The sequence below is a fragment of the Enterococcus sp. AZ084 genome (assembly GCF_051714905.1).
Classification (GTDB): domain Bacteria; phylum Bacillota; class Bacilli; order Lactobacillales; family Enterococcaceae; genus Enterococcus_B; species Enterococcus_B pernyi.
Genome location: NZ_JBIOSS010000001.1, coordinates 403,233 through 460,903, shown reverse-complemented (window position 1 = coordinate 460,903; position 57,671 = coordinate 403,233). Strand labels below are relative to the sequence as shown.

General features: G+C 39.3%; 53 protein-coding genes, 1 pseudogene and 1 other annotated feature (2 of these 55 cut by a window edge). Of the genes and pseudogenes, 19 read left to right on the top strand and 35 right to left on the bottom strand.

Annotation, left to right across the window (positions count from 1 at the left end; genetic code table 11):
• The 4 genes from IGI79_RS02195 to IGI79_RS02180 form a co-directional block, all read right to left on the bottom strand.
• On the bottom strand, nucleotides 1-150 hold the 5' end (the start) of the coding sequence (locus IGI79_RS02195; RefSeq protein ID WP_010736371.1) for a PadR family transcriptional regulator. The gene continues 168 nt to the left of window position 1, outside the view; the window shows 150 of its 318 coding nt (coding positions 1-150); the start codon lies at nucleotides 148-150; the stop codon falls past the left edge of the window.
• Nucleotides 151-510: 360 nt separating this feature from the next.
• Complete coding sequence (locus IGI79_RS02190; RefSeq protein ID WP_438845669.1) at nucleotides 511-837, bottom strand: hypothetical protein; 327 nt, start codon at nucleotides 835-837, stop codon at nucleotides 511-513.
• 200 nt (nucleotides 838-1,037) lie between these two features.
• Nucleotides 1,038-2,102, bottom strand: a complete 1,065-nt coding sequence (locus IGI79_RS02185; protein WP_019722998.1) for a HAMP domain-containing sensor histidine kinase — start codon at nucleotides 2,100-2,102, stop codon at nucleotides 1,038-1,040.
• Entirely contained in the window at nucleotides 2,102-2,770 is a 669-nt protein-coding gene (locus tag IGI79_RS02180; RefSeq protein ID WP_065095705.1) for a response regulator transcription factor, read from the bottom strand. The genes IGI79_RS02185 and IGI79_RS02180 overlap by 1 nt, the downstream gene beginning before the upstream one ends.
• Nucleotides 2,771-2,915: 145 nt before the next feature.
• Here IGI79_RS02180 and IGI79_RS02175 point away from each other — a divergent pair, with 145 nt between their 5' ends.
• Nucleotides 2,916-5,252, top strand: a complete 2,337-nt coding sequence (locus IGI79_RS02175; protein WP_019723919.1) for an ABC transporter ATP-binding protein/permease — start codon at nucleotides 2,916-2,918, stop codon at nucleotides 5,250-5,252.
• A gap of 179 nt (nucleotides 5,253-5,431) precedes the next feature.
• Here IGI79_RS02175 and IGI79_RS02170 read toward each other — a convergent pair whose 3' ends face one another.
• From IGI79_RS02170 to IGI79_RS02160, 3 genes are all read right to left on the bottom strand, one after another.
• A complete protein-coding gene (locus IGI79_RS02170) occupies nucleotides 5,432-5,665 on the bottom strand; it encodes a type II toxin-antitoxin system PemK/MazF family toxin (protein ID WP_438846061.1) in 234 nt (77 codons plus the stop codon).
• 151 nt (nucleotides 5,666-5,816) lie between these two features.
• Complete coding sequence (locus IGI79_RS02165) at nucleotides 5,817-6,524, bottom strand: DUF4811 domain-containing protein (RefSeq protein ID WP_410301053.1); 708 nt, start codon at nucleotides 6,522-6,524, stop codon at nucleotides 5,817-5,819.
• Nucleotides 6,521-7,993, bottom strand: a complete 1,473-nt coding sequence (locus IGI79_RS02160) for an MDR family MFS transporter (protein WP_019723916.1) — start codon at nucleotides 7,991-7,993, stop codon at nucleotides 6,521-6,523. The genes IGI79_RS02165 and IGI79_RS02160 overlap by 4 nt, the downstream gene beginning before the upstream one ends.
• Before the next feature lie 134 nt (nucleotides 7,994-8,127).
• Here IGI79_RS02160 and IGI79_RS02155 point away from each other — a divergent pair, with 134 nt between their 5' ends.
• Nucleotides 8,128-8,595 carry a MerR family transcriptional regulator gene (locus IGI79_RS02155; protein ID WP_010736380.1) on the top strand — a complete coding sequence of 156 codons (468 nt, stop codon included), beginning with the start codon at nucleotides 8,128-8,130 and terminating at the stop codon, nucleotides 8,593-8,595.
• A gap of 190 nt (nucleotides 8,596-8,785) precedes the next feature.
• Here IGI79_RS02155 and IGI79_RS02150 read toward each other — a convergent pair whose 3' ends face one another.
• The gene (locus tag IGI79_RS02150; RefSeq protein ID WP_438845668.1) at nucleotides 8,786-9,334 is read right to left on the bottom strand and encodes a PadR family transcriptional regulator; all 549 of its coding nucleotides are present in this window, start codon (nucleotides 9,332-9,334) and stop codon (nucleotides 8,786-8,788) included.
• 103 nt (nucleotides 9,335-9,437) lie between these two features.
• Between IGI79_RS02150 and IGI79_RS02145 the strand changes: the two genes are divergently transcribed.
• Nucleotides 9,438-9,971: a phenolic acid decarboxylase gene (locus IGI79_RS02145; protein WP_023519065.1), complete on the top strand. Its 534-nt coding sequence runs from the start codon at nucleotides 9,438-9,440 to the stop codon at nucleotides 9,969-9,971.
• Between the two features lie 264 nt (nucleotides 9,972-10,235).
• Nucleotides 10,236-11,915, top strand: coding sequence for a hypothetical protein (locus IGI79_RS02140; protein WP_019723809.1), 1,680 nt, complete (start codon nucleotides 10,236-10,238; stop codon nucleotides 11,913-11,915).
• Between the two features lie 186 nt (nucleotides 11,916-12,101).
• Here the strand turns inward: IGI79_RS02140 and IGI79_RS02135 are convergent.
• The 7 genes and pseudogenes from IGI79_RS02135 to IGI79_RS02105 all read right to left on the bottom strand — a co-directional run.
• Nucleotides 12,102-12,301, bottom strand: a pseudogene (locus IGI79_RS02135) (Txe/YoeB family addiction module toxin); the annotation flags it as partial.
• A gap of 7 nt (nucleotides 12,302-12,308) precedes the next feature.
• Nucleotides 12,309-12,578 (bottom strand): type II toxin-antitoxin system Phd/YefM family antitoxin, encoded by a 270-nt coding sequence (locus IGI79_RS02130; protein ID WP_438845667.1) that lies wholly within the window; start codon nucleotides 12,576-12,578, stop codon nucleotides 12,309-12,311.
• 195 nt (nucleotides 12,579-12,773) lie between these two features.
• Nucleotides 12,774-12,953, bottom strand: coding sequence for a hypothetical protein (locus IGI79_RS02125; RefSeq protein WP_438845666.1), 180 nt, complete (start codon nucleotides 12,951-12,953; stop codon nucleotides 12,774-12,776).
• Nucleotides 12,954-12,961: 8 nt separating this feature from the next.
• The gene (locus IGI79_RS02120; RefSeq protein ID WP_438845665.1) at nucleotides 12,962-13,192 is read right to left on the bottom strand and encodes a hypothetical protein; all 231 of its coding nucleotides are present in this window, start codon (nucleotides 13,190-13,192) and stop codon (nucleotides 12,962-12,964) included.
• 105 nt (nucleotides 13,193-13,297) lie between these two features.
• On the bottom strand, nucleotides 13,298-13,705 hold the full coding sequence (locus IGI79_RS02115; protein WP_019723813.1) for a GNAT family N-acetyltransferase: 408 nt from the start codon (nucleotides 13,703-13,705) through the stop codon (nucleotides 13,298-13,300).
• Nucleotides 13,706-13,974: 269 nt separating this feature from the next.
• Nucleotides 13,975-14,802 carry an endonuclease/exonuclease/phosphatase family protein gene (locus IGI79_RS02110; RefSeq protein ID WP_438845664.1) on the bottom strand — a complete coding sequence of 276 codons (828 nt, stop codon included), beginning with the start codon at nucleotides 14,800-14,802 and terminating at the stop codon, nucleotides 13,975-13,977.
• Nucleotides 14,803-14,931: 129 nt separating this feature from the next.
• Nucleotides 14,932-17,094, bottom strand: coding sequence for a PTS transporter subunit IIBC (locus IGI79_RS02105; protein ID WP_071866599.1), 2,163 nt, complete (start codon nucleotides 17,092-17,094; stop codon nucleotides 14,932-14,934).
• Nucleotides 17,095-17,378: 284 nt separating this feature from the next.
• Between IGI79_RS02105 and IGI79_RS02100 the strand changes: the two genes are divergently transcribed.
• The 4 genes from IGI79_RS02100 to IGI79_RS02085 all read left to right on the top strand — a co-directional run bounded on the left by IGI79_RS02100 (nucleotide 17,379) and on the right by IGI79_RS02085 (nucleotide 22,415).
• Nucleotides 17,379-19,673, top strand: coding sequence for a glycoside hydrolase family 65 protein (locus IGI79_RS02100; protein ID WP_438845663.1), 2,295 nt, complete (start codon nucleotides 17,379-17,381; stop codon nucleotides 19,671-19,673).
• A complete protein-coding gene (gene pgmB / locus IGI79_RS02095) occupies nucleotides 19,666-20,331 on the top strand; it encodes a beta-phosphoglucomutase (protein WP_019722730.1) in 666 nt (221 codons plus the stop codon). Before IGI79_RS02100 ends, pgmB begins: the two co-directional genes overlap by 8 nt.
• Nucleotides 20,324-21,334, top strand: coding sequence for an aldose epimerase family protein (locus IGI79_RS02090; RefSeq protein ID WP_438845662.1), 1,011 nt, complete (start codon nucleotides 20,324-20,326; stop codon nucleotides 21,332-21,334). Before pgmB ends, IGI79_RS02090 begins: the two co-directional genes overlap by 8 nt.
• A gap of 64 nt (nucleotides 21,335-21,398) precedes the next feature.
• Nucleotides 21,399-22,415, top strand: a complete 1,017-nt coding sequence (locus tag IGI79_RS02085) for a LacI family DNA-binding transcriptional regulator (protein ID WP_019722732.1) — start codon at nucleotides 21,399-21,401, stop codon at nucleotides 22,413-22,415.
• A 389-nt stretch (nucleotides 22,416-22,804) separates the two neighbouring features.
• Here the strand turns inward: IGI79_RS02085 and tyrP are convergent, their stop codons facing one another.
• The 3 genes from tyrP to tyrS form a co-directional block, all read right to left on the bottom strand.
• Nucleotides 22,805-24,223, bottom strand: coding sequence for a tyrosine-tyramine antiporter (gene tyrP, locus IGI79_RS02080; protein WP_019722733.1), 1,419 nt, complete (start codon nucleotides 24,221-24,223; stop codon nucleotides 22,805-22,807).
• Between the two features lie 244 nt (nucleotides 24,224-24,467).
• Nucleotides 24,468-26,342, bottom strand: coding sequence for a tyrosine decarboxylase (gene tdc / locus IGI79_RS02075; protein ID WP_010736392.1), 1,875 nt, complete (start codon nucleotides 26,340-26,342; stop codon nucleotides 24,468-24,470).
• A gap of 290 nt (nucleotides 26,343-26,632) precedes the next feature.
• Nucleotides 26,633-27,889, bottom strand: coding sequence for a tyrosine--tRNA ligase (gene tyrS, locus IGI79_RS02070; protein WP_010736393.1), 1,257 nt, complete (start codon nucleotides 27,887-27,889; stop codon nucleotides 26,633-26,635).
• A gap of 96 nt (nucleotides 27,890-27,985) precedes the next feature.
• Nucleotides 27,986-28,189: a binding site (T-box leader), on the bottom strand.
• A 294-nt stretch (nucleotides 28,190-28,483) separates the two neighbouring features.
• Here tyrS and IGI79_RS02065 point away from each other — a divergent pair.
• The gene (locus IGI79_RS02065; protein WP_438845661.1) at nucleotides 28,484-29,638 is read left to right on the top strand and encodes a hypothetical protein; all 1,155 of its coding nucleotides are present in this window, start codon (nucleotides 28,484-28,486) and stop codon (nucleotides 29,636-29,638) included.
• A gap of 144 nt (nucleotides 29,639-29,782) precedes the next feature.
• On the opposite strand, the gene dhaL is transcribed toward IGI79_RS02065, so the two are convergent.
• Genes dhaL through dhaM form a run of 3 tightly spaced genes read right to left on the bottom strand, consistent with a single transcriptional unit; the run spans nucleotide 29,783 to nucleotide 31,786 of the window.
• Nucleotides 29,783-30,388 (bottom strand): dihydroxyacetone kinase subunit DhaL, encoded by a 606-nt coding sequence (dhaL, locus tag IGI79_RS02060; protein WP_010736395.1) that lies wholly within the window; start codon nucleotides 30,386-30,388, stop codon nucleotides 29,783-29,785.
• Between the two features lie 14 nt (nucleotides 30,389-30,402).
• Nucleotides 30,403-31,386 carry a dihydroxyacetone kinase subunit DhaK gene (dhaK, locus tag IGI79_RS02055; RefSeq protein ID WP_438845660.1) on the bottom strand — a complete coding sequence of 328 codons (984 nt, stop codon included), beginning with the start codon at nucleotides 31,384-31,386 and terminating at the stop codon, nucleotides 30,403-30,405.
• A gap of 1 nt (nucleotide 31,387) precedes the next feature.
• The gene (gene dhaM / locus IGI79_RS02050) at nucleotides 31,388-31,786 is read right to left on the bottom strand and encodes a dihydroxyacetone kinase phosphoryl donor subunit DhaM (RefSeq protein ID WP_019722736.1); all 399 of its coding nucleotides are present in this window, start codon (nucleotides 31,784-31,786) and stop codon (nucleotides 31,388-31,390) included.
• A 194-nt stretch (nucleotides 31,787-31,980) separates the two neighbouring features.
• On the opposite strand from dhaM, the gene IGI79_RS02045 reads away from it, so the two are divergent.
• Entirely contained in the window at nucleotides 31,981-32,301 is a 321-nt protein-coding gene (locus IGI79_RS02045) for a heavy metal-binding domain-containing protein (RefSeq protein ID WP_010736398.1), read from the top strand.
• A gap of 76 nt (nucleotides 32,302-32,377) precedes the next feature.
• On the opposite strand, the gene nagE is transcribed toward IGI79_RS02045, so the two are convergent.
• The 4 genes from nagE to IGI79_RS02025 all read right to left on the bottom strand — a co-directional run bounded on the left by nagE (nucleotide 32,378) and on the right by IGI79_RS02025 (nucleotide 37,633).
• The gene (nagE, locus tag IGI79_RS02040) at nucleotides 32,378-34,372 is read right to left on the bottom strand and encodes an N-acetylglucosamine-specific PTS transporter subunit IIBC (RefSeq protein ID WP_438845659.1); all 1,995 of its coding nucleotides are present in this window, start codon (nucleotides 34,370-34,372) and stop codon (nucleotides 32,378-32,380) included.
• A gap of 269 nt (nucleotides 34,373-34,641) precedes the next feature.
• Nucleotides 34,642-35,424: an LPXTG cell wall anchor domain-containing protein gene (locus IGI79_RS02035; RefSeq protein WP_438845658.1), complete on the bottom strand. Its 783-nt coding sequence runs from the start codon at nucleotides 35,422-35,424 to the stop codon at nucleotides 34,642-34,644.
• Between the two features lie 238 nt (nucleotides 35,425-35,662).
• On the bottom strand, nucleotides 35,663-37,318 hold the full coding sequence (locus IGI79_RS02030) for an FAD-dependent oxidoreductase (RefSeq protein ID WP_438845657.1): 1,656 nt from the start codon (nucleotides 37,316-37,318) through the stop codon (nucleotides 35,663-35,665).
• 3 nt (nucleotides 37,319-37,321) lie between these two features.
• Entirely contained in the window at nucleotides 37,322-37,633 is a 312-nt protein-coding gene (locus tag IGI79_RS02025) for a rhodanese-like domain-containing protein (RefSeq protein WP_019722741.1), read from the bottom strand.
• A 170-nt stretch (nucleotides 37,634-37,803) separates the two neighbouring features.
• Here IGI79_RS02025 and IGI79_RS02020 point away from each other — a divergent pair, with 170 nt between their 5' ends.
• The gene (locus IGI79_RS02020; protein ID WP_010736403.1) at nucleotides 37,804-38,064 is read left to right on the top strand and encodes a metal-sensitive transcriptional regulator; all 261 of its coding nucleotides are present in this window, start codon (nucleotides 37,804-37,806) and stop codon (nucleotides 38,062-38,064) included.
• 166 nt (nucleotides 38,065-38,230) lie between these two features.
• On the opposite strand, the gene IGI79_RS02015 is transcribed toward IGI79_RS02020, so the two are convergent.
• On the bottom strand, nucleotides 38,231-39,046 hold the full coding sequence (locus tag IGI79_RS02015) for a Cof-type HAD-IIB family hydrolase (protein ID WP_438845656.1): 816 nt from the start codon (nucleotides 39,044-39,046) through the stop codon (nucleotides 38,231-38,233).
• 73 nt (nucleotides 39,047-39,119) lie between these two features.
• Here IGI79_RS02015 and IGI79_RS02010 point away from each other — a divergent pair, with 73 nt between their 5' ends.
• A complete protein-coding gene (locus IGI79_RS02010; RefSeq protein ID WP_438846060.1) occupies nucleotides 39,120-40,067 on the top strand; it encodes a LacI family DNA-binding transcriptional regulator in 948 nt (315 codons plus the stop codon).
• 274 nt (nucleotides 40,068-40,341) lie between these two features.
• On the opposite strand, the gene tnpB is transcribed toward IGI79_RS02010, so the two are convergent.
• From tnpB to IGI79_RS01985, 5 genes are all read right to left on the bottom strand, one after another.
• Complete coding sequence (tnpB, locus tag IGI79_RS02005) at nucleotides 40,342-41,490, bottom strand: IS200/IS605 family element RNA-guided endonuclease TnpB (RefSeq protein ID WP_430608206.1); 1,149 nt, start codon at nucleotides 41,488-41,490, stop codon at nucleotides 40,342-40,344.
• 16 nt (nucleotides 41,491-41,506) lie between these two features.
• Nucleotides 41,507-41,911 (bottom strand): IS200/IS605 family transposase, encoded by a 405-nt coding sequence (gene tnpA / locus IGI79_RS02000; RefSeq protein WP_019723868.1) that lies wholly within the window; start codon nucleotides 41,909-41,911, stop codon nucleotides 41,507-41,509.
• Between the two features lie 220 nt (nucleotides 41,912-42,131).
• A complete protein-coding gene (locus IGI79_RS01995; RefSeq protein WP_019723867.1) occupies nucleotides 42,132-42,503 on the bottom strand; it encodes a DUF7006 family protein in 372 nt (123 codons plus the stop codon).
• Between the two features lie 375 nt (nucleotides 42,504-42,878).
• A complete protein-coding gene (locus IGI79_RS01990; RefSeq protein ID WP_066026614.1) occupies nucleotides 42,879-43,430 on the bottom strand; it encodes a CDP-alcohol phosphatidyltransferase family protein in 552 nt (183 codons plus the stop codon).
• Between the two features lie 121 nt (nucleotides 43,431-43,551).
• A complete protein-coding gene (locus tag IGI79_RS01985) occupies nucleotides 43,552-45,471 on the bottom strand; it encodes an endonuclease MutS2 (protein WP_065095852.1) in 1,920 nt (639 codons plus the stop codon).
• 415 nt (nucleotides 45,472-45,886) lie between these two features.
• Between IGI79_RS01985 and IGI79_RS01980 the strand changes: the two genes are divergently transcribed.
• Nucleotides 45,887-46,264, top strand: coding sequence for a DUF1093 domain-containing protein (locus IGI79_RS01980; RefSeq protein WP_023519051.1), 378 nt, complete (start codon nucleotides 45,887-45,889; stop codon nucleotides 46,262-46,264).
• Nucleotides 46,265-46,476: 212 nt separating this feature from the next.
• Here the strand turns inward: IGI79_RS01980 and IGI79_RS01975 are convergent, their stop codons facing one another.
• Nucleotides 46,477-47,457 (bottom strand): AraC family transcriptional regulator, encoded by a 981-nt coding sequence (locus IGI79_RS01975; RefSeq protein WP_065096350.1) that lies wholly within the window; start codon nucleotides 47,455-47,457, stop codon nucleotides 46,477-46,479.
• Nucleotides 47,458-47,579: 122 nt separating this feature from the next.
• Between IGI79_RS01975 and IGI79_RS01970 the strand changes: the two genes are divergently transcribed.
• From IGI79_RS01970 to fucO, 6 genes are all read left to right on the top strand, one after another.
• Entirely contained in the window at nucleotides 47,580-48,758 is a 1,179-nt protein-coding gene (locus tag IGI79_RS01970; RefSeq protein WP_438845655.1) for an MFS transporter, read from the top strand.
• Between the two features lie 40 nt (nucleotides 48,759-48,798).
• Nucleotides 48,799-50,247 (top strand): rhamnulokinase, encoded by a 1,449-nt coding sequence (gene rhaB, locus IGI79_RS01965; RefSeq protein WP_438845654.1) that lies wholly within the window; start codon nucleotides 48,799-48,801, stop codon nucleotides 50,245-50,247.
• Between the two features lie 15 nt (nucleotides 50,248-50,262).
• Complete coding sequence (gene rhaA, locus IGI79_RS01960) at nucleotides 50,263-51,519, top strand: L-rhamnose isomerase (RefSeq protein WP_066026605.1); 1,257 nt, start codon at nucleotides 50,263-50,265, stop codon at nucleotides 51,517-51,519.
• Nucleotides 51,520-52,245: 726 nt separating this feature from the next.
• Complete coding sequence (gene rhaD, locus IGI79_RS01955; protein WP_438845653.1) at nucleotides 52,246-53,070, top strand: rhamnulose-1-phosphate aldolase; 825 nt, start codon at nucleotides 52,246-52,248, stop codon at nucleotides 53,068-53,070.
• Between the two features lie 17 nt (nucleotides 53,071-53,087).
• Nucleotides 53,088-53,729, top strand: a complete 642-nt coding sequence (locus tag IGI79_RS01950) for a sugar O-acetyltransferase (protein ID WP_438845652.1) — start codon at nucleotides 53,088-53,090, stop codon at nucleotides 53,727-53,729.
• Between the two features lie 5 nt (nucleotides 53,730-53,734).
• The gene (fucO, locus tag IGI79_RS01945) at nucleotides 53,735-54,886 is read left to right on the top strand and encodes a lactaldehyde reductase (protein WP_438845651.1); all 1,152 of its coding nucleotides are present in this window, start codon (nucleotides 53,735-53,737) and stop codon (nucleotides 54,884-54,886) included.
• Nucleotides 54,887-54,998: 112 nt separating this feature from the next.
• On the opposite strand, the gene IGI79_RS01940 is transcribed toward fucO, so the two are convergent.
• The 3 genes in view from IGI79_RS01940 to glpK are tightly spaced (at most 16 nt apart) and all read right to left on the bottom strand, a layout consistent with a single transcriptional unit that may run on beyond the window.
• Nucleotides 54,999-55,715 carry an MIP/aquaporin family protein gene (locus tag IGI79_RS01940; RefSeq protein ID WP_010736418.1) on the bottom strand — a complete coding sequence of 239 codons (717 nt, stop codon included), beginning with the start codon at nucleotides 55,713-55,715 and terminating at the stop codon, nucleotides 54,999-55,001.
• A 1-nt stretch (nucleotide 55,716) separates the two neighbouring features.
• Complete coding sequence (gene glpO, locus IGI79_RS01935; protein ID WP_438845650.1) at nucleotides 55,717-57,540, bottom strand: type 1 glycerol-3-phosphate oxidase; 1,824 nt, start codon at nucleotides 57,538-57,540, stop codon at nucleotides 55,717-55,719.
• Nucleotides 57,541-57,556: 16 nt separating this feature from the next.
• On the bottom strand, nucleotides 57,557-57,671 hold the final stretch of the coding sequence (gene glpK / locus IGI79_RS01930; RefSeq protein ID WP_034690589.1) for a glycerol kinase GlpK. Its footprint extends 1,382 nt past the window's final position; 115 of the gene's 1,497 nt are visible here — the last part of the coding sequence; its start codon lies beyond the right edge, outside the window; it ends in the stop codon at nucleotides 57,557-57,559.

Sequence of the window (57,671 nt, the reverse complement as noted above, 5' to 3'; positions counted from 1 at the left end):
TAATCTGCGTAAAACAGGATACATCGTTGATTCACTGACAGATAAACTTTCTTGGACGATCTTCGTTAATGCGTAACCGTACATGTCTTCTCTGCTTAAAGCTGCTAAAACCGTACCATCGAGTAAAACTGTTGGGACTTGGATATGCATTACTTCACCTTCTTTATAGTTTACAATATTTTATATTTGCCAATATTATATCACGTATAATATTGTTTGCAAGTGAAATTCACAATCATACCCACTAATTACTTCAATATTCGCGAAAACAACGCTAATTATCATTAAAATTCAGCTTACAAAAAAGGAACAAAGACCGTAATGATTTCTGGTCTTTGTTCCTTTTGAATACTTTCTTATTATCCTCTTACCTACAACAAAGCAAACACGATAAAACTTAGCGTAAAACCTAGAAAAACGGCAAGAGAGAAACGGATCAATTCTTTTTTATTCCTACTCAACCACGTTTCATTCATCTTTTGCTACACTCCATTCTAAAATAGTCAGTTGCTAATTTGGATAAACAGAGGTGACATGATTGTATTGCTGTGCATGTTTATTGGCAGCAGAAACAGCTGTACTAGCAAATAGATGCCACTCACTATTATACCCGCATGTATGGCATTTCCAATAATAACCGATACCACGATCGGTTTGTTTTTCATCCTCTGCACTTGAACTTGCCACAAGTGTGCTTAAGACCGAATCCTGTTTCAATAATGCCACGGGAGTATCATGAGAATGAGTTGTTTCCTCTGCAATGACTATGGGATTGGCTCCGCTCAGTCCAATACTTAACGTCAAAAGTCCGAGCAATAAACCGACTTTTTTTTTCAATTCCTATCATTCCTCCAATAACGGTTATTAGAAAAATATACGAATGCTCACTTATGTACGACTTGTCTTCGTACACTTTTCCAAGTATATATTACTTGAAAAATACACCTTAGAACGATTAAATCAGAAGTGGCGTTTTTTTCTTTGTTTTTGTTGGTTTATTGCTCCTGTAGATCATTAACTGTTCACTTCTCTGGATCTTATTCCATCGGAGAATTTGGTTGCGTGTTTTCTTTGTCTAATTGAATGATGACGGTCGTACCTACTTTTGGGATACTGTTATAACTGATTTTTCCATGATGCAATTCAACGATTTTTTTGACTAGTGATAAGCCCAGCCCGTTCCCAGAAAATTGACGACTGGATTCCCCTTGATAAAATTTCTCAAAGAGTCGTGCTTGTGTTTCTTGATCCATTCCCACGCCAGAATCTGTCACTTCAACGATTACTTGAGTGGCATTTTGTGTTAGGCGAATCTTGATTTTCCCTTGTGGTTGATTGTACTTGATGGCATTGTCCATGAGATTCAGCCAGACTTGATATAGAAATTCTTCATTACCGACAAAGTTGACACTTTCCAGATCGATCTCCAGTTGAAGGTGTTCTTGCTCCCATTTAGGTTGTAAAAAAACAATCACTTCACGAATCTGTTCATCTAAACGAAAAGGGCGCTTTTCTAATTTGATTCGCTGATTTTCTAATTTATTCAATTTCAGTGTGTTCTCTGTCAATTGCGATAGCTGAGTGATGCTCTCAATGATCCGTTGCAAGAAAACCTGCTTTTCTTCTTCTGAAATGTTAGGCGCCTGCAATAACTGGACGTATCCTTGGATCGTGGCAAGAGGCGTCTTAAATTCATGAGAAACATTGGAAACAAAGTCATTTCGTAACGTTTCGATACTACTCAATTCTTGGACCATCACGTTGAAATCTTTATATAGTTGCTGCACCTCTTCGACTTTTTGTTGCTCATCCATCCGAATCGAAAAATCGCCAGTTGCTACTTTGCTCATATTGGTTCGTAAATCACTGATCGGCAGCAAGATCCGCCGACCGACAAAGATCGAGATCCCTGTGCCCACCATCATACTAAATCCTGCAAAAACGACTAAAGGAAACCATGTCGCTTGTTGCTCTGAAGCAGGGACTGTTTTGTGTGACAGTAAGAAAATAAAACCTAAGAAACACAACAAAGTAACTAAAATGGAAATAAACACAATGCAGGCGAAATAAATCCATAATTGTGAAAAGATTTTTTTACGCATCAAATCACCGCCTTATAGCCTAAGCCGCGAACTGTTATGATCTGAAAATCATCATTTTCAATAAAACGCGTGCGTAATCGTTTGATGTGCACATCGATCGTCCGTTCTTCCGTATTGGTATCCAACCCCCATATATCATCCATTAATTGTTGTCGTGTAAAAATCTTATTTGGATAAGAAAGTAGTTTGTACAATAATTGAAATTCTTTTTGTGGAAGTAAGATGGCTTGATCCTGCTTGATCACTTCATACGTTTCTTGGTTCAAGCTAGTTTGTCCGATGTTCAATTGGTGGCTATGATTGATTTTCGCTCGCCGTAACAAGGCCTCTACCCGCAACACCATTTCATTGACATCTACTGGTTTCGTCATATAGTCATCCGTTCCCAGTTGAAATCCCTTCTTTTTATCTTCAAAATCTGCTTTCGCTGTGATGATCAACACAGGTGTTTCTACGCGACTGCTTCGTAAAGTTTCCAACAGTTCATACCCATCCATCTCAGGCATCATAATATCTGTGATGATCACATCCACTTGAGTACTCTCTAATTGCTTCAAAGCTTCGGTCCCATTTGCGACTGCGAAAACCAAAAAACCAGCGCGTTCTAAAACGGATTGATAAAGTTGTTGCAAACGCTCATCATCTTCTACTAGTAATATTCGATTCATCATTTCTCCTCATGTAATTATTTGAAAAATTTCAGTTTTTTTTCTGATTGTTCATATTCAGTTAACATTCATTCATTATACTACGTTCGTTGTTCTGTTATACTTATTAGTATAACGAATATTTCAAACGGAAAGAAGGGTGACAATGTTACAATTAAAAGAGATAAAGAAATATTATAAAGTTGGTGAAACAACGACAAAAGCATTAGACGGCGTATCCGTCGCTTTTAGAAAAAAAGAATTTGTAGCCATTTTAGGCCCAAGTGGATCTGGTAAAACAACCATGTTGAACGTGATCGGCGGCTTGGATAATTATGACTCTGGCGATATGGTCATCAACGGGAAGTCCACAAAAGATTTTAAAGACAGCGATTGGGATGCTTATCGTAATAATTCCATCGGTTTTGTTTTCCAAAGCTATAACTTGATCGGGCATTTAGGAATCATTGAAAATGTTGAACTTGGCATGACATTAAGTGGTGTCTCTAAAGATGAAAAACGGAAAAAAGCGGAGGAATCATTGCATCGTGTTGGATTGACCGACCACATGCACAAAAAACCCAATCAATTATCTGGTGGACAAATGCAACGTGTCGCAATTGCACGTGCTTTAGCCAATGACCCTGACATCCTTTTATGTGATGAGCCAACCGGTGCTTTAGACACAGAAACAAGTGTCCAAATCATGAAGTTGATTGAAGAACTATCCAATGAGAAACTAGTGATCATGGTCACACATAACCCTGAGTTGGCACATGAATATGCCGATCGGATCATTGAGTTCTCAGATGGAAAAATCGTTTCTGATTCTAATCCACATATCGAACGTCCAAAAGATGATCAATTTAATCTACGTCGGACAAAGATGAGCTTTTGGACCGCATTAAAATTATCTTTCAATAATATTCGCACAAAAAAAGGCCGGACATTTTTGACTTCCTTTGCTTCAAGTATCGGGATTATTGGGATTGCGATCGTATTAGCCCTATCTACAGGATTCCAAAAACAAATTGATCAAACACAGTCAGAAACGATGGCTCGTTTTCCAATTACGATTTCCAGAGTCACCACTAGTCCTCCTTCTGAATCGGATGGCTTGAGTTCCAACACAGCCGAATATCCAGATACAAAAACTGTTACCGCAAAAATCAGCGATGAAGACCGTGCACAACATACAAATAATATCGACCAAGAATATGTTGATTATGTAACGAGTATCGACCCTGATTTAAGTAATAATATTGGTTTTACCCGCACGACTGGTATCAATTTATTAAGAGATGTTGACGGCGAAGTACAGCCTGTTAGCTTTTCGAATCAAAACCCAGATTCTGAATCACTGTCCTTCTCAAGTGCGATGTCTTCCATGACTGGCGTAGGTGTTTCTAGTTTCCCAACACAACTAGACGACCAAAAAGACAATTTCTTAGAATCAAATTACTCATTGCTTTCTGGTAGTTATCCGACCTCTGCAAATGATGTCGTATTGATTGTGGATGGTAATAACAATACCAACATCAATGCGTTGAAAAATTTAGGCTTTGATGTGAAAGACGGCGAAACGCTTGATTTTGACAAGATCGTCGGAACAACTTTCAAATTAGTGAACAATGATACGTACTATACAAAATTACCGACAGGAAACTTCATTCCTAATACGGATTACCAAGCGATGTACGAAGATGCCTCCAGAGAAGTTAAGATTTCTGGTATTCTACGGGTCAAATCTTCTTCTACGATGAATCTGTTATCTCCGGGTATTGCTTACAGCGACCAATTGACAACAGAAATCGTCAATGAAAACAAAAATTCTGAAATCGTTCAAGCGCAAAAAGACAGCGATATGAACGTATTGACGACCGAAAAAGTAGATGACTCAGCAAAACAAACATTGATCAGCTATTTAGGTGGAGACAGCTTACCTTCAAGCATCATGATCTATCCAAATAATTTTGGCGATAAAGAAGAAATTCTAAACTATTTAGATGAATTCAACAAAGGAAAATCAGATGAAGATAAAATCATCTATTCTGATTTAGCTGGAACAATGACCGAATTGACTGGTGGATTGATGGATGCCATCACGTATGTCCTGATTGCTTTTGCTGGTATTTCACTTGTAACAAGTATGATCATGATCAGCATCATCACTTATACTTCTGTGATCGAGCGGACGAAGGAAATCGGTGTCTTGAAAGCATTAGGTGCGCGTAAGAAAGATATCACACGGGTATTCGACGCAGAGACTTGTATCTTAGGGATTTCTTCTGGTTTACTAGGGGTCTTGATTGCTTGGTTAGCGACTTTCCCAATCAATAGTCTCTTGTACAATATGACTGATTTAGAAAATGTTGCTCAACTAAATCCTGTACACGCTTTGATTTTGATTGTTGTATCAACGATCTTAACGATGTTAGGCGGACACATCCCAGCTCGTATGGCAGCGAAGAAAGATGCAGCGATTGCTTTAAGAGCAGAATAGTAAAATATAATAGAAAAAAAACACAGTTGGTTTTGATATTACTTGTCAAAACCAACTGTGTTTTTGCTTTATTCTTTTGTTCGTACTATGTAGCTCGCGGTTTCAAAAAGGGCCTGTATATCTACTTATCAATTCAATTATTTCTTCCTAAGATAAATTGATTTTCAACCACCTGATCTCTAGATAGGAAAAGAAAAATTTTTAAGAAATCTTTGTGCAATATCAAAAAAAGCTTCTTCCTCTATAGTGTCTATATATTTAACCTTTCGTTTAGCTTTTTCGGTATAGTCAAGAGAGAATACTTGAAGCGTATTTACTTTGCTTCTCTTCACTTTATCTAGCTTGAACTTATCGCTTTGAATAGGCACAAGAAATGGTCTATTTTTATCACTTGTAGTAATTTGGCATAGGATAATTAAATTTGTTGCTAACGAACTTGCTATCCTCTACTCTTTAAATACGTAAAAATCTAATTTTTCTTCATTCCTACTTACGTAAAAAAATAGTGGATACAGTATGTTGTCGAATACTTCATCCACTATTTTTATCATATTATTAAACTATTTACTTCTTCACTTCTGCGATTAATTTTGCCAATGCTTGTTTTTGATAAGCTGTCGCTAAGTCTTTTGATACTTGTTGTTGTTCTTCTTGAGACATCGCTGGATTTTGGGCAATAGCCTTCATCAAGCCTTCTTTGACAAATTTTTGTGCTTCGGCTTCCATCGTGCTTTTTTGTTCTTCGACACGTTTTGCCAACTCAGAAGCTTGGTCAGTACTTAATTCAATCCAATCATTCGGAAGTTTGAACGTATTGACCCGGCGTTCATATTCATGGTTATTATCCGCTAAGTTGAACCAGAATTTGTATTGGTCATTTTTATAAACCCAATAAGTTGTTTGACTGACTTTTTCTGCTTTGCCGTCCGTTTGCTCGACCTTATTTGTTTCATTTTTTGTGCCAGTTGCTTTTGGTTCTTTTTGCTTGTCATCTGTTCGATATAAGTAGACTTTTTCTGTCCCATCTCCTAGTGACTGATAAAGCAACATATTTACATCTGACTGATCCGCACTGGAAACGAGCGGAGTCGTTTTTGTTTCTGTCACTTCTTCCATACCAAAATGATTAGTGATATTTCCTACGATCAGTCCTAACGAGAGAACAAACAGTAAGCCAAAGACGAGTGAAAGAAGTGTTTGCCACATTTTTTTGGCAAAAACATTCGTCAAAGCAAAAGCAATGACACTGGCAATCAATACGAAAATAATCATGCGTTATCCCCCACTTCCACCACTACTGGTTCTTTTCTTTTTAAGAAGAAAGCAATCGCAAAACCAATCAAGCCGAATATGATTGCGACAAAGAAGGCCGCATGGTAACCAGATAAAGTCGCGTTGATTGCTTGATCTTTATAGGCTAAAGGTGTACTTTTCAACACAGCATCCGTTGGTAGATTGTCTTTCGTAACATTCGTCAACACACTGATCAAAATCGCAGTTCCGATCGAACTTGCGATTTGGCGGAAGGTATTGTTCACCGCTGTTCCGTGGCTGATCAAGTTGTTAGGTAAAGCATTCATTCCTGATGTTGTCACCGGCATCATGACCATTGAGATCCCAAACATTCGGATCGCATAAAGAATGACGATATACAAAACAGGTGTCGTTTCAGTCAAGAAGGCAAAAGGTGCTGTAGCTGCTGTTAGGATGAACATCCCAACAATCGCAAGACGTTTTGCCCCGTGTTTATCAAAAATCGCACCAGTGATCGGCATCATGGCACCCATGATCAATGCACCAGGAAGCAACATCAAGCCAGAGTGGAATGCCGATTCTCCACGAATATTTTGAATATACAATGGCACGACCATTTCCGCACCGACCATCGCCATATTCGTTACGCCTGCTAGGATCGCTGCAATCGTAAAGGTTGGTGATTTAAAAACGCGCAACTCTAAGAATGGATGTTCTAAATGTAATTGGCGCCAAGCAAATGCGGCGATGAAAATCACACCAACGATCAAGAAGCTGATTACTTTCGTACTTCCCCAACCGGCGTCTCCTACGCTTGAAAATCCGTACAGCAAACTACCAAATCCAATTGTTGAAAGAATGGCAGAGAAAATATCGATACTTGGATTGGATAAAGGAATCACACTCTTCATCAAAAAGAACGCAAGTACTAAAACAAGAACGACGATTGGAATAACCATTCCAAATAAATCGCGCCAATGATAGTTATCAATGATATAACCAGATAGTGTTGGGCCTAATGCTGGGGCTAATCCGATAACGATCCCAGACATTCCCATAGCAGAACCTCTTTTTTCTGGTGGGAAGATCGATAGCATGATATTTTGCAATAATGGCATAGATACCCCTACACCACACGCTTGGATCAAACGTCCAATCAGTAGCGTACTAAAGTTAGGAGCAGTAAAACAGGTAATCGTTCCAATCAAAAAAATCGTCATAGCTGACAGATATAATTTTCTAGAACTAAATTTATTGATCAACCAAGCAGTAATCGGAATCATGATCCCGTTCACTAGTAAAAATCCTGTTGTCAACCATTGCACATCAGAAGCTGAAATATCAAAAGCTTTCATTAATGCTGGAAAAGCAGTTGTCAATAAGGTCTGATTCAAGACCGTACAAAATGTCCCAATCAATAACACAACAACTAATAGTGTACGATTATATGGTTTTCCGTAAATATCTACGGGTTGATTCTTACTCATATTTCTCCTTCTTTCTGAATGTTTTCTGAAATCACTAAGATACTTTATTCCTATTTTCAACTTTTGTCAACCTACTTGACACGATAGTCAACAAAAGTATAATTAAGGGAACGACCAACAAAGGAGTGTGACGAATGGTGGGAGCTTCACTTAAACAATTATTGGAAAATGACCATTTATTAGTAGGCATTAGTGAATTGAGTGAGATCGTCGGAGTTTCACCACGACAATTGAGATACTGGGAACAAAAAGGCTTTATCCAATCCGTTACTGCTGACGCGAATTGTTCAAGAAAATACCGATTACCGACAGTGGTCAAAGTTGAGATCATCAAAAAATTTTTAGATGAAGGGTACACGTTGACCAAAGCCGCTGAAAAAGCTCAGGAACGTTTAAACAAAATGCACCATGTCCGAAAAGTTTTCTCAAAGTCCATCAAGGACATCCAATTGATTGATGAACGTTATACACTCCTTTTAATTGGCGACTTCAATGATCTGGAACAGCTATGTATTATTCATGACGAAGAAACGGATGAACTATCTTATAAGATCCTTCCAGCAGATGAGACGATCGATCCTAAAAAAGTACTGGAAAAATAAGAAAAGATCGCAGGTTGATTTTTTTACTCCATTAGAACTTGTAGCCGACTTGCTACAGTTAAATAAAAAAGCCCCCACGTGGTCTGGACAGAAGTGTTCAGCCTCGAGAAATAAGGCGCCATCCACGAAAATTGTTTTTCAAATTTTTGTGGATGGCGCCTTTTTAAGTTGTTTGTCATAAACTTTCCATTTATTTTCTTATTTCTTGTTCCAATACTTGTGTCAACCAATTGATATATTCGGTTTCTCGATTGATTGCGTGAGACAAGATCAGATAATGGCCATAATTTTCATGTTGGTCTTTTTCTGTCGGGAAAATCACTCGTTGTCGGGCGAATAAATGCTGTCTTTTTTCTTCATGAAGCTCCTTTTGCTGTTCCAGAATTTCAATCCATGTTGGATCATTGATATCTTTCACAAAATACAGTTTCAAGACAAATTCATCTCGGTTGACTGGAAGTTCATTTGGCGAGGTATGGATCCATTCGTTTAACAAAACACGTCCTTCTTCAGTCAGCTGATAAATTTTCTTTTCTAGCTTGACTCCAGTGATCCCTACTTCATGTTTGATGATTCCTAGTTCTTCCATTTTGGCCAGTTCAGGATAGATCTGACTATGCTTTGCCTGCCAGAATTCACCGATTTCATTTTTGAATGCTTGATTCAATTCATACCCTGTTTGATTTTTTTTGCTCAGTAATCCCAGTAATATATAGCGTAATGTATTTTTTCTAGCCATCAAAATTTCCTCCTTGACATTCTCTCAAAATCATTTTATCATAATCACGTAATCAAAAACATGTAAATTATTACATGTTTTAATTTAAAGGGAGATGTTTTACATGAAACAATTCAAAAACTTAGAAGATTTTATTGGAACTCACTTTATCTATACGTATGATAATGGTTGGGAATATGAATGGTATGCAAAAAATGACCACACCGTTGACTATCGTATTCATGGCGGAATGGTCAAAGGGCGTTGGGTCAAAGATCAAGAAGCAGATATTGTAAAATTAACAGATGGTGTTTTTAAAATCACTTGGACTGAACCAACTGGTACAGACGTTGCTTTAGACTTTATGCCAAATGAGAAAAAACTCCATGGCACGATTTTCTTCCCTAAATGGGTCGAAGAACATCCAGAGATCACTGTCACTTTCCAAAACGAACATATTGCGGAAATGGAAGCTGCTCGTGAAAAATATGAAACATATCCAAAACTAGTCGTTCCAGAATTTGCGACAATTACTTATATGGGAGATGCGGGTGTTGATAATGAAGATGTAATTAGCGAAGAACCTTATGAAGGAATGCCAAAAGACATTCGTGAAGGTCGTTACTTCGACGAAAACTACCGTCGTATCAATAAATAATCACTCTACCTCACTCGTATAAAATCAAAAGCCACTCCTTCAATTGATGAAGACCAGTGGCTTTTTGATCATTATAAACGGAGGCTTTTGTTTCTACCTTTTATTTTATTGTAAATAAATGTGGTCATTTAACTTTTCCAATTGATTTCTTTATGATTTACATAAATAATTTCATGTTATTTTCAAATTTTTTCTAATTCCTTGCCTCTCTTTTCATTAACCTTTATGATAAGTTTAGTTATTATATGAAAAGGAGCCAAACAGTTGAAAAAATATAGACCATATTTTTTGATTTTTATTTTCGCAATTATTTTCGTATTGCCAAATATATTATCACACAAATTGATCATCGGGGCTGATGCGCCATTTCATTACAATCGTTTTTATGATGCAGCCCAACAAATTATTCACGGAGACTTACACTACTTCCCATCGATGTATGGCTTTCAACAAAGCGGTCGGATCGTCAATGCAATCTACGGTCCCTTATTCTCATACTTTCAAGGGTTGATCGTACTCGTTGCTAGAAGTTGGTATCATTACCAGATTTTATCGAATTTTATCCTCTTCCTTATCGCAGGTTGGTCCATGTTGACTTTGTTGCGTTATGTAAAAGTACGCGAATGGGTAAGTGTACCGGTTTCAGTCTTGTTCATGACGACCTATTCGATCCAATATTGGGCTGTTAATCAAGGTTTTACGAGCTGGGGAACAGTATTTTATCCTTTATGTATGATCCCGCTCGTTGATTTCATCGTGCATAAAAAATTCCCTGTACTTAAAGTAACTGCAGCGATTGCATTGATGACGCAGATCCATCTGCTATCTTCTGTGATGCTAGTATTGATGTATATTCCTTTTTATGGGTATTATTTCTTCACACAAACCAACAAGGGAAAAGCTCTTTTACAATTAGGGAAATCAATTTTGCTTTACTTTATCCTAACGGCAAACATCTGGGTAGGTATGGCGATGGTTTACAGTGGTAATGAGATTCTTCCACCTTTCGTCAATCGACGCATGACAGAGAAATCAATCAATCTTGAGGGAAGTTACTGGTTGAATTATCCGAAAATCTTACCTGTCGTTTTATTTGCTGGATTTTTATGTTTCTTATTGTTCCGAAAAAGAGAAGAACTGTTTCCAAAACTTTTGTTGCGCACAAGTGTTGTGTTCTTCTTACTTTCAACCAGCCTGATCCCTTGGAATACATTAGTTGAAAACGAAGTACCATTTATTAGCTTGATCCAGTTTCCGTTTCGTTTCTTTGTCCCATTTACCTTGCTTTTCTTACTTTACTTTGCGATTGTCGCCAATCGTTGGGAACACAAAACCTGGTTACGGATAGCTGCGACCTTACTGATCCTGATCAGTTCTGTTCAGACCATCCAAAACTTATACCGTCACCTCGATAAATGGGAAGATGAAACCTTTGTCAGTCGTCATACGTATTTGTTCGATACACCTGATGAAGCAAGAAAAACCTTCTATAGTCGTGATATGTCGAAAAGTTTATTTGTTTTCCAAAAGACAACACCAGACTATTTGCCGATCTATAAACAAACGACAGCGAATAAATACGATCGCTACAATGAAGAAATTTTGGAAAATGAAACAACGTTTATCAAATCCCATCCTGATGGTCGGTTGAGCATCAAATGGAAAAACACTGGTGAACCAACTGTTCATGTACCAGTCATTGTTTATGATCGCACCGTCTTGATGCAAAATGGACAGAAATTAACGGATATTGAATTGACCGATATCGGGACACCGATCGTCAAGCAGCATAATGGCATCAACGAAATCATTCTCTATTATGACCTTCCAGTCTATTTCTACTTCGTTGTTGCTGCGACTATTGCCGGTTGGCTATCCTTTTTAGGCATCTATCTTTCACAAAAGTTTAATTTTAGGAAAGAAAAAAATGTGAAAATCAGCTAGACTATCATTTTTTTAGAACGTTCAAAACATATATGATAAATTGACGACTAAGCGGGGCTGTGACAGATTGACTGTCACAGCCCCACTTATGTTTTAAAATTTGAAAGTATGAAAATCATCCTTTCTCTGCATACAATCGATTGGTTAGTAATGATCTTTTGCAGAATAAATAAAGATTGTCTCATTCTAAACTATATATGTCAGTCTGTGTTCATCTGTAATCCTTCTTGACTATTTCCCAGATAAATCATACTTTAGCGGTTCAGGTTTTCCTAATCCAGCAAAGAGAGAACGGTCGATATCCTTTATTAACTTATTAATTTTTTTATATTCGTTTTGTTTCCTTGCTCATACCAATAAGGATAGTCCTCCCAAGAATCATCAGATCAAGCATTAATCATCAGATTCAACCTCGATTAAATCATGTGTCTTAAACGAAACTCTAGAAAATTGTTCATCTCCTCGATGAATTTTTTCCATCACGTAACTATTAGAAAGTGTTCTTAATGTTTCTTGCATAGAGTCATAGTCTCTTTTTGACAAGACAACCACTGTGTCCTCCACATCTTTACTTGTTACAATCAGAGTTTCCGCGTCTTCATTGACTTTTTTCATGTAACTACGTAAATTTTGTCGGAAATTAGAATATGCGATTGCTTCCATGACTTTTCACTCCCACTTTAGCATTATCTGAATTAATTGTACAATTAATCAAAAGAACATTCTTTTAAATTTTTATTTTAATAACTTTAAATTTCATTCTCTAGTACCTCGTAAGATATATTCTCCATATTTTCTATATGGTTACTCTGCCGCTTACTTATAAATACGTTTGTTTCTTCTTTATTTTTTAAATAGCTATCTGATCGCCACAATCTTCATCAAATCGTTGATGTCTGCTTCTGTCTTTAATTCAAATAGCAAGGGCCAACTAGATGGACCGAATTTTTTTCTTTTTTTCCAGTTTTCTTGGATCTCCGGTTGTAATTCGGCCTGTAGCCGTTCCAATTCACTCACTTTCTTATCGGTTATCGTCATTGTTACGATCAAGCCATTCTTTTTAAAAATAATATCAAATAGCCACTTTTTTTATGCCAATAACCAAATTGCCAACTATCCCAAAATCTCAACTCACGTTTCACCTCATAACGATTATTTAACATCTCTTCTATCTTAGATAATCGTTCGTAAGCATCCTCACCAGTAAACATTTTTATTGATTCTTCTGTGGGTTCATTCTGTTTATCTGATAAAACTTCCGCTTTATTTCGTTTCATAACCTCATTCTCCTTAATCATAGTATTCATTGACAAACACTAAAACCATTTCTTTGAAATCGTTATCAAAATAGTGAAATACTTTAATTATCCTATCTTCAACAACTAAAACTCTTTGTAAAACGATACGAGATTACCTTTGTCGCAAGAAACAAATCCAAATCCCTCATAAAAGTGCCTTACATCTGGAGCATCTTCAGTCAAAAGAATTTTCTGTCTTACGTCTTTATATTCCTGTAAAATCTCAGCCAGTAAATAAGTTCCTATCTTTTTATTTTGGTAATCAGGATGAACTAAGAGATCTTGAATATATATAATTGTCTGACCATCACCAACCACTCTGATCAATCCTACTAATTTATCTTGATGCCAAGCAGTTATTACGGATAAGGAATGAGCGATTGCTTTTTCTAACCTATCTAAATCATTCGTATAACTAGTCCATCCCACACTGGCATATAGATTTTCAAGTTCACTTTTATGTATCTGTGCATTGGTCTGATAATTTATCATGGATTTTCACTCCTATTTATTTTAGCTTGCTCTTTTTATATCGTTACTTCGATTATATCAATATTCCTTCTAAACAGCTTGGTATAACTGCAAAGCAAGGCTACTTATCTCAATTTTTATCTGGCTATTCTAATATTGGTTTACAAATGTTTTTCTAGACCACCAATAATAGTCAGCAATGCTATAAAAGCACATCTTTTTAAAACAGCTGACTGTTTTTAAAAGATGTGCTTTTTTATTATTCGCCTTTTTCTATTTTCACTCTCACTTTATAGATCCATTTCTATAGACACTCCAAAATGATCGCTCACGATCGGGCCATTCGTCCCATCAAAGACGCGCGTATACGTACTGACTTTACTCTCCGTTGGAACGAAAATATAGTCGATTCGCAGTGCTTCTGTATTGTTTTCCCAGCCATCGATTTTTTTCTCGATCGTGGCTTCTTCAGATTTTTTTTCTGCTAGAACATACGCATCTTTGATCTTCAATTGATTGTCTGCCACTAAGTGATACCCTTCCTCACCTACTGGATTATTAAAATCACCCATCAACAAGCAAGGTATTTGATAAGTTAGGAGTTCTTTCTGTAAGAATTGCCACTCGTAGGCAAAGCCCGTTTCTATATCTGACCACCAAGAGAAATGACAGCTTGCGACAACGATTGGTTGATTGTCAATAACTGTTTTGGCAACAAGGACCATGCGGGTACGGTAGTTTTCTTTTTCTTTTGTTTCAGACACTATGTATGCCCGACTATCCAAAGGAGCCTTTGATAAAATAGCGTTTCCTTCTTCATACTTGTCATAACCAATATGACTCATTTCCCAACTCCAAAAATAGGATTCTCCTGCTTCTGCCAGTCGTTGGATCAAGCAATAAGCGAAATTATCTTTGTGGATTGGTGTCTGATTCGTTACTGGACAAAAACCGACTAGCTCTTGTTCATTTACGATTTTTGTTTCAATCAGTTGATTGACCTCTTGTAAAGCAATGACATCATAGCGCTCAGTTAAAATCTTGTCTGCAAGGTCTTGTAGTTTAGTTACTGGTTCTTCTTCCAACCAACTATGGGTATTCAACGTCATTATTTTCATTTTTTTTAGAACCTCTTTTCTATTTTTACATAAAAATCAGAGACTGTTACGTCAGCGCTGATCATTGAAGAAATCTCTCCTCAATCGTCTCGCGTTTTCGTCACAATCTCTGATCACTTCTTTTATCTATTATAGCTTGATTTTACCGATTTCTGTACCCATTTCAACAGAACCAAGTGTAGTGATCGCAATTTCTTTCACTTTATCATCCGTGAAAACAACCATGATCGTTGTATCTTTTCCTTGTTCTTTGACTTTTGCAAGATCCATACGTGCAATCGGCATGCCTGGTGTGACTTCTTGTCCTTCTTTCACAGATACTTCAAATGCAGGTTGCGCCATTTGGACAGTATCGATTCCCATGTGGATCAGTACTTCTGCGCCTTCAGCTGTTTCCATCCCGATGGCGTGTTTCGTTGGGAATACACTAACGATTTTACCCGCTACTGGAGCAGTGATCGTATCTGTTTCAGGAATGACTGCAAAACCGTCACCCATCATTTTTTGTGAGAATACTGGATCATTGACCGCTGCTAAAGCAATCACTTCTCCTTTGGCTACTGCGTACAATTCTTTTTCGATTCCTAATGCTGCTGTCGCTGTTTCTTTTTCCATCACGACTTCTTTGATTTGTGGTTCAGGAATATCTGCGCCTGATTGCAACAAATCTTCAATATCTGATTTTAACACATCTGCTTTTGGCCCATAAACTGCTTGGACACCATTGTCTTTGACGATCAAGCCCATTGCGCCAGCACGTTTCCACGCGTCTTCTGAACCAACTCTACCTCGATCTGCCACTGTTACACGTAAACGCGTCATACAAGCATCCACGTCTTTGATATTTTCTTTTCCACCTAATAAATGGATGATTTGGATAATTTGTTGATCCGCCGCTCCTGTTGTCGTGCCAGTGGTTGTTTCTTCACTGTCACTGTCATAGTTCCCGTTACGTCCTGGTGTCGCAAAGTTGAATTTCTTGATCAAGAAGTTTGCTAAGAAATAAGTGACTACGCCAAAGAGAATGACACAGATGACGAAGTTGATCAAATCGCCGCCAAGTCCTGCTTTGATCCCTAATGGTGTTCGCGTCAATAATTCGATATTCCCGAAGGAGTGGACACGTAACGGTAAGATATCCGCCATCGCAAAAGCTGCTCCTTGGATCACTGCATAGATCGCATACAGTGGAACTGCCGCAAACATAAACATAAATTCTAGTGGTTCTGTTACCCCTGTTAAAAAGACAGCTAAAGCAGCTGAGAAATACATGGATTTGTATTTTGCTTTTTTGTCTGGATCGACATTGCGATACATCGCAAGCGCCATCCCCATCAAAATACCAGAAGAACCAATCATTTGACCGACTTTGAAACGTGCCGGTGTCCAATTGTTCAAGACGAATTCATATTGTGCCATGTCTCCTGCACCTCGCAGGTTCACTAAGTCAGTTGCCCAAGCTAACCATAGTGGATCTTGACCAAATACTTGTGTACCGGCTTGTGCGCCAGATAAAATCTCATATGTTCCACCTAATTGCGTATAGTTGATTGGAATCGTCAACATGTGGTGTAAACCAAAAGGTAGTAATAACCGTTCTAATGTTCCATATAAAAATGGGGCTAAAATTGGTGCACTATCTTGCGATTGTGCAATCCATAAACCAAAGTTGTTGATTCCTGCTTGAATAGCTGGCCAAACTGCTGCCAAAATAAGAGCTACGATCGTTGACCAAAGAATCACTACAAAAGGAACAAATCGTTTCCCATTAAAGAAAGAAAGTGCATCTGGTAATTTACGGTAGTTATAGTATTTGTTATACGCCATCGCACCGACGAACCCAGCGATGATCCCTACGAATACCCCCATGTTCAATGCAGGAGCTTCTAAGACACTCGTAAAGAATCCTTTCACCATGATTCGTGTACCGAACAACGTATGTGTGAAGGCGTCTTCGTTTGCTAACATCTCTGTTGTGACCCCGAAGATCGCTCCTGTGATCCGATTGATCAAAACAAACGAGATTCCGGCAGCGAATGCACCACCTGCTCGTTCTTTTGCCCAACTACCACCTATCGCTAATGCAAATAATAAATGCAAGTTCCCAATAATTGCCCAACCAATACTTTCAAGAACGCCACCCGTAGTGACAAGTGCTGCCATGTTCGGGTTGATCAATGGGATCGATTTCCCGATACTGATCATTAAACCAGCAGCTGGCATAACTGCTACAACGACCATTAAAGCCTTTCCAAATTTCTGCCAAAAATCAAAACTAAACATTTTCTTCAATTTCTATCTCTCCTTTACGCAATCGGTTTCGTTAATCCGTATTATAGAGGTAATTCCTTTTTTTGTAAATGCTTTATTTTTATTTTATTTATTTTTTTATCCAAAAGCATGATACAGCTAATATAATAAGAACTATAAAGAAAAACTAAGGCAATGATGCTTTCTATCCCCTTGCGAAGTGTTCGCCAATAAAAAAGATTGAGTATTTATCAGTTTACTATTGACTGACGCAACCGGTTGCGTTTATTATAAACCTAAGAAATGAAACATTTAGGAGGAGAATCATGAAACAAATCAAACGCTTATTCCAGATCGACCCTTGGAAAATCAGCACGACAACATTAGATAAAGAAAACTTGCGCTTGCAAGAGTCATTGACAAGTATTGGAAACGGCTACATGGGAATGCGTGGAAACTTCGAAGAAACGTACTCTGGCGATCATCACCAAGGCACTTATTTAGCAGGCATCTGGTATCCTGACAAAACTCGTGTGGGTTGGTGGAAAAACGGCTATCCTGAATACTTTGGAAAAGTCATCAATGCAGTCAACTTTATTGCAATGGATATTTACATCAACGACCAATTGATTGACTTAGCTTCACTAGATCCAGAAGATTTCTCTTGGGAATTAGATATGAAAAACGGGGTCTTGTCTCGTCAGTTTACAATTACGACAGCTACAAATAAAGTTCGCTTCTCATTTGAACGTTTCTTGAGTATTGTTAAAAGCGAAGCGGCTTATATTCGTGTAAACGTTGAATTGATCGCCGGCTCTGCCACTGTAAAATTTGTTTCGAAACTGGATGGAAATGTCCAAAATGAAGATAGTAACTACGATGAGCATTTCTGGAATCAAATCGACCGTGGCACAAAAGACTCGATCGGTTATTTGACAACGAAGACCATTCCTAATGCATTTGACATTGAGCAATTCACCGTCACTGCAGGCATGCGTCATTTTATCAACGGAGAAGTAGCGACACCTATATTTGAAGAACAAACATTAGCGTTACAAGGTGTATTCTCGTATGATCTAACACAAAACGAACCTGTGGTCGTGGATAAAGAAGTCTTGATTTTGACAAGTCGTGATATCCCTGAAGCACAACAAGTGGCAACACTTGTGGATGAATTTGATCAGTTAACTACTCATCATGATGAAGCCAAAAAAGAACAAACAACCGCTTGGGCAAAACGTTGGGAATTGGCTGACGTAGTGATCGAAGGCGACGACGAAGCGCAACAAGGCATCCGTTTCAATCTTTTCCAATTGTTCTCTACTTATTACGGAGAAGACGAACGGTTGAACATTGGACCAAAAGGCTTCACTGGCGAAAAATACGGCGGTGCGACGTACTGGGATACAGAAGCTTACGCTGTGCCATTATATCTGGCATTAGCTGACCCAGAAGTCACAAAAAATTTATTGAAATACCGTCACAATCAGTTACCACAAGCCATCCATAATGCGCAACAACAAGGATTGAAAGGGGCGCTTTATCCAATGGTGACCTTTACAGGTGTCGAGTGCCACAATGAGTGGGAAATCACCTTTGAAGAGATCCATCGTAACGGTGCGATTGCTTACGCGATCTATAATTATACAAATTATACTGGCGATACCTCTTATCTGAAAAATGAAGGACTTGAAGTATTGGCTGAGATTGCTCGTTTCTGGGCGGATCGTGTCCATTACTCCAAACGTCAAAACAAGTATATGATCCACGGCGTGACTGGTCCGAATGAATACGAAAACAATATCAATAACAATTGGTACACGAACACGATTGCTGCTTGGGTCCTTCGTTATACTCGTGAAAATTATTTAGCGTTCAAAGAAGAAACAACAATTGAAATCAGCGAAGAAGAATTAGCAAAATGGGCAGATATTGTCGAAAACATGTACTACCCGATCGACGAGGAACAAGGAATTTTTGTCCAACATGATACATTCCTAGACAAAGATTTGATGCCAGTTTCGGATTTACCACTTAGCGAATTGCCATTGAACCAAAAATGGTCTTGGGATAAGATCTTGCGTTCTTGCTTCATTAAACAAGCGGATGTGTTACAAGGCATCTATTTCTTCAATGAAGAATTTACAAAAGAGGAAAAACAACGGAACTTTGATTTCTATGAGCCGATGACCGTTCACGAATCTTCTCTTTCTCCAAGTATCCACGCGATTTTAGCTGCTGAACTTGGCTTGGAAGAAAAAGCGGTCGAAATGTACCAACGTACTGCTCGCTTAGATTTGGATAACTATAACAATGATACGGAAGATGGTTTGCACATCACGTCAATGACAGGTAGTTGGTTAGCGATCGTTCAAGGTTTTGCACAAATGAAAACCGCCCATGGCGAATTATCTTTTGCACCATTTTTACCAAACACATGGAATGCCTATTCTTTCCATATCAATTACCGCGGTCGCTTGATTTTCATCGCTGTTTCTGATGAACAAGTCACCTTTACATTACTGAATGGTGAGGCACTGGAATTGACTGTGTATGGACAAACACAAGAGCTAACAGATCAATTGACGATTCCATTAAGAAAGGACGATGCACATGTTTAAAGGTGTCCTATTTGATTTAGACGGTGTCATCACCGACACAGCAGAATTCCATTATCGCGCCTGGAAAAAACTTGGTGAAGAAATCGGGATTTCAATCGACCGAAATTTCAACGAACAATTAAAAGGGGTTAGCCGAGAAGATTCATTAACATTGCTTCTTGCTTATGGCAAGAAAGAAAATGACTTTTCAAACGAAGAATTCGCTGCTTTAGCTAAACGTAAAAATGAGTATTATCTAGAAATGATCCAAGAAATCACGCCAGCAGACGTATTTCCGGGTATTGTTCCTTTATTAACAGAATTAAAGAAAGCTGGCATCAAGATCGCCTTGGCTTCTGCTAGTAAAAACGGACCATTATTACTAGATAAAATGCAACTGACAGATTACTTTGATGCGATTGCTGATCCTAGCAAAGTAGCAAGTGGCAAACCCGCCCCTGATATCTTTTTATTAGCAGCCAAAGAAATCGGATTAGAGGCGACTGATTGTTTAGGTATTGAAGATGCAAAAGCAGGCATCCAAGCGATCATCGCAAGTGGTGCTTATCCTGTAGGAGTTGGACGCAAGGAAGATCTTGGGGAGGACATTCCGATCGTCGCTGATACGTCTTCGTTAACACTCGACTATCTACAACACGTTTGGCGCAAAGATGTCTGAACCAAGCATCTCCGTCCTCCCCATCAAACAAACAAATCTAAAAAAAATCACATTGAAGAACGACGAGCTAGAAGTCGTTCTTCTCAATTATGGCGCTCGCTTGCATCAAATATTCACAGCAGATAGATTTGGACAAATGGAAAATATCTTACTCTCTTACGACGATATTCAAGATGTTTTATCTGATCAAAGTTTTTTCGGTGCAACTGTTGGTCCAGTGGCAGGTAGGATCAGAAATGGTGAATGGGGATCTCACCAACTAGAAAAAAATAATGGCAACCATCATATCCACGGCGGAACAAACGGCTGGTCCTTTCAGTTTTGGGAGGTAGAAGTATTCAAATCCCCTCAAGCAGTGGGTGTCGTCTTTTATTTAAAAGATACATTTTCAGGTTATCCTGGACCAATCACCGCGACTGTGACCTATCAATTAGAAGGAAATAGATTAGTGATGATCACTAAAGCCAACAGTGTAGTAGAAACGATTTGCAACCCGACAAACCATGCCTATTTCAATCTATCTGGAAATGGAAAACGTGATATTGATTCCCATCAACTCCAGATTCAATTAGATAGCTTGTTACTTTTGGATCATGACAAATTACCTACAGGGGAAACACTAGACAAAGCGGACTTACCCATCAAATTTCAAGAACCAAATACACTGACGGAGATTTTATCCAAGTATCCTTCAGGTCTTGATGACGTTTTTTTATTAAATACGCCTAAACTCACCAAAAATAGCTTAACTTTATCAGAAGAAGCTTCCGGTCGCCAAATGAATATAGCAACTACGAACAAAAGTATGGTATTATTTTCTACAACTGGGTTCGATGCAGATTTACAGATCAACGGTCAAAACATGCATTCTCATTTTGGCTTAGCGATCGAACCACAAGAAATACCAGATATCGTTCATTTCCCGGAGTTCGGCTCGATTATGCTACGCCCTGGACAAGAACGTGTCAGCCAAACAACTTATGAATTTAGTACATTCACTTAACCAGTTTTATTTAACTTGGTTTCAACAAGACGATGGACGATGAAAAAGAAAGGTGATTTAACTTATGGCAATTACAGTGAAAGATGTTGCAAAAAAAGCAGGCGTAGCGACATCTACTGTTTCTCGCGTGATCAATGACCATCCAAGTATTTCCGAAACAACGAAAAAGAAAGTACGAAAAATCATGGATGAACTAGGATATGTCCCTAATATCACAGCGAGAAATCTTGGTAAACGTGTATCAAGCGCTGTAGGTGTCATTCTTCCACCACTCGATTCCAAAGAGCGTCTTGGCAATCCGTTTTATTTAGAAATCATGGAAGCAATCAACGAAGAAGCACGACATCACGGTGTGACAACAGCTATTGCTACCGCAAAAAGTTTCGACGTCTTATTAGAGAACGTTCAGCGGATGCATTTACAAAAACAAGTTGATGGTTTTATCCTAGTCTACTCCGATAGTGATGATCCAGTCATCGATTATCTTTATGAACAACAGATTCCGTTCACACTGATCGGACAACCATACCATCATGAGAACGAAATCATCTACATTGATAACGACAATCAACTGTTAGGAAAGCAAGCCACCGAATTTTTGATCGATAATGGCCATAAAAATATTCTTTTCGTGACCAATACAACACATGAAAGTTTATACTTTGAACGCTATTTCGGTTATCAAAAAGCGATGATGTTAGCAGGACTGAACGCCCATCCAAGTGTGACCTTGGAACAGGCTGAAGATTACTTGGATTTTGACACGATCTTAAAAAAAGCTGAAGCGACAGCGCTAGTTGTTATCGATGATATTTTTGCTTTACGCACGATGCAACTCGCCCAAATGTATGGCTATATCATCCCGGAAACCCTTTCGATGATCAGCTTCAATAACTCGATTTTTTCTACATTGATGCATCCTTACTTAACAAGTATCGACATCGATATCTCTGAGTTAGGTCGAGTCGCGATGCAAAAATTACAAGAACTGATCCATGAAGAAGTGAGCAATGGTGTACGTTTAGTGATCCCCCATCGTTTGATCAAACGCGAAACGGTCGTTCCATTGAAAGAAAAATAGGGCATCCATTCCTAGGCAAATCAAACAAAAATAGCAAAGCATCTTGTCTTCGGACAAAAGATACTTTGCTATTTATTTTACTAGTAATCAACTGATCCACTAACGATAAGTCCACATTTGTATTTAACTAGAAATAATCAAAAAAAGAAATCTCTTCTATTCTTTCTAAAAATCTCTTAAAATGTGGTTAAAGAGGCATGCATTAACATGCCCCATGTAGTCCGTTAAAAGCGGATGGCATCAATAGAACATTAGAGCACGTCTACTTCGCCAAAAGTTGAGACGGCTCTATTTTTTTTGCTCTTGATTTTTTAAGAAAAACAACACCTACGAAGAAAACAGTTCTTCATAAGTGTTGTTTTATATTCTCTAAGAGATCATTTTTCCTGTTATTCTTTTAAGTCTGCTTCAACTTCAGTCAACCAGGTTGCTTTCTTCACGCGATTGATGATCAGCGGAATAACGAACATCACGATTGCGATGACCGCAACAAGCAATGCATCCGCTAATGTTGAAGTTCCTAACGTTGAAACAACAACGGCGATAATTGCCAACATCAGCATACAGCTAACCAGCCACGCAAAGCCATTTCCTTTTTTACCGATTCGATAAGGACGAGGCAATTCTGGATGGCTAGTTCTCATTTTCACTAAAGATATGGCGATCAAGAGATATACGATGCAATAAATCACTGTTGTTGCATTCGTCAATGTAAGAAAGACCGCACTTACATCATCCATGACGCCATAAAGTAACGCAAAGAGGGAAATAACTACTGATTGCGTCAACACCACATTTCTTGAAACACCATATTCATTTTCTTTATGGAAGCCAAATTTTGGTGGCAAGAATCCTTCACGTGCTACCTGGATGATCGTTTTAGAAGGTCCAGTTACCCAAGCAGACAATTGTAATAACACACCAATAAAGACCATAAAGCTGAAGATATTACCGATGATCGTTGGCAATCCTAAAATATCACAATAGATCAATACTGGTTGTGTGATGTTTGCCAATTCCATTGTTCCTTCTGGTACGACATTTGCAACAAACAAGGCGTTGATGACATTCAATAAAACTAGTCCGATCAATGCAATAAAGACCCCTTTAGTATAGTTCTTCGTTGCATCTTTCAAACGAGGCATATACACTGAGCTCATTTCGATTCCCACAAAAATAAATGTGATCCCTGCCAAATATTTCAATGAATCACTGTGTTGTAGATCAGGCAATGCTTTCGACCATGAAAAATCCCCCAAATAGCCATTTGAAACAAGTCCCACTTTGAAAAACGCTAAGATCCCCAAAACAAACATGATCACCACAGGAATATAAACACCCAACCAAACACCAATATTCCCGCCAACTTTCGCCATGTCAAACTTCAAGTTGAGCAAGGTGATGATCCAGTAAATGACCAAGATACACCCTAAAACGAAGTAGTGATTGTTGCCAAGAGCCGCGTTCCCAAACGTATTCCCTAACAATGGACCTAAGGTAGAAGCGACCATGACCATTCCTGGGAACATTTGCACCCAAAGTAACCACGCAACGACAAATCCCCATTTACTACCTAGTGCTGTTTTGACCCAAAGTTGCGGGCCTCCTTCTTGTGGCAGCATCGTTGATAATTCACCTGAAATCATTGAAATGGGTCCAGCAAAAAACAAGACGGCAAAAATCGTGTAAAAAATCAATGTCCAACCAACAGCTGACAATGTTGGGATACTACGAACAGTGGCACATAGCGCCATGGTCAAACCAATGAATGTCCCTAGCCCCATTTTACTTACTTGAGCTTTACTCAATTTTGACACTCTCCTTATTAAGAAATAAATAGGCGTGTCTTTGAAACTTTTCATTAACAGCAAATAAAAGCAAACGTATGGCCAACTTGTGCTTTGAGTATTTTTTGCTTGGATCATCAAGCTTCAAAGGCACTCCAACATGAAAGATTTGATAAGAGAAAGGAGGCTCATTCTTTATTCGTTTCGAACGAGAAATGAGCGCTCATTCTACTTGCTTTCTCTTCACTCATCATAATATTTACGTTTATTTTGTTTCGTTTGCCACTAACTGATCTGCATAGATTTTTTCTAATTTACTTTGAAGCGCTGCTTTGATTTTTTCTGCATATTCTTCAAAATGTTCTGCTTTATTCATATACGGCGTCATGACACTGGCACGTAAGACTGTGACTTTTCCAGCACGTTCCCATTCTTCTTCTGTAAATCCTAATTGTTTTACAAATTGAAGTGGGCTATTGCCATAATCTGGAATTGCAAAGTCTGTATGAGATGTCAAGAATTCATTGCCATAGATGCTTCCTTTGACATAAGAAGAATAGTCATACACATCATGGTTCAACTGATTCATCGCTACCAGATCGTCATTTCCTTTTTCTTTGAATACATAATCAACCATATTGAAATCTGGATAAGTCAATGGATGAACTTCGATTTCTTTATCGCCCACTTTGAAGGTTAAATTGTTCAAGAAGTGGAAGAAACGATGTGCGCCTTCAATCGATGCTCCCATCAATTTACCATAACCAGTCACATTAAGCGGTAGTACATGATGCGCTGCCCAAACACTTGCGGCAGTTGCTCCGGCTTTTGATCCTTCCAAAATATAGGCACCAAGCAATGCTGGGATATCTGCTCCTTTTTCAAATACATAGGTTGCAAAGTAAGAGATCACATCACGCATACGAATGTCTTGGATCACGATACCTCCAGCAGAGTAAGGAACATAGCCCATTTTATGTGGATCGATCGTCACTGATTCTGCTTCTTCAATTGCTTGATATGCACGGTGTACTTCTTCTAAAAGATAATCTTTATTTTCTGTGAAGACATGATGTTTTGCGTGTACTTCTTTTAATTGATCAAATGGGATGAATTCATTGTTCTCATCAAGGAAGATCGCACGTCCGTAACCACCATAAGCTGCATCTACGTGTAGGTAGAAATAAATGCCTTCTTTTTCTAGCTTGCGACGTAATTCAACGATTTTATCGATTTCATCGATTGCCCCTTCTTCAGTAGAACCAACGACACCAACGACACCTAAAACCGGTGTTTGTTCAGCAGCCAATTCACGAATGATTGTTTCAAGTTCCTTGATGTCCATGCGGTAGTTGTGATCCACAGGCACTGGAATCACTTGATCTAGGCCGACACCAATGATGTCTGCTGCTTTCAACCATGAATAGTGTTTTGTTTGTGGGACTAACCATTTACCTAATTGTTGAAGATGTTTTCCACTGCGTGCAGAATGTGCTTTGATCTCATCGATTTTTTCTGGCACTTGATCTAACAGATCAATGATTTCCCGAGTTGAAAGATTCATCAATTCCCAATCTGTTTGACCTGAAACCAATTCAGGTGCCACTTCTTTCATTGCAAGTGGCAATGATTTGATGTTGCGCGCATACCAAAGACCTTCTAAATTTGCTAATGAGCCATCTGCAACGATATGGCCCCAGCCATTTTTGTACCCCATCAATGTAGCAAATTCCATTCCAACTTCTTCTTCCATTTGACTTGTTGCTGGAGAAGATTCATATGCGACGTTATTTCCATTCCATAGCATCGCAAAATTATAGGCTAATAATGATGGCATCAATGTTTCAGAGTTCATATGACCCCAATAACGACCTGCATTATGCCATGGGACAGAGTGTGTACGCATCCGCGTAGAGATTTCAGCTAACACGTCTTTTGTTTTATTGATCGTGTGCGCGAAGCTTTCACTGCTTTTTTCTTCCGGCGTAATGATCGGCATATCTTGTGGCATATAATTTTGACGCCATCCTAAGTGCTCGTCCACTAATTCATTTAACAAAGCTTTATAGATTTGGCCATTCTCTGCTTTGTCTCCAATGAATAGTGCATTCAAATTTAAATCATTTACCTTTGATTCCATTTAGAAACCCTCCTAAAATAATTTTTTAAATTTTGTCGAGGCTTAGATTACACCTGTTTTTTATTTCTGTAAATATCACTTTTCCTATTTTCCTCATTTCATTTTAATGTTTTTAATTGTTTGAATTGTTGGTACAATTGATAAAAATTAAAAAAAGGAGGGAATTTACAAATGTAAATTCTCTCCTCATGATTGTATTAACGACAACCGGCGTAACTATTAGGATAAGTTTCAAAAATTGGAATTTTGTAATGGAATAGACCTTTTACAAGGTAAAAAATTACTAAATTCTAATCAACTACTTTGGCCAAAAAGTAGCGTTTTTTCCCTTTTCTGATCACTACGAATTTACCATCAAATTCTGTAGCTGGATCAATGACAAAATTTAAATCGGTTACGCGATCACCGTTAATACTTATAGCTCCGTTCGACACATCTTCACGCGCTTGACGTTTTGATGGCTCGATTTTTGTGGAAACAAGTAGTTCCACGATATTTTCAGGGGTACTTGAAATCTCTACATTCGGCATGTTTCCAAAGCCTTGTTCGATTTCTGACGCATTTAGTTCTTTGATATTTCCAGAGAACAATGCAGCTGTGATTTTTTGCGCTTCTTGTAAGTCTTCTTCGCTGTGGACAAAACGTGTCACTTCTTCTGCCAAACGGCGTTGTGCTTCACGTTTTTCAGGTTCTGTCTCCACTTTTTTCGCTAATTCATTGATTTCTTCTTGTGATAAGAAAGTAAAGAATTTCAAGTATTTCACAACATCCCGATCATCTTGATTCAACCAGAATTGGTAGAATTCGTACGGGGATGTTTTTTCAGGGTCTAGCCAGATTGCACCACCGGCAGTTTTTCCGAACTTTGTTCCATCTGCTTTTAGCATCAATGGGATCGTCAACCCAAAGGCTTCCGCTTCTGGCCCTTCCAATTTACGGATCAGATCTAAACCAGCAGTGATGTTTCCCCATTGGTCAGCTCCACCGATCTGTAATTGCACATCATATGTTCTGTGTAAGTGCAAGAAGTCGATCGATTGCAAGATTTGGTAAGTAAATTCGGTAAATGAAATTCCGACTTCCAAACGACTTGCCACGATATCTTTCGCTAACATCGTATTGATGTTGAAGTTTTTTCCGTAGTCTCTTAAAAATTCTAATAAAGAAATATTTGATAACCAGTCATAGTTGTTCACAAATGTAATATTGGCATCTTTCCCAAAAAGTTTGCGCATTTGGTTCGATAATGCATCCACATTATGTTGGACTTGTTCCATCGTTTGTAAGACACGTTCGCTTGTCCGTCCACTTGGATCACCGATCGTTCCAGTTCCTCCACCAATCAGGATGTATGGATGATGCCCTGCTAATTGGAATCTTTTCATCATCATGAACGGGATCAAATGCCCAATATGCATCGAATCTCCTGTTGGATCGACACCACAGTAAAGCGAGATACTCTTTTCTTCAACAAGCTCGCGAAGTCTTTCTTCGTTGGTTTGTTGGTTAATGGCATCACGCCAAGTTAATTCATCAATAATATTCATAACATTTCCCTCCATATCTTTTTTTATGAAAGCAGGTCCCTGCCAGCATGTCATTTATTAACGGGCAGACAACAAAAAAATCCCTTGACAATCAAGTCAAGGGACGAAAATTCGCGGTACCACCCAAATTATATGTTTGTTTTCCAAACATATCTCTCTAACATTTAACGCTGTCGCGTGGCTTCATGCCATAGACTCCTAAAATGTAATTCGCGCTAAAGCATGTACTAGTTCACAGCAACCACTAGCTTTCTGAAACATTGGCTTAATCCACTACTTCGTTTTATTCATCGTCTAATTCCTTATTCATCTATCTCCTATCTTAGAACGCACTGTTTTTTTTGTCAACAAAAAAATTTTTCTTGATCATTCGAACGACAAAAAATAACATCGCTTTTTAATCTTGAACTAGGCGGAAATCGATGGAATTGAAGAAACCTTTATTGATTCCATTGCTCGATCTGTTGAAACATGTTCTTCTTATTGCACGCACCATTTTTTCTTTAATTACATAATTGTCGTTACGTTAATAACTCAAACAGCTGTTATATTGTTATAGGTATTAAAAGTTATTTTAGAAAGAAGGAATAAAAAATGAAATCGATGATTTTGAAAATTGCTTTATCTGCTAGTGCGATTTTATGTGCAATCTCATGCTTGAATGTCTCTCAACCTGTCGGCGCTGAGGAAATACATCCAACAGCTGGCGAAACTGACTTCATTGGCGCCTTTGCCATTAGTGGGTCAGATGTTGTATTGGAAGTTGGCGAAACGTCTAACGAGAATATTTTAACAGCTTCTCATGCCCGCATCACAAATTCGATTGGCGTAGAAGTCCCTCCGATCATCAAGTCAGCCAATGTACAAGACACTCCAGGCATCTATCAAGCAACGATCGGCACGACCATCATGTCTTCAGTAGAAAAAGAGATCACAGTCACTGTCGTCGATAAACTTGAAGACTGTCCGACTTATGGTATTTATCAATTAACTGCTGATGATGCAACGGTTCCGGTGGGGCAAGTAGATGAAGCAGCTATCCTTCAAGCAACAAATGCGCAAGCGCTGACTTCTGGCGGCTCTCCAGTAGATGTTGTGATCAAGAAATCAAATGTAGTGAATGATACCCCTGGTACGTATCAAATCGTTTTAGGGATCAAAGAAGAACCAAAGATCCGTAAGACAGTCCAAGTCACAGTTACTAATGACGCAGGGAACGAGCAAGAAAGTCTTTACTTTGTCGACGCATCGGATGCTACTGTCTCGATCGACCAATTGGACGAACAAACGTTGATCATCATGACTAATGCCAAGGCAACTGATATTTTAGGACATTCCTTGCCTGTAGAAATCAAACACTCCACAATCAAGTTTGAGCCAGGAAATTACACTGTTACATTCGGTCTCAAAGGAGACTCAAGTTTATTTACTAAAACTGTCAATCTTACCGTCGCTTCGGATAACTACGTTCCTTCCAGATTCTTTTTGCAAGCATTCGATGCAACTGTCCAGTTAGGTCAAACGGATGACCTCTCACTGATCCAAGCAACCGGCGCAAATGCCGTGACTCTCCTTGGGCAAAAGGCAAATGTTTACGTGAAGCATTCCTCGATTGAAGCAAACAAAACTGGCGAATTTGCCGTGACATTTGGCGTAACAGAAGATCCAAGAGTCGAAAAAACGGTAACAGTCTCAGTGGTTGATGAAATCAATCGTCCAGAATTGGGCGGTGGCATTGGGAATATCTAACAAACAACCACTTGTCTCACCTTAAACAGGATAAAGGACGGACCAAAAAATAATGGTTTTAAAAAAGGCGTCATCCACATAAGGTTAAAACCACTGTGGATGGCGCCTGATTTATCGAGGTTAGATCCTTCTATCCAACCTTTTTTATATTTCGTCGATTATTTCTAATAACGTAGTAAACAAGATGGCACTAGATGCCGCACCAGGATCAATATGTCCGATTGAACGTTCACCTAAATAAGAAGCACGTCCTTTTTTCGCGACTAATCCTGCTGTGTGTTCTTTTGCTTGCTCAATTACTTCTTTCGTAAGATTCCCTGCCGTTAGTGCTTCAGCTACAGGGAACCAAACATCTAACATGGTTTTATCTTCTTGTTCCGCTTTTCCTCTTGCTTGGATGCCGTTTGCTCCTTCACGGATGAACTCACCTAATTGTTCTTGTGAATCGATCTGCTCTACTCCTTTTGTCGCTTTCATCAAGTTCATAAACGCAGAACCGTAAAGAGGACCCGAAGCGCCACCTACTTTGGAAATCATCGCCATAGAGAACATCTTGAAGGTATCACTGATAGTGTCAGGTGCCTCCTGTTGAAAAGCTGCTTCATAGGCTGTCACACCTCTTCCCATATTATTCCCATGATCCCCATCGCCAATGGGGGTATCTAAATCACTTAGGTACGCTTTTTTCTCTTTGATCTCTTCAGCAAAGCGGTTAAGCCAAGCTTGGATCTCTTTTACCGTCAACTTCATTTTTTCATCATCCTTTACCATGCAATCGTTTCTACGTGACTTGTTAAAGCTGCTTTCCAAGTGGTTTCTGTTAAGTCAACCATTGTCAATGATAGTCCCTGCATATCCAATGAAGTCATCAAATCACCGACTTTATGGAAAGTAACATCCACCTGTTCTTCATTCAACAACGTCAACACATCATTCATGAATACAAATTGTTCCATCAATGGTGTACCACCCATCCCATTCACTAAGACACCGACTTCTTTTGGTTTTTCAGTATACTCACTCAAAATTTTCGTGACTAACTCTTTCGCTAACAATTTAGAGGGTTGCAGTTTTTCTCGACGATAACCTGGCTCGCCATGAATCCCTACACCGTATTCGATTTCGTCTTCATTTAGGTCAAAGCCAGGCTTCCCTACTTCTGGGACAGTCGCAGCCCGTAATGCGACACCAATTGTTTTGGTCGCAGCAACCACTCGCTCTCCTAATTCCTTCAGTTGAGTCAAGCTCGCCCCATTTTTGGCAGCATCTCCTAAAATCTTATGGACAAGAATAGTCCCCGCTACGCCACGCTTCCCTGCCGTATACGTGCTGTTTTCTACCGCGATATCATCATCGACCACTACTTCTTCGACGTCAATTTCATCCATAGCAGCTAACTCTTTTGCCATTTCAAAATTCAATATATCTCCAGTATAGTTTTTGATAATCAATAACACACCTTGTCCTTGGTCCGCTTCTTTGATCGCTAGTTGGATTTGATCAGGTGTCGGTGAGGTAAAAACATCCCCCAAAACTGCTGCACTTAACATGCCATCTCCAACAAAACCTGCGTGAGCAGGTTCATGTCCACTACCACCTCCAGAAACTAACCCGACTTGTTCGTTCAACTGATTTTTCGCAATTACACGAGAATCTTCTACACGATGTACTAGCTCTGGATAACTCTTTACGATCCCTTCTAGCATTTCTTCTACGATATCCCCAGGTTCATTCATGATTTTTTTCAATTTACATCCACCCTTTCTTCCCTGCTTGTCGTGCTTCTTCTATGATTTGTTCGATATTGTCGGTTGTCCCTGCTGTAATAGCAGCCGCAAAGGCTCCTTCTACTAAGGGGGCATCCACCAAGTAGTAGTTTTTTTGTTGGGCTTCCTCCAATAAATCTTTTGCCAATTCTGAATTCATCACTGCGCTACCAAGATCAGCAAAGACAAAATAAGCAGATGAATCGGCTGATTGATTGACGGCATCAACGATCTTCATCGGATCAGAACCGAGTTCTCCCTCTTCGATTCCGCCAAGTGATAATACTTCTACGTCATCGGTTTGTTGCATTTGTTCAATCATCTCTTTGATGCCGTCTGTGACCTTCTTACTATGAGAAAGCAGTAAGATACTTTTCTTCAACGAATTCCCCTCCTTCAGTTTAGCACCCTTTTTTGTAAGGGTTTTCTTGATACTGTATTAAGTATATATCAACTCCTATGGGTAATGGAAATAATGCGATATAATGAACGATAGTTTTTTTATTTATGTGAAGATAAAGATAGGACTAAAAAGAGATATTTGCTATACTTTCCTTAAAGAAAGGAGTGATCAAAATGATCATTACAACAACAAATAGCGTAGAACATCAAGTCATTGAGTCTTATGAGGGAATTGTTTTTGGTGAAGTCATTACGGGAATCAACGTCTTAAAAGATTTAGGTGCAGGGATTCGTAACGTTTTTGGCGGACGCTCAAAAAGTTATGAAGGGGAATTATTGACAGCAAGAGAAGAAGCATTAGCTGAAATGGCGCAACGCGCAGAAGCACTTGGCGCAAATGCGATCATCGGGATGAAGATGGATTATGAAGTCTTAGGTTCAGATAATGGGATGTTGATGGTCACTTGTAGCGGGACGGCTGTTCGATTGGTTTAATAAAATCAAAACAAATAAACGAGTGAAGACCCGCCAAATTTCTAGGGTCTCCACTCGTTTTTTACTCACACACGCTTCACAATGACTGGACTTGTCCAATCACCTCATTCGCCTCAACCATCGCTCTTTTTTCAATGGTTAGACTTTCAACTTTCTCACTATTTGTAAATACAACGATCATATCTGTTTGTTTACCTGCTTTTTCTAGCATCGCTAAGTCAACAACTGCCAATAATTGACCTCGTTCCACTCGTTGTGCTTGTTTGACATAAAGAGTGAAGGGTTCTCCTTGTAAATCAACGGTGTTGATTCCCATATGCACCAACACTTCAAGGCCATTGTCTGTTTCGATCCCCAGTGCATGTTTCGTCGGAAAAATACTAGTGATCATTCCACTGATTGGTGCAAATATTTCTTTTGCTTCCGGCAAGACTGCATAGCCATCACCCATCATTTTTTCTGCAAAAACAGGATCGCCGACTTCAGTGATTGGAATGATTTTACCGAGCGCCGGTGCATAGAGTTCAAATGTTTCCTTACTTGTCTTTGAAGCAGAAACCGGCACATCTTGGTGAGGAATTGATTGAGCGGTCTCTCGCTCTCCCTTACTACCTTGTTGGAGTTTCGTCATTTCGTCTGCTACAAATTGGACCTGTGTGCCTACAATGACTTGGATATTTGTTTGATCAATTACTTTTACCCCTGGGACGCCAGTTTGTTTAATCGCTTCTTGATTTACTTTTGCTGTGTCTTTTACCTGTAGACGCAAACGTGTCGTACAATTATCGATTGCTTGTACATTTTCTTTTCCACCTAATGCATCATAGATCACCGCAGCTAGTTGACTAAATTCATTAGTTCCCGTAGCAATATCAGGTGTCTCTTCGCCAATTTCTGTTTCTCTTCCTGGTGTCATCAAATTGAACTTTTTGATGGCAAAGCGGAAGCCAAAATAATAGATAGCTGCAAAAAATACTCCTTGAACAAGCAACATCAATGGTTGATTCGCGACTGGATTCTGCAACGACAAAAAGTAATCCACAAAGCCAGCGCTAAAAGCAAAACCAGCTGTCCAATGGAAAAAGGCACTGATTGCTAATGAAATTCCTGTAAAAATGGCATGGATAACATACAACGGCCACGCCACAAACATAAATGAAAATTCTAATGGTTCAGTCACACCTGTAAAGAACGCAGCAAAACCAGCTGCTAGCATCAAGGAAGCGACTTGTTTTTTCTTTTCTGGACGTGCACTTTGATAAATAGCAAAAGCACCAGCTGGTAAACCGAACATCATGACTGGGAAAAACCCAGCTTGATACATACCGGTTTGCCCAATTATTGCTTTTCCACTATCTAACGCTTGTTGTCCAGCTAAAAAGTTTCCAATATCATTGATACCTGCCACGTCGAACCAAAAAACAGAATTCAGTGCATGATGTAAGCCTGTTGGAATCAATAAACGATTGAAGAAACCGTATAGTCCTGCACCAACAAACCCTAATTGAGAAATCCCCTTCCCAAAGGAAACCAGTACATCATAAACAGTTGGCCAAATAAATAATAATATCGCAGAAATAACCAACATGCTCAAGGCAGACATGATCGGAACTAAGCGTTTCCCACTAAAAAATGATAAGGCCATAGGTAATTTCACTTGGCTAAACCGATTATACATCGCAGCAGCGACTAATCCTGCCACGATTCCAACAAATACATTGTTATCCATTGTATTGAAAGCCGGATTGACTTCAGTGAGATCTCCCAGATGCAATAATCCTTGTACTGAATCCGCAGATAAAACGGTTTGAGGGATCAAGTAAGCGACCAATCCTGCCAAAGCAGCTGATCCATCTTTGTCTTTTGACATTCCCAATGCCAAACCCACCGCAAACAATAAGGCAAGATGGTTAAGAATCGCTAGCCCCGCATTCATTAAGAAGGTCGTTCCCGCATTACTGATGCCTACTCCTACGAACCAATTCGCAAGACCAACTAGTAAAGAAGCCGCTGGTAAGACTGCTACTGGCAACATCAATGAGCGACCCATTCGTTGCATATATGCTTTCATTCTTTCCACTCCTATTTTCTCTCCGCTCGTGAAAGAGCGTTTATCGTTATTTTTGTAAATTTTCTAGAAAATATCTAAAAACATTAAAACGAGTATACCATTTATCCAAAAAAATAGGAAGCATTGATTGAATACATTTAAAAAACCAGTAAAAGCAACGAAAAAGAACGAAAAAATCTATTATCCAACCATTTATTTTTTTTAATAAATATAGACCAATAATCAATTCGTTGTTTTCAAACAACAAAAAAGAGTTTGAGATGTCACTCTCAAACTCTTTTTTGATACACAGCACCGACAAAAACAACCAGCAAGCACAAGCTACCGATCACTGACAAATAAATTGACCGGCGATCGTCCGTTTTTGGTAATGCCTTCGCGGGTTGTTCTTCCACTACTTTTGTTTCTGTTTCAGTAACTGTCCCCGCTTCTACCGAACGTTTTCCAGCGGAATGTAAGGTCGCCTTGATTCTTTCGATACTGGCAGACAAATCTGCTTTTCTTGCTTCGAAATCGGCCATTGCCGCTTGAGCTTCTGCTGCTTTTTCATGGATTTCCGTACGAGCTGCTTGAATATCCGCTTGTGTCTGATCCACTGACGCAACCGTAGACGTCGCTAAATCTTGCAATTCCGTTTGTACTTCGGTTGCCCGTTGGGTCGCAGATGCTATTTTTTGTTTTGCTAATTCGGCTTTTTCTCGCTCTTCAGCTATTTTCTCAGCTAACTCATCGCGATCACTCGCTGCTTGATTTGCTAAATCGTTCACTGTTTGATCGATTTCCCTTTGTTTTTCGATAAGTTGTTGTTTCGCTTGTTCCAACGTATCTTCCACTTCTTTACGTTGTTGCTCCAACTTCTCCCAGCGAGTCGAATCTGATGGATCAGTTTCGTTAAGAGGTGTATGTGACGAGTCTAGTGGCTCCTGACTCTCCTGCATCTGTGACTCACTGGTTTCTGATGCTAGTTGACTTGAATCTGCCCGGACTGTCTGACAAAGAAAGAAACTGCTGGCGATCAGTGCAGTAAAAAGTACTTTTTTCATTTTGTGCATCTCTGCCATCCCCTTTCATTTTCACTAGTTGTTCATTATAGAAAAAAACTGAGGAATCGCCTATAAACAATTGACGTATTCTGTCTAGTTGTATCGATGAAAGGTTGGAGTTTTGTCATTCGTCAGCTCCTATCCTTCAAAAAAATAGCCTAAAAAAGCGCCAAGTTCTAAAAATAGAAAAACGATCATCCAAGCTTACTACTTCCCTTACAAAGCTCGTCGGTCACACCCTCAAGTTCTACCCTTGAGGATAGCATAATTCATCTGGTCTGACGGCTTGGTACAGAGAAAAAGCGCCATCTAAATTTTTCACAGTGAATCCCGCTTGTTTCAAGATTCTTTCTGCTAAGTAGCTACGTAATCCACTATGACAACTGACGATATATTCTTGTTCTTTATCCAATTCGTCCAATCGTTGACGCAATTCAGATAAAGGGATATGGCTAGCTTTTGGGAAATAACCTTTTTGCAATTCTTCCTTATTCCGAACATCAAGCAATTGTTTCCCATGTGCTAATTCTTCTGGCAATTCATGCCACTGTATCATCTCACTCAATCCTTCGATGACATTCATCGCAATATAACCTAGCATATTTACTGGATCTTTCGCTGAACCAAAAGGCGGTGCATAAGTCAGTTCTAACTCTGGCAGGTCGAAGACTGTCAAATGCCCTTTAATGGCTGTCGCAAGAATATCGATTCGTTTATCTACTCCTTTTTGACCGATTCCTTGAGCTCCATAGATTTCCCCAGTTTCCGGATGGAAGATCAATTTCAACAACAAGTCCGTTGCACCAGGGTAATAGCCAGCATGATCTTTACCTGAAGCATGGAGGACTTGAAAAGATAAACCTGCTTTTTTTGCTTGTCGTTCTGTGATACCTGTGGAGGCAGCTGTCTGACCAAATGCTCGAACAATAGCCGTTCCAAGGCTGCCTTGATTCAGGCGTGGCCGCCCAGCCATGTTATCAGCAGCTTGTCGTCCTTGTCGATTCGCAGGTGAAGCTAAAGAAATCAATGCAGGTTCCTTCGTGATTTGATGTTTCACGACGATCGCATCTCCTACTGCAAAGATTGCCGGGTCACTCGTTTGATAATGTTCATCGACAACGATGCCACCACGTAATCCTAACGTTAAGCCAGCCATCTCAGCCAAGCGACTATCTGGTTGGACTCCGACCGAAAGAATCGTCAAATCTGACTCTAACATTTCGCCATTTTCTAGACGAAGCACGTTTCCTTGTTCTTCAAAACTAGTCACGGCACAATTTGTTAAAACTCGAACATCATTACTTTCTAATTCTTTTTGTACAAAAGAAGCCATCTCTTCATCCAACGTCGGTACAACTTGCGGAGTCCGTTCGACAATCGTTACATCCAGTCCACGTTTTTTTAGATTCTCTGCTACTTCAATACCAATAAAGCCTGCACCGATAACCACTGCTTTACGAGGTTGTTCCTCTAATTTTCCCATGATAGCATCAACATCTGGAACATTTCGCACGGTAAATACATTTTTGGTTTCAGACAAGCCTGTGATCTCAGGTATAAAAGGTTTAGCTCCTGGAGAAAGCAAAAGGGCGTCATACGTTTCTTTGTGGGATTTCCCTCCATGAGAAACTTCCACTTCTTTTGTTTCTGGAAAAATCGCTGTTACTTCATGTTCCACTCGAACATCTAAGCGAAAACGTGCAGCTAAACTTTCAGGTGTTTGGATCAGTAACTTTTCTCTTTCATCGATTTCACCAGAAAGATAGTATGGAAGGCCACAATTAGCAAAAGAAACATTGGGACCTTTTTCAAAAACAACGATTTCTGCATCTTCTTGCAGTCGTCTTAAACGAGTAGCCGCAGACATCCCTCCAGCAACACCGCCAATTATCACAAATTTCATTTTTTATCTTCCTCCAATCTTTTCCCCAAACCATTGATTCATCCCGCCACGAATATTGATTGCCTGATAACCAAGATTTTTTAATTCTTTCGTCGCTTGCTTACTACGCATTCCTGACTGACAAATAACGTATACCGGCGCTTGTTTATCCCCATTATACGTACTAATACGGTGTAAAGGAATATTTTCCGCTTGCTTAATATGCCCACCTCGGTATTCAGCCGGTGTTCTAACATCGATCAATTGGATGTTTTCTTTTAATTTATCTTGCAAATCCTTTACTGTTATTGATTGACTAAGTTGAAATAATCCCATTTTCATTCTCTCCTCTTTTTTTAGAAAAATATACCTACTGGGGTATATTCAACACGATAAATGTGATTATGTCAACCATTAAAACTTTTAATTTCAAAAAGTTGCAGTTTTCATTTGCAAATAATACCTATATAGGGTATTATTTGCAAAAAAGAGTGGGAGGTTCTATGATGACTATTGACAACAAAACAATTCTAAATCGCTTGAGACGTACAGAAGGACAAATTCGTGGTATCCAAAAAATGATTGACGAGGAAAAAGAGTGCATGGATATCATTACACAATTAAGCGCTGTTCGTTCAAGTATTGATCGTGTCATGGGGATGATCGTTGCTGAAAATTTAAAAAACTGCTTGGAGCATCCAGAAAACAGTGTGGAGGAACAAGCAAAAAAAATGGAACAAGCCATCAATATGATCATCAAAAAATAAACGCAGCAAGTTTCTGTCTCGCACTACCTAAAACCGAATAAACGGCGGAAACAAATGGAACCTCTTTGAAAAATAAGGCATCATCCACAAAAATTTGAAAAACAATTTTCGTGGATGATGTCTTATTTCTTATAGCTCAATGTTTCGGTAATTTGCCACCACTAAGTTACGTATATTTCCCTTCTACAATTGCTTGGATCGTATCGAGTACAGCCTCTGTATTATTTGATCCGATAATCATCGTAGCTGCTTCTTTGATCTTGGGCTGTCCATTTTCCATAGCAAAACTGTGCTTGATCTGTTGGATCATTTCAAAGTCATTCCCGCTATCGCCAAACGTAGCAATCTCATCCTCACTGATTCCCCATTTTTTGCCTAACAAGCGTAACCCGTTTAGTTTGTGGACACCAGGGATGATCAAATCGATATCTCCATGACCACTAGAGACCGGTATCAATCCCTCTCCTAAAGAATGCTTTGAGGCAGTTAGTTTTTCTGCCGCTTCTTGCTCATTGAAGGATAAAGCAAACTTGAAAATCGTTTCTTCTCCCTTAGCTAACGTATACAGGTCTTCTACCTTTTCAAGCTTAGGGTAGTAAAAACTTGCACGTTCAAACAACTCCTTAGAAACTTTATTAGAGAGATAGGCACTCTGTTTCCCACATAAGATCAAGTTCATTGGCGCTAACTCTTCCAATACATCTAATGTCTGAACGATTTTTTCAGGACGTAATTCTGCATTGTACACATGGTCTTCACCAATTAAAATATTTGCCCCATTTTCTGCTACGAATGCTATACTTTTATAAAGATCAGGGAAGAATGAACGCAACTGGAAATATTGATTTCCACTTGCTACAACAAACTTTATTTCTTTTTCCTGTAGTAAGTCAAAAAGTTTCTTAAAGCGTTCCTCATTGTATTTCTTTTGATCATTCAAAAATGTACCATCCATATCTACAGCGATCATTTTGATTGTCATTCCATTACCACCTTTCAGAAAAAGTATACCTACTGGGACGCGTCCCAAGTCAAGAGAAAAGGAGGAAAATCCCATCGTTACGATTCGAGAAATCGCAAAAATGTCAGGAGTATCCAAATCTACCGTTTCCAGAGTGATAAATAACGACCGTTACGTATCCGATGATTTACGAAAAAAAGTCCAATCCACTATTGAAGAGACGAACTATGTGGTGAACGGCAATGCTGTAAAATTGAGTAAAGGAGAAACCTATACTTTAGGTGTTACCTTGCCTAACAACAGTTCTTGCTATAATCAATTGGTGGATAGTATCTTGTATCAGGCAAAAAGTAAAGGGTATCAAGTATTATTACTCCCTACTTATTATGAAAAGGAGACGGAGAATCACTATTACACACTACTAGAGCAAAAAATGATCGACGGTCTTATTCTGACGTCACGAACAAAAAATGATGAACTACTTGAACCTCTTCGCTTCAAAGGAAAAATCGTCTCAACTGAAAAGATGGACAATGACGACCTTGCCATGATTTATCCGGATCGAAAAAAAGCGTATGATCAATTGTTTCTTACCCTGCATACCCGTGGTATTTCCAGAGTCATCTTTACTACTAAACGCAGTGCCTCACAAAGCCAGACTACAAAAAACAAATTGACTGCTTATGAAATGTATTTTGGAAAAGCGATTGAAGGAAAAAACTATTTCACTGGTATTGAAACCTATGCAGATGGCTATGCGTTCGCAATAGAGATCACAACTCACGCCTCTATTCCAGAGGTAATCTATGTCAATGGCGATGATACAGCAGCCGGTGTAATTTCAGGAATGAAACAGGCAGGATTCATTCATAAAAAAGATTTCACTGTCATAGGTGAAGGAAATCTACCATATAGTGAGATATTAGCCTTTTCAACTATTGATTTCTCCCCTAAAAAAATCGGCGCCTCCGCAGTAGATTTTCTCTTATCACAGAGTGACAGGATCGTGCAAGCAGAAGATCCAGTAATTATTTGGCGATAATGTGAAGTAGCTCCTTCAGAAATAAGCGTGAGACCTCAAAATTCCAAGAGGAATTTTCTGGGTTTCACGCTTATTTCTCAGGGCTGAACACTTAGGTCACAGCTTTTCTGTATAGTGAACTACTCACCACTTAGCTAAACCTACCGGTTTTTAACGCTTGAAGTGGGAGCTTCTTGGGAATAGAGCATACTTGCAAGCGTATTTCTTTACTCACAGCGGTTTCTCTTATTTACCAAGCTATCCCCGTAGTTCCTACGGTTTTTGATGATTGGATCTAAGCTAATCCCATAGAATGTAGTCTTAGACCTTCGGTCAGAATATTGATACTAGCATTGATATCTCGGTCATGATGAACATGACAAACAGGACAAGTCCATTCTCGAATTTCTAGAGATTTCTTGCCGTCTTTGTGTCCACAATTCGAACAGATTTGACTAGATGGGAACCACTTATCCACTTCGATAATATTTCGACCGTACCAGTCAGCTTTGTATTGTAACCTAGTCACAAAACTAGACCATGAAACATCCGAAATACTTTTTGCTAGTTTATGATTACGCAACATACCTTTTGTATTTAAGTCTTCTATACAGATCATATCGTGGTTTTTGATAATCTCTGTGCTCAACTTGTTTAGAAAGTCATTGCGTTGATTCATTACTTTTTCATGTAGTCGTGCTATTTTACGTTTTTGTTTTTGATAATTTCTAGCTTCAAACAGATTGATACCTTTTTGTTTAGCTAATAATGCACGTCTTGACAACTTACGTTGTTCACGTTTTAGTTTCTTTTCCATTTTTGACGTGAACTTATTATTATCAATCTTTTGACCGTCAGAAAGAATGGCAAAATCAGTTATACCAAGGTCAATTCCAATAGAAGAATCGTTTTTAGGAAGTTCAACTATTTCTTCTTTACACAACAAAGAAATATGGTAATTACCACTTGGATGACGTGAGATTGTGGCAGATTTGATAATTCCTTTAGGTTGTCTATGGAGTTTAATCTTGATTAAAGACTTCAACTTAGGAACTTTGATGAATTTATTATCAATCAAAGCTACTGTTCCTTTTTGGTTGTTAGTAGTATAGCTTTGTACAGGATTCTTCTTACTTTTGAATCGAGGAAACCCAACGGATTTATCTCTAAAAAAATTCTTATATGCCTTATCTAAATTAAGTTGTGCATTCGCTAAAGCAAGGCTATCTACTTCCTTCAAAAACGGAAATTCTTCCTTATATTGAGCTGGTGTTGGAAATTTTATTTTTGTAGAAGAATCATTTTTAGTTTCTTCATAATTTTTCATTCGGTCATCAAGCATTAGATTGTAGACCTTACGGACACAACCAAAAGACTTAGCAAAGAAAATTTCCTGCTCTTCTGTTGGATAAATTCTGAATTTATATGCTTTTAGTCGCTCCATAAGACTCACCTACTCTCTATTTGTGGTTATTACCTTGATTCTGAATATACTTTTTGATGACATCAATTGATGCGCTACCAGTTGTCAACAGGCAGAAACTTTTAGACCAAAACATTTCTTTCCAAAGATATTGTTTTACTCTAGGATAGTCACGCTTTATCAAGCGTGAACTAGCGCTTTTATAAGCGTTGATGAACTTTGTCAGCTCTGTTTTTGGCTGTGCTTTGAACATAATATGAACATGATCTTCATCATGATTCCACTCAACGAGAGTGATGTGATATGACTCTGCAATTCGTACAAAAGTTATTTTAGCAAATTCAGATATTTCATCATCAATCACTTGTCTACGGTATTTAGTTACCAGTACAAGATGATAATAGAGAAGAAACACTGAATGATTATTAGTATCTAGTTCCATTGTTATATCAGCTCATTTCTTATATAGACTGATTATAACATAGTACAAAATAAAAAGGCAATATGCATTACATGTCGGTTTTCGAGTTACCAACGGTAACCCTCATACCGAATGGCATTCATCACCCACCTATAGAGGATGAGCGACTTCTGCCTGAATTAAGTTAAAAACTATGTCGAATCTTTTCCCTTGATAGAGAAATAGCTGTAAGATTGACTGGCTATTTTTCACTCAGATAGATCAATCCGCGCGGAATAGGATCTTTCTTCGTTAACCCTATCCGTTCTCTATAAAAAGAAAAGCTATCTCTCTTGATCATTTCAATGATTTTCTCTTCATTCATTTCTAATTTCAACGATTCGATACATTCCGCCATTTCGTAAAGTATCTGTAGCTGTGCATCGATCCCTAACAACTCTTGTAATTGCTCAAACACAGGTCCGTCCTTTTGAGAGACGACCTCTAAAAAACGATGATGAAGTTCTTTGTAAAAAGAAGCTAAAAGTGGATAGTTGATGGAAAAACAGTTTTCCATAAATTCTCTATAATGTTTTAAGTATTCTTCACTAGATTGAATATTCGATAAATTCATAAATTACCTCTCCTTCTGATGATTGATAGTAAAACCTAAAATATGTACATATGACTGATTGAATCGACCTTATTTTTTGTGAACTATCTGTTTCTCGAATAGATTATAATAAAATCATATAGTCTTCTCTGTGTAATTTCAACTTCACATATTGCCTAACTCCTTGAAATATTTACTCTTGAATCATTGCTACGTCTATGCTTCGGCATATTACCAGCTATTTTTTTTGCATTCAGTTGATTTTTTTTATCTTAAACCAAAAAAAAATCAATCTCAGCCAGTTTTGACTTCGATTGATTTTCGATAAATTCTTCACTTAAATTGCAACGGCACTCTTCTCATTCGCTGTTACAACAATAAGATACACCAAACTACCTAGCGCTTCAGTAGTTTACGATACTCCAAAGCATATAAAACAAAGGACTGAGCCAAACTGTAGGTAATGATTGCAAATATCACCATGACCCATCCTTCAGGAATCGCCGGGAAAAGTAACAGCAGGATCATCCCTACATAAATCACAGCTGTCGCCCATTTACCATACCACTTTGCTCCATCTAATTTGACCTGTTTACGCAAAGCAACGATCCCAGCAATCACCATAAATGCTTCTTTCACAATAAATAAAGCTAAAACGAGCCAGATATACGGACGTTCCCATGCCATGGAGATGATCAAGACCAATTGGGTCAACTTATCACCGATTGGATCAAGAACTTTTCCAAGTTCTGTGATCTGATTGAATCTTCGGGCGATGTATCCATCTAAAAAGTCTGTGACTCCTGAAAAGAGGATGATCGATCCAGCCAGATAGAAAGCTTGCTTACTCATAAAATACAAATAAAAAGGCAATAAAAGAATTCTTATAATCGATAGTAGATTCGGAATCGTGCGAATTTCTTTTCGCCAATCAGATGCTCCATTCATTACTTAACAACTCCCAAAATGTCATTTCATCTATTTTACCGTACTTTCCACGTGGAACCAATCAATTGTCGGTTTTTTAGCGCAATCTTTTTCCAACACTTCATACATCATTGAGAATCTGTTATTGTTCTTTTTCATGATTTTCATTTCGTGCAGCCTGACGCTGACGGGTTTCTTTTAATAATTTTTTGTGGGCTTTTTTTGAACCTCGTTCGATATCTCGTTCCCATTTTCTCGTTTTAAAATCTGTAAATAGCTGATCGATCTCATAGCCTACAGGATAAAGTTCTTCTGCTCTCATTTTTAAAAGGACACGCTGTCGAAGGACCGTTTCTTTTTGGTTATCAACAAAAATCACGATCGTCTCTTCGCCAGTGTCTTCAAAGACTAATGCTTCTTTTTTGTATTGGGTGGCATATACCCGATCCCCTTTTGAAAATAAAACCTTTTCTTCGTTCTTGACTTCTTGCGTCTTCACTTGTTGTTTGAATAAGCGTTTTTCCCTTGAATAGTCTTTCGTAGAAAGATACTGCTGAGCTTGTTGGATCAAGTCCTCTGACATTTGCATTTTTTTAGCGATCCACAATGCTTGGCTTTCCCCTGTTTTTCCTACCTGTAATTGATACTTTGGTTGTAAGGCTTCTCGGTCAAAAGCCATTGCTGCCGGCACAAAATCTTCATGTCGTTCCGCAAACTCTTTGATTTCGCCGTAATGGGTCGTTGCAACCATCAGCGCACCTTTCTCATACATTGCAGACATGATGGCGATTGCTAAAGCTGCACCTTCCGTTGGTTCTGTTCCACTACCGATCTCATCAAGTAAAACTAGGGTATTTCTACCCACTTTATTCAAAATCTGTGCGATATTTTGCATATGCCCAGAAAAAGTACTCAATGCATTCGCTAAATCTTGTTGATCGCCGACATCGACAAAAACTTCGTCGAATACGGCAAGCTCTGTCCCATCTTTTGCTGGTACTTGCAGACCAAACATTGCCATCAACGTCAGCAATCCGACTGTTTTCAAAACAACTGTTTTCCCACCAGCATTTGCACCTGTGATCACTAATCCACGATATTCTGCACCCAAATCAAAATCTAAGGGCACAGCTTTTTCTGATAACAGTGGATGTCTCGCTTGTTTCAGATGGATGCGTTCTGATTTATTGATGATAGGTGTGATGCCATTGATCTCTCTACTGTATTTCCCACGTGCGAAAATAATATCGAAAACGGTGACCGTTTCGATGATTTGATCGATTGCCTGTTCATTTTCAGCTAATGCCCCAGTCAAACTTGCTAGAATCTGATATTCTTCAGCAATTTCCTCTGCTTTCAATAATTGATGTTGTGCGCTTGCTTTAGCGACTGCTGTTGGTTCGATGAATACCGTCGTACCTTTATTCGACTGTTCAATGATCGTTCCGGCTACTTTATTTTTATAACTCGCTTTGATCGGGATCGTTGCGTGTTCCCCTTTTTGAACGATCATCGCTTCTTGGATCATTTCTTTATTCCCAGGATGTCGCAAGAATTTTAGCAAACGATCTTGGATTTCTTTTTCTACCGTTTGGATTTGTTTTCGTACTTTACGTAGATTTTTTGATGCTTCATCTGCGACTTGTTGGTTCTTGATTTGTTCATAAACTAAGTCCTCTACTGATTGAAGATCCGGTAGATTTTTACTGTACGCATACAGTAATGGCGTTTGATATTGGTTTTTTTCAAAGAAGCGAGTGATCATTCGACTGCTTCTTAAAAAATCAGCGTATTCAATCAATTCAGCGGGGGTTAAGATCAAGCCTTTTTTCACTTGGTCAGTTAATGCCACAATTCGTGTCAGCCCCATAAAGGGCACGTGCTGGCTACTTTCTAAAATCGTACGGGCTTCTTTCGTTTCTGTTTGTCTTGTTTCTACGGTCTGCAGATTTGTCGGGATTGACATTTCTGCCAGACGTTCTTTCGTGTGATCTCCGATTGCTCGGGCAATCACTTCTTTTCTGATTTGTTCAAATTGTAATTGTTTGATTGTATGATTCATATTCTCTCCTTTTCTTGAAGAGATACCTGTCCCCAAAATAAATAAAGACCTAAAATAGAATAAAAGGGCAGGACACAGCTAAAATAAGACATGTCCTCCCCTTGATTTGATTACAAGAAATTGTTTCAGACAGGTACCATCTATAAGCACACCAAATAAGCCTACTGCTTTATTGGTTATTCAACTTACTCGATTAGATACCTACTACACTCATCAAAATACCTCGTTCATCTAGGTTTTATTTATTTTTCTTTTTTACTATAGCAAGCGGTTGCCAGAATGTCAAACAGATACTGAACTAGTCTGAATGGTATTATTTTAATAATATTTCAAAATTGTCACGTTTTTCGATTTTCAAACACTGTATCAATCGGCGATAATTGGATATATCAAGAAACATAAAAGGATGGATATGATGAAAAAATTAATTGGAGCAATCGCTCTCTTATTGTTATTGTTTGGTGGCTACAAAGGTTATCAATATTATGATCAGACCTACAATAGCCAAGTTGCCTACGCAAAAGTACCGGAAAAGGTTCCACCTTTGAAAGATGCACGAAATGATAGCGGCGAAAAAATGTGGGATTGGAAAGCGTATGACTATGAATTATCCTTTGTTACTAAGGATGGCAAAACGATCAAATTGCCTTATACGATTGCTTCAGAAAATCCAACACCGTTAGAACCTAATAGTTATGTCAAAGCAGAGGTCAGCCAAAAACGAGTAACCTCTGGACCAACGACGATAAATGAAAATCAAGTACCAAATAATGTTCTAACTGCTTTAAATTAACAAAAAACAACTGCGATCTGAGGTCGGGACAGAAGTGTTCAGCCTCGAGAAATAAGGCGCCATCCACAAAAATTTGAAAAACAATTTTCGTGGATGGCGCCTTATTTCTCGAAGAGGTTACTTCTGTTCCCGTCGTTTATTCGGTTATAGGTGGAGGGAGAACTAATGTCCCACTCCCTTCGCAGTTGTTTTTTTATGTATCGCCCACGTCCTCAACGCTGTTTGCGAATGGCGATTGGCGTATCCCCAAAATATTCTCGATATTTTTTGTAAAAATGTGTCTTATTGGAAAAACCTACACTGGCCGCAATCTCCTCAATCGAGAAACGGGTAGATAAAATTAGATCCTGTGCTTCATGTAATCGTTGATTCGTAATCAATTGTTTGAAGGATTTGCCTGTCTGTTGCTTGATCAAATTAGACAGATAATTGGGATTATACCCTAACTCATCTGCCAATGTTTTTAGGTTCAATGTTCGATAGTCACTTTCGATCCGTTGTAAAATTTTGATCATCAAGTTGCTTTGTCCATCTTTTTTGTAGATCTTTGCTAATTGTGAGTGATAGACTCTAGAAAGCTGTAAAAATAACACTTGTGAAAAAGCGTTCATGATTTCATTTCCCAGATGTTTTTTTGAAAAATATTCGAGGATCATCTGATCCAACGTGACTTGGATCTCTGGTTCTTTAGCTAAGTGTAACAAAAGATGTGTTTCATTATAGCCGGGTTCTAAAATGGCATTCATCAAAAAATTATACGTCAAACCCCCACTACGATTATCGATTTTTTTCAGAAGATTGATATTGATATCATTTGTTTTGAATAAGAAATTCAGTAAAATATCTTTTTCACCCAAAGGCATCAGCTCATGGCGACTGTTTGTATCTAAAAGTAATAATTGTCCTTCTTTCAAAGTGATTGGCAGACCGTTGACGATCTGTTCTGAAGTACCGCAATACATATAATTGAATTCTAAAAAATGGTGGGAATGTAGTGGATAATGAGCGAAGCGTCGATGTTGGCGAATCAAAATATTATTTTCTTGAAAAAGATGGTGATCGTCTAATTTGAATTGCTGGTCTTGTTCGTCTAAGTTTTCTCCTTCAAATTCCTTGATCCATTGCCCCGTCTTTCGCTGTTCTAACTCTTCGGGTGTATACGGCAGAAAGATCTTTTGTACAAACGGATTCATCGTTTTACTCCCCCTTGATATGTAAATTTGACACCAATATAGTAACATACTGACATTGTTGTGAAAAGGGTTACAAGATATGATGAGTGCAACAAATACATCTTCATCTGGAGGAACAAGCTATGAGAAAGACTTGGTTGATGAAACTGTCGCTGTTATCCATTTCCTTAGTTTTAACGTCAAATACTGCTATCGCATCCGCTTTACCGATGATGTTAGGCTACTTCAATGATCAATCGGCTTCATCCGTCGAACTACTGATGACCATTCCTCAACTAACTGTTGTGATTTTTATTGCTTTGAGTAGTTTGATTGCCAAAGCCATCGGACAGAAACAAACTGTCTTACTTGGGTTGTTGCTTGCTGGAGTTGCTGGCGTGTTACCTGTCTTCACTGCCAACTTCTATTTATTGATGATCTCCCGCGCAGCATTAGGTGCTGGCTTTGGTCTCTTCAACTCGTTGGCAGTCAGTATGATCAGCGAATTTTTTGAAGGCGAAGAAGCTGCCACATTGATTGGCTTCCAATCCGCCTTTCAAGGTTTAGGAGCTGCAGTCATGACCTTCACTGCCGGACGTCTCCTCACTTTTGGCTGGCAAAAAGCGTTCTTAGTTTACTTGATCACCATTCCGATCATCTTCTTATTTATGGCTTTCGTCCCTGAACCACCCCAGAAAAAAGAAAACTTCGCTTCTAAAAAAGCAACATCAGAAAAAGGAACACTCCGTCCGACCACTCTCATGTATGGCATTTTGATCTTCTTTCTCTGTATTTTCTACATGATCGTTGTCGTTAAGCTTTCGACCTTCATCGTGACTGAAAATCTAGGAACAGAATCAGATGCCGGAACGGTTCTTTCTTTTATGCAGATTGCTAACATGGTTGCTGGTTTCTTATTCGGGTTGATTTACAAAGGATTGAAACGATGGACGTTGCCTATTTCTTTTTTCATCATGGCAGCAAGCTTATTCCTCATCTTGACAGCCAATCATTTATTTATGATCGGTATAGGGGCTGCACTGAACGGTATCGCCTTTGCTCTGTTCGTTCCTTACATCTTCAATGATGCTACTCGTTCAGTTCCGCAGGCAGCAAAAGCAAGTACCACTTCCTTTATTCTCGTTCTAGCAAATATCGGTAACTTTGTTTCACCCTATGGACATCAACTTCTGGAAAGGTTCGGTATCGGTTCTGATGCTTTACAAAATATTTTTATCAATGGCTGCATTTTGATGACCGTTTTAGGTATTCTTTTTCTTCTCCTTACTTTTAAAAAGAAGCCACTCCCAAATGAAGTCTAGTTTTCGTTGATTCAAGCAAAAACAAATTGGAGGAATTTTGATGAATTATCTTGCTATCGATATTGGCGCTTCAAGTGGTCGCTTGATCCATGCCAATCTTAATGAATTAGGCCGTTTTGACTTACAGGAAGTCCATCGCTTCAAAAATGGATTTGAAAAAATCGATGGTGTCGCAAAGTGGCCGCTCACACACCTAGTCACTGAAATCTTAAAAGGTTTGGAAAAAGCCAAGCAACAAGGTATCGCAGAATGTTATGTCGGCATCGATACTTGGGGTGTCGATTATGGCTTGCTTGATGTTGATGGTCATTTGATCGACGCCCCGACGAGCTATCGTGATGAGCGAACGAAAGATGCCATCCCACAATTTGAACAAAACATGCCACTAGATGAACTTTACCAAAAAACAGGTATCCAACTGCAACCATTCAACACGGTGTTTCAATTACTTGTTGAAGAAAAAGAAACTTTAACAAATGCCCATCGCTTGCTATTGATGCCTGATCTACTCGGTTACCTCTTCACTGGAGAAGCAGTCACTGAAAAGACTAATGCATCTACTATGCAGCTTCTGAACTTAGAAACTCGGAAATGGGACCCTGATATTTTAGCTGTTTTAGGCATCGATACTGCCCTTTTCCCACGAATCACCGAGCCTGGACAGATTCTAGGCGAATTACAAACTGCCCAATTCCCGACCTATGATCTGCCAAAAGCGACCTTTATTACGATTGCTTCTCACGACACTGCTTCAGCAGTTGTCGGCACACCCGCGACTGGCAAAGATTGGGCATACATCAGTTCAGGCACTTGGTCGTTGATGGGTGTAGAGATTCCTGAAGGCATTTCAACAAAAGAAGCATTTGACGCTAACTTTACAAATGAATGGGGTGTGCAAGGAACCATTCGCTTCTTAAAAAATATCATGGGTATGTGGTTGATCCAAGAAGTTGCTCGTTTGCAAGATGGTGCCTATAGTTTTGCTGAATTGGCAGAACTGGCAGCACAGGAAGCGCCTTTCCAACAATTGATCAACGTCAACGACCCACGTTTCTTGAATCCCCAAAATATGATTCAAGAATTACAAGATTATTGTAAAGAAACAAACCAATCTATCCCTCAAACCCCTGGTCAGCTGGCTCGCTGTATCTATGACAATTTAGCTCTATGCTACGCTGTCGAACTAGAAAACTTAGCACGGATCACCGGAAAAGAATTTCATCATTTACACATCGTCGGTGGGGGTTCAAATAACACCTTCCTTAATCAGCTGACAGCCGATATTTGCAATATCGAAGTCGAAGCAGGCCCAGATGAAGCGACCGCTATTGGCAATCTAATGGTCCAAATGATTGCAACGAACGGCTACGGTACGTTGCAACTGGCGCGTGAAGCAATCAGAGATTCTGTTTCATTAACCACTTTTCACCCTCGACATACCGAGGAAATGACACAAGCACTTGCTAGATATAAAGAATTTTTAATATAAAAGGAGAGATTCAATATGATGAATGTCAAAGAACGTTATGAAGAAGCCAAAGCAAAATATGCGAGTATCGGTGTCGATACTGAGGAGGTCTTGCAGAAACTCGCAGAAGTGAAGATTTCGATGCATTGTTGGCAAGGCGATGATGTCAAAGGATTTTTGACACCAGATGGAGAACTGACTGGCGGCATCATGGCTACAGGAAACTATCCTGGAGCCGCACATACGCCGGACCAATTACGCCAAGATTTAGAAAAAGCTTTCTCATTGATTCCTGGGAATCATAAATTGAATTTACATGCCATGTATCTAGATACAGACGAACCGGTCGATTTAAATGAGATCGAGCCAAAACATTTCGAGAAATGGGTCGCATGGGCAAAAGAACAAGGGATCGGTCTTGATTTCAACCCAACCTTCTTCTCTCACCCAATGATGAAAGATGGCTTGACACTTGCTCATCCAGACAAAGAAGTACGGGATTACTGGATCGAACATGGGAAACGCGCTCGTAAAATCGCCGAGTATATGGGAAAAGAAATCGGACAAACATGTATCGATAATTTTTGGATGCCTGATGGAATGAAAGACAATCCAATCGACCGCCTATCTCCACGCCAACGGTTGATGGAATCTTTAGATGAGATTTTCTCAGAAGATCTCAACGAAGAATATACACAAGATGCCGTAGAATCCAAACTATTCGGACTTGGTGCCGAAGCTTACACAGTAGGTTCACACGAATTTTATATGGGCTATGGATTGACACGTAACAAATTGATTTGCCTAGACGCAGGACACTTCCATCCAACTGAAGTCATCTCCAACAAACTTTCGTCTTTAGCCTTATTCTCAAAAGGGATCATGCTTCACGTCTCTCGTCCTGTGCGTTGGGATTCAGACCATGTTGTGATCATGGATGATGAATTACAAGAAATCGGCAAAGAATTAGTCCGCAATGACTTACTCGGAAAAACAGCGATCGGTCTCGACTTCTTCGATGCCACCATCAACCGAATCGCCGCTTGGGCAATCGGCACAAGAAATACGCAAAAGGCATTGTTAAAAGCCATGCTTGAACCAATCGAAGAATTAAAAGAAGCCGAACTAAACTTCGACTTCACCAAACGCTTAGCCTTCACTGAAGAATTAAAAGACTTCCCATACGCCGACGTTTGGAATTACTTCTGTGAAATCAACAACGTCCCAGTAGGCATGGACTGGTACCAAGAAGTCCTACAATATGAAAAAGACGTACAAAGTAAGAGGTTGTGAAAGAAGCGTTCAGCACTAAGGCATAAGACAGGAAAATCGAAAATGGCTGTTTCATTTTTGATTTTTCTGACTTATGCCCGAAGTGTTGCTTCTTGAACACCGTTTATTAGGTCGTGAAAGAAGCGTTCTGACCTGAGCAGTAAGATAGAAAATCAAAAAATAGCTCCTCATATTTTATGATTTTTTAGCTTAATGTTGAAGGTCAGCTTCTTGAACACCGTTTATCAAGGTTGTGAGAAAGCCGTTCAGCTCCGAGTATTAAGACGGAAATCGAGAAAATAGTTCCTCATATTTTTTCGTTTTTTGACTTAATATTGAAGGAGCTGGCTTTCGAACACCGTTTATCACAGGTTGTGAAAGAAGCGTTCAGCACTAAGGCATAAGACAGGAAAATCGAAAATGGCTGTTTCATTTTTTATTTTTCTGGCTTATGACCGAAGTGTTGCTTCTTGAACACCGTTTATCAAGGTCGTGAAAGAAGCGCTCTGACCTGAGCAGTAAGATAGAAAATCGAAAATGGCTGGTTCATTTTTGATTTTTCTGGCTTATGACCGAAGTGTTGCTTCATGAACACTATCTATCAAGTTGTAAAAATGCCCCTCACCTATCAACAGAAGCTTTCGAGAATCCGTCTAACTGATTTTGAGGTTCTTTCTGTTGATTTACAAAATAACCACATACTACATGTTCTTTCTATTCATCAGAAAAAGAAAAGAGGTCTCACTCGTGAAAAAATTAGCGATGCTCACTGCTTCATTTGTACAAGAGATGATTCAAGCAACAACCAATATGTACCGCCTAGGATGGGATGAACGTAATGGTGGGAATATCACCTATTTATTAGAAGAAGCGCAAGTCTTACCTTTTATCGACCCTACGAAAGTTTTACGAACACTGCCGTTGCCATTTGATGCCCAAGAATTAGCCGGAAGGTATTTCTTAGTGACAGGGTCTGGAAAATATTTTAAAAATGTACAGGCAGAGCCAGAAGAAAATCTTGGATTGATCCGTGTGACCGAAGATGGTCATGCGATCGACATTTTGTGGGGATTAGCCCCTGATGCTGTTCCGACTTCTGAGTTACCAAGTCATTTCATGAGCCATATCGCTCGATTAAGTGTCGATCCAGATAACCGCATCGTCATGCATTGTCATGCAACACACTTGTTAGCCATGACTTTTAGCCATCCACTTTCTGAACGCGAATTGACTCGTACATTATGGCAAATGTGTACAGAGTGCTTAGTTGTCTTTCCAGAAGGCATTTCGGTCATTCCATGGTTAGTTCCTGGTTCGAATGAAATCGGCGAAGCAACTGCTGCAAAAATGAAAGAAACCCGTTTAGTCGTTTGGCCACAACATGGGATCTATGGTTCTGGAAAAGATATGGATGAAACATTTGGTTTGATTGAAACAGCTGAAAAAGCTGCCCAAGTCTATACGATCGTCATGGCACAAGGTGGCATCAAGCAGACGCTAGAAGATGATAATTTGAAATTACTTGCTGATGCGTTTGGAGTTGTCCCACGTGCTGGCTATTTGAACGATTAACAATCGTGAGGTGCAAAATGAAATCCAATGTCGAAAAAATGATTGCTGGTGAGGTCTATCGTCAAGATGAAGAATTATTGCAGCTTCGTTTGGTCACGAGAGATCTCCTTTATGAATTCAATCATATCCATCCTCGAAAATTATCTGAACGTCAGCAATTGATCAAAAAAATGTTCAAGCAAACAGGTAATGAACTCTTTGTTGAACAACCCTTTCATTGCGACTATGGAATCAACATCACCGTTGGAGAAAACTTTTTAGCCAATAATAATTGCACGTTACTTGATGTTGCTCCGATCACGATTGGTAAGGATGTCTTACTTGCTCCAAATGTTGGGATCTACACAGCCGGCCATGCCTTAGATCCTGTTTTACGACAAGAGCACCAAGCAGAATTTGGGGCGCCTGTTACGATCGGCGACAACGTCTGGATCGGAGCAAATACATCCATACTGCCCGGGGTGACAATCGGTGATCATGTAGTGATTGGGGCAGGAAGTGTCGTCACGAAGGATATTCCAGCTAATTCTTTAGCAGTAGGAAATCCTTGCCATGTGGTGCGGACATTCAATAAAAAAGATCGCACCTATTATTTCAAAAAACTGCGGTATCCACCAGAATATACAATTTCTGAAACCGACCAACCTAAAGGAGAGTAAACCAAATGGCAAATCGAATGATTTTAAATGAAACATCCTATCATGGAAAAGGGGCTATTGCAGCTATCCCAACGGAATTTCATGCCAGAAATTTCAAAAAAGCAGTGGTGATCACCGATAAAGAGCTGCATAAAATCGGTGTCGTAGCAAAAGTCACCATCTTATTAGATGAGGCAGAGATTGCTTATGAAATCTACGACGGTATCGTACCTAATCCAACGATCGAGAATGTCAAAGAGGGCGTGGCTTTCGTTCAAGAAGCAAAAGCGGATGTGATCCTGGCAATTGGCGGAGGTTCGCCGATCGACACAGCCAAAGCCATTGGAATCATCGTAACGAATCCAGAGTTTTCTGATGTCCGTAGTCTAGAAGGTGTGGCAGATACAAAACATCCAAGCTTGCCGATCTTAGCTGTTCCGACGACTTCTGGTACGGCCGCTGAAGTCACGATCAACTATGTGATTACTGACAAAGAGCGTTCTCGTAAATTTGTATGTGTGGATCCTCATGATATTCCAATTGTTGCTTTTGTTGACAGTGATTTGATGATGGGCATGCCGAAAGCCTTGTGTGCGGCAACTGGGATGGATGCGATGACTCATGCTATCGAGGGATTGATCACGAAAGGTGCATGGGAAATGAGTGATATGTTCCATCTCAAAGCCATTGAGATCATCGGTCGTAGTTTAGCCGATTCCGTGAATGGTGATCCAAAAGGTCGAGAAGATATGGCTTTAGGACAGTACCTTGCAGGAATGGGTTTTTCAAATGTCGGGTTAGGACTTGTCCATGGGATGGCGCATCCATTATCCGCATGGTATGACATCCCCCACGGCGTCGCTTGCGCTGCCTTATTACCAACCGTCATGAAATACAATAAAGAGTTTACAGGCAATAAATATCGAGAAATCGCGAAGGCGCTGAACATCAAAGACGCAGAATCTCGTTCCATCGAGGACATTCGTGATGCCGCTTGCGAAGCGATTGATGCTTTGTCGAAAAAAGTTGGCATCCCTGCGACGATCTCCGAACTAGGTGTCAAAGAAGCGGATATTGCAAAAATTGCTGAAGATGCGTTCAATGATGTCTGTACCCCAGGAAATCCAAGAGAAACGAACGTGTCAGAGATCATTGACATCTATCAAAGCTTGATGTAAGTTTATCGACTCTCTTGTTGTTACGACTTGACTGATCAATTAAAAATGGTTCTCTTGGTTTGTGAATAACGACCAAGAGAACCATTTATTTTAATATAGAAAATTTATTTCATTAAACCATCAACGTGTACATACCTACTGCGACGATTGCACCAACCATTGGTCCTGCAATCGGTACCCATGAATAACCCCAGTCAGAACCACCTTTATTAGCGATTGGTAAAATCGCATGAGCGATACGTGGACCTAAGTCACGAGCTGGATTGATCGCATATCCTGTGGAACCACCTAGTGATAACCCGATAGCTAAAATCAATCCTCCAACAGCAAAGACATTTGTTCCACCCGCAAATTCTGTTTGGCCAAATGCCAATAGTCCTAAGACTAAAACGAACGTACCGATCAACTCTGTAATAAAGTTAGCAGGATAGTTGCGGATAGCTGGTCCAGTTGCAAAGGTTCCTAAGATTGCCCCTTGATCCTTTGTCGCTGACCAATGTGGCAAATAAGATAACCAAACAAGTACCGCGCCAACGATCGCACCTAGTAATTGCGCGATGATGAATGGGAAAACCAAATTCCAACCGATCGCACCTGTCATTGCCATCCCAAGTGTTACCGCAGGATTTAAATGAGCGGGTCCCATGAATCCTGAAATAAATACTGCCATCGTCACAGCCATTGCCCAACCAAATGCAATGACGATCCAACCGGAGGCTTGTGCTTTACTTTTGTTTAAATTAACTGCCGCACATACGCCGTCCCCTAAAAGGATCAAAATCATCGTTCCAATAAATTCCCCCATGATTTGGGTCATGTCTGCATTCATTTTATTTTTCTCCTTTCAGGTCACGTAAGTCTGACTCAGCGATCAGTTGCTCTAAATGTTGCGTTTCACGTTCTTTCTCTTCGTCTGTCCAATCAAAGTATGAAGCAATCGCATCAATGATTGGTTGTTTGATGGCATCTAACTGATCTCTTTCAAAAAGTAGATGGTTGGTACGGCGAATCAAATAGTCACCTGGAACTAAGACCATTTCGTTTTCTAATCCGTAACGCAAACGCGCAGATTCTGCCAAAGTCAATCCTGGGTAAGGATTCATTTCTTTTGCTAATTCAAAGATGTGTTTCGCATTTGTTCCATAGAAATCTGCGATATATGCAGCATCTTTTTCATCAAGACCTGCTTCCACACCGATTTTTGTATATTCTTCGACCATTTCTTCTTGTTTCGTCGGATCAAAATCGCCACCTGAGATCGAATAAGTCTTGGAATCAATCTCTTTTACAGTTACACCATACTCTTCTTGTAACAGTTGACGGATCAATTTCATCGCACCTTCTGCCATTTTGCGATAATCGGTGATTTTACCACCAGATAAAGTAACTAGTCCATCTGGTTCACGTTCTAATGAACTACCGCGAGAAACAGTGGATGGTGCTTTTTCATCACGACTACTTTCTAAATGATTCAACACATCTTCGACTTCTACTCGTGATACCTTACTTTCTTTGTAATCCGTTACCGTATCAACGACTTGACGGAAGCTCTTATCAGAGATTGAACCGTTGTCACCACCGTTGTAGTCAGAACCGGCGTTGCCGATCAATAACGGACGTAATCCTGCCCAACTTGATTCGATATCAGCCAAAGTGATATTTGCTTCTGGATAACGATGATTGATCACGTCTAATAAGTAATCCACATCTTCCTGTGTTACTTGAGGGTCTGTAAAATCGCCTTGGTAATCGGTATCTGTTGTTCCAAAATACGTTTTGTTTTCACGAGGAATCGCAAAGACCATCCGACCATCTTGTTTTCCTGTATCGAAATAAGTAGGCTGTGGCACAGGCAATTTCTTCGCATCGACTACTAAATGGACGCCTTTTGTCGGACGCATTTTTGGTGAGATCGCGCGCTTGAAGTTCAGGTTGCGGATCTTGTCCACCCATGGTCCACTTGTGTTGATCACTACTTTTGCTCGGATCTCAATGACTTCATCACTTAACAAATCACGCGCTTTGACTCCGATGATCTGGTCACCTTCATAGATAAAACCGGTAGCTTTCATTTTGCTGACCAGATATGCTCCGTCTTCTGCCGCTTTTTTGATATTATCGATCACTAAACGGGAATCATTATTCCGGAAATCCAAGTAAACACCAGCACCTGTTAACCCATCTTTTTTAAGAAACGGCTCACGTTCAAGAACTTCTTCAGGTGTCAACGTATAGTTTTCATACTTCGTTCCAGTTACTTTTGCTAATTTATCATAAAGATCCATCGCTACTTTTACAGAAAACATATTGAATGTCGTTGCGCCTTCTCCTTCATAAATCGGCAATAACATTGGATCTGGTTTAGGGATATGCGGTGCCACTTGTTGTACCACTGCACGTTCGCCTACTGTATCTGCGACCACTTCAACGTCAAACGTTTTTAGGTAACGAATCCCCCCATGAACTAACTTGGTTGAGCGTGAAGAAGTTCCTTCTGCAAAATCCTGCATTTCGATCAAACCGGTTTTAATACCTGAAGCTGCTGCTTGGATTGCTACACCTGCACCAGTGATTCCGCCCCCGATAATCAAAAGATCTAATTCTTCTTGTTTCATGTGGTCAATGTTATCTTGTCTTGTTTTTTTTGAAAACATCTTGTGTTCCCTCCCTTTACTCAAATGCTTGAGTTGCTTTCACTGCTTTTTTCCAACCAGTGTAAAGTTTTTCTCTACGCTCTTCTGGCATTTCCGCCTCGAAGATTTTACCAGCTTCATAAAACTCACGA

Excerpts from the sequence above, each read along its gene's own strand:
- IGI79_RS02035 (WP_438845658.1), bottom strand. The coding sequence starts at position 35,424 with ATGCACAAAATGAAAAAAGTACTTTTTACTGCACTGATCGCCAGCAGT.
- tdc (WP_010736392.1), bottom strand. The coding sequence starts at position 26,342 with ATGGAATCAAAGGTAAATGATTTAAATTTGAATGCACTATTCATTGGA.
- IGI79_RS02165 (WP_410301053.1), bottom strand. The coding sequence starts at position 6,524 with ATGATTATTTTCGTATTGATTGCCAGTGTCATTGCTTTTGCTTTGACG.
- IGI79_RS02015 (WP_438845656.1), bottom strand. The coding sequence starts at position 39,046 with ATGACAATCAAAATGATCGCTGTAGATATGGATGGTACATTTTTGAAT.
- IGI79_RS02085 (WP_019722732.1), top strand. The coding sequence starts at position 21,399 with ATGGCAATTACAGTGAAAGATGTTGCAAAAAAAGCAGGCGTAGCGACA.
- IGI79_RS02130 (WP_438845667.1), bottom strand. The coding sequence starts at position 12,578 with ATGGAAGCAATCGCATATTCTAATTTCCGACAAAATTTACGTAGTTAC.
- IGI79_RS01940 (WP_010736418.1), bottom strand. The coding sequence starts at position 55,715 with ATGAATGCAGACATGACCCAAATCATGGGGGAATTTATTGGAACGATG.
- IGI79_RS02145 (WP_023519065.1), top strand. The coding sequence starts at position 9,438 with ATGAAACAATTCAAAAACTTAGAAGATTTTATTGGAACTCACTTTATC.
- IGI79_RS02175 (WP_019723919.1), top strand. The coding sequence starts at position 2,916 with ATGTTACAATTAAAAGAGATAAAGAAATATTATAAAGTTGGTGAAACA.
- IGI79_RS02020 (WP_010736403.1), top strand. The coding sequence starts at position 37,804 with ATGACTATTGACAACAAAACAATTCTAAATCGCTTGAGACGTACAGAA.
- IGI79_RS01995 (WP_019723867.1), bottom strand. The coding sequence starts at position 42,503 with ATGAATTTATCGAATATTCAATCTAGTGAAGAATACTTAAAACATTAT.
- tnpB (WP_430608206.1), bottom strand. The coding sequence starts at position 41,490 with ATGGAGCGACTAAAAGCATATAAATTCAGAATTTATCCAACAGAAGAG.
- fucO (WP_438845651.1), top strand. The coding sequence starts at position 53,735 with ATGGCAAATCGAATGATTTTAAATGAAACATCCTATCATGGAAAAGGG.
- IGI79_RS02120 (WP_438845665.1), bottom strand. The coding sequence starts at position 13,192 with ATGAAACGAAATAAAGCGGAAGTTTTATCAGATAAACAGAATGAACCC.
- IGI79_RS02155 (WP_010736380.1), top strand. The coding sequence starts at position 8,128 with ATGGTGGGAGCTTCACTTAAACAATTATTGGAAAATGACCATTTATTA.
- glpO (WP_438845650.1), bottom strand. The coding sequence starts at position 57,540 with ATGTTTTCAAAAAAAACAAGACAAGATAACATTGACCACATGAAACAA.
- IGI79_RS02125 (WP_438845666.1), bottom strand. The coding sequence starts at position 12,953 with ATGACGATAACCGATAAGAAAGTGAGTGAATTGGAACGGCTACAGGCC.
- IGI79_RS01950 (WP_438845652.1), top strand. The coding sequence starts at position 53,088 with ATGAAATCCAATGTCGAAAAAATGATTGCTGGTGAGGTCTATCGTCAA.
- IGI79_RS01990 (WP_066026614.1), bottom strand. The coding sequence starts at position 43,430 with ATGAATGGAGCATCTGATTGGCGAAAAGAAATTCGCACGATTCCGAAT.
- IGI79_RS01970 (WP_438845655.1), top strand. The coding sequence starts at position 47,580 with ATGAGAAAGACTTGGTTGATGAAACTGTCGCTGTTATCCATTTCCTTA.
- IGI79_RS02110 (WP_438845664.1), bottom strand. The coding sequence starts at position 14,802 with ATGAAAATAATGACGTTGAATACCCATAGTTGGTTGGAAGAAGAACCA.
- IGI79_RS02160 (WP_019723916.1), bottom strand. The coding sequence starts at position 7,993 with ATGAGTAAGAATCAACCCGTAGATATTTACGGAAAACCATATAATCGT.
- tyrS (WP_010736393.1), bottom strand. The coding sequence starts at position 27,889 with ATGAATATTATTGATGAATTAACTTGGCGTGATGCCATTAACCAACAA.
- IGI79_RS02025 (WP_019722741.1), bottom strand. The coding sequence starts at position 37,633 with ATGGGATTATTTCAACTTAGTCAATCAATAACAGTAAAGGATTTGCAA.
- pgmB (WP_019722730.1), top strand. The coding sequence starts at position 19,666 with ATGTTTAAAGGTGTCCTATTTGATTTAGACGGTGTCATCACCGACACA.
- rhaB (WP_438845654.1), top strand. The coding sequence starts at position 48,799 with ATGAATTATCTTGCTATCGATATTGGCGCTTCAAGTGGTCGCTTGATC.
- IGI79_RS02045 (WP_010736398.1), top strand. The coding sequence starts at position 31,981 with ATGATCATTACAACAACAAATAGCGTAGAACATCAAGTCATTGAGTCT.
- nagE (WP_438845659.1), bottom strand. The coding sequence starts at position 34,372 with ATGAAAGCATATATGCAACGAATGGGTCGCTCATTGATGTTGCCAGTA.
- IGI79_RS02065 (WP_438845661.1), top strand. The coding sequence starts at position 28,484 with ATGAAATCGATGATTTTGAAAATTGCTTTATCTGCTAGTGCGATTTTA.
- IGI79_RS02115 (WP_019723813.1), bottom strand. The coding sequence starts at position 13,705 with ATGATAAATTATCAGACCAATGCACAGATACATAAAAGTGAACTTGAA.
- IGI79_RS02180 (WP_065095705.1), bottom strand. The coding sequence starts at position 2,770 with ATGAATCGAATATTACTAGTAGAAGATGATGAGCGTTTGCAACAACTT.
- IGI79_RS01975 (WP_065096350.1), bottom strand. The coding sequence starts at position 47,457 with ATGAATCCGTTTGTACAAAAGATCTTTCTGCCGTATACACCCGAAGAG.
- IGI79_RS02090 (WP_438845662.1), top strand. The coding sequence starts at position 20,324 with ATGTCTGAACCAAGCATCTCCGTCCTCCCCATCAAACAAACAAATCTA.
- tnpA (WP_019723868.1), bottom strand. The coding sequence starts at position 41,911 with ATGGAACTAGATACTAATAATCATTCAGTGTTTCTTCTCTATTATCAT.
- IGI79_RS02185 (WP_019722998.1), bottom strand. The coding sequence starts at position 2,102 with ATGCGTAAAAAAATCTTTTCACAATTATGGATTTATTTCGCCTGCATT.
- dhaL (WP_010736395.1), bottom strand. The coding sequence starts at position 30,388 with ATGAAGTTGACGGTAAAAGAGATCCAAGCTTGGCTTAACCGCTTTGCT.
- IGI79_RS02030 (WP_438845657.1), bottom strand. The coding sequence starts at position 37,318 with ATGAAATTTGTGATAATTGGCGGTGTTGCTGGAGGGATGTCTGCGGCT.
- IGI79_RS01980 (WP_023519051.1), top strand. The coding sequence starts at position 45,887 with ATGAAAAAATTAATTGGAGCAATCGCTCTCTTATTGTTATTGTTTGGT.
- rhaA (WP_066026605.1), top strand. The coding sequence starts at position 50,263 with ATGATGAATGTCAAAGAACGTTATGAAGAAGCCAAAGCAAAATATGCG.
- IGI79_RS01985 (WP_065095852.1), bottom strand. The coding sequence starts at position 45,471 with ATGAATCATACAATCAAACAATTACAATTTGAACAAATCAGAAAAGAA.
- IGI79_RS02150 (WP_438845668.1), bottom strand. The coding sequence starts at position 9,334 with ATGGCTAGAAAAAATACATTACGCTATATATTACTGGGATTACTGAGC.
- IGI79_RS02100 (WP_438845663.1), top strand. The coding sequence starts at position 17,379 with ATGAAACAAATCAAACGCTTATTCCAGATCGACCCTTGGAAAATCAGC.